Source organism: Stenotrophomonas sp. Ste96 (genome assembly GCF_024519495.1).
Taxonomy (GTDB): Bacteria; Pseudomonadota; Gammaproteobacteria; order Xanthomonadales; family Xanthomonadaceae; genus Stenotrophomonas; species Stenotrophomonas bentonitica_A.
This window is the reverse complement of record NZ_JALJRX010000008.1, coordinates 1-55,648: the sequence shown is the minus strand read 5'-3', so window position 1 is coordinate 55,648 and position 55,648 is coordinate 1. Positions and strand designations below refer to the sequence as shown.

Below are 55,648 nucleotides of genomic sequence, written 5' to 3'. Positions count from 1 at the left end.
GCTGATCCCGGTCGAGGACATCCATTACCTGCAGGCCGAAGAGAAATACGTCGTCGTGCACCACGCGCGCGGCGAAGACCTGCTGGAAGAATCGCTGAAGTCGCTGGAAGAAGAATTCGGCACTCGATTCGTGCGCATCCATCGCAATTGCCTGGTCGCCCGGCACGAACTGGTGGAGCTGCGACGAAATGGCGCAGGCCAGGTCCAGGCGGTGCTGCGCCATGGCCACGGGCCGCTGGAAGTCAGCCGCCGCTGCGTGGCCAGCCTCAAGCAGGACCTCAAACACCTGTAGGCCACGGGGATCCCATCGGGTCTGGCAGGCGCTCACCGTTGGTCGATATGCCTCCGTGCGTCGATAATGGCGCCATGAAGACCCTGCGCATCGCCACCCGAAAGAGCCCGCTTGCCCTGTGGCAGAGCGAATACGTCGCCGACCGCCTGCGCCAGGCGCACCCGGGGCTGGAGGTGGTGCTGATCCCGATGAGCACCCGCGGCGATGAGGTGCTGGACCGCTCGCTGGCGGCGATCGGCGGCAAGGGCCTGTTCCTCAAGGAACTGGAACTGGCGATGCTGCGTGGCGAAGCGGATTGCGCCGTGCACTCGCTCAAGGACGTGCCGATGGAACTGGACGCGCCCTTCGCGCTGCCAGCCATGCTGACCCGTCATGACGCGGCCGACGGGTTCATTTCAAATCTGTACGCCTCGCTGGAGGCATTGCCGATCGGCGCCCGGGTGGGCACCTCGTCGCTGCGCCGCCAGGCCCAGCTGCGCGCGCTGCGCCCGGATCTGGAGCTGCAGGACCTGCGCGGCAACGTCAACACGCGCCTGGCCAAGCTCGACAACGGCGGTTACGACGCGATCGTGCTGGCGGTCGCCGGGCTGGAACGCCTGGGCCTGGGCCACCGCATCGTGGCGCGCCTGGCCGCCCCGGACTGGTTGCCGGCCCCGGCGCAGGGCGCGGTCACGGTGGAGTGCAACGGCGAGGACGCGGCGGTGATGGGCCTGTTCGCTGCGCTGGACGATGCCGACACGCGTGCCTGCGTCGAAGCCGAGCGCGCCATGAACCGCGCGCTGCACGGCAGCTGCCATGTGCCGGTAGCGGGGTTCGCGCAGTGGGAAGGGGAGAATCTGTTCCTGCAGGGCCTGGTCGGCGGTGTTGCCGATGGCCGCATCGTGCGCGCGGAAGCGCGGGGCCCGGCCAGTGATCCGGAGACGCTGGGCCAGCGCGTCGCGCGCGGCCTGCTCGATGCCGGCGCCGGGGAGCTGCTCGCGGTGTAGTGCCGGCCGCTGGCCGGCAATCCAGGTCGCGCGAGGTTCCCGGCTAGCCGGCCAGCGGCCGGCACTACGTCACGATGGCGGGCGCATCGGCGCCCGCAGCGATTACTTGAACTTGTAGACCACGTTCATCGTGGTCAGCGTGTCGGTCTTGCGCTTGTCATCGGCGACGTCGCTGTTGTGACGCGCCTGCCAGCCGGCCTTCAGCGCCAGATGCTCGTTCATGCTCACCGATACGCCGAAATCGTTCTGCGCGAAGGTGTTGTACGAGCCCGATTCGACCAGCAGCGTGTTCACCAGGTCGGTGTTCGGGGTCAGCGTGTACTTGAGATCGAACAGGCCGCGGCCGATCAGGCCGGTACGGGTCGAGTCGTCTTCGGTGTTGTGGGTACGGCGCACACCCGGACCGATCTGCGCGTCCATGTAGAAGCGCTCGGCGTCGATGATCCGGGTGCCGTAACCGAGACCGAACGAGCTCTGGCGGTCGTAGGTGGCGAAATCGTCGCGCTCGTAACGCACCGTGGCGGTGATCTGGCGGTGTTCGCCCAGCTGCAGCGCGCTGCCGGCGCTGCCGGTGTAGCGGTTGGCGGTGGTGTTGCGGCGGCGGATGGTGGTGCCGTCGTCGTTGGTATCGGTGTACTCCGAGCGCGAGCGCAGGCCGAACAGGTCCATGCTGTGCACCCAGTCATCATCGGTGTAGCGCAGGCGCAGACGACCGTTGAAGCTCTCGGTATTGCTGTTGCCGCGGGCCGAGGCAAAGCCCAGTTCGCCGCCACTGCCGCTCCAGGGGGAGGTCATCGCCGCCAGTTCGGCAACGTCCTGTGCATAAACCGCCGGGGCGCAGAGCAGCAGGGGAACAAGCAACGAAACGCGCAGGGACATCAACGGTTCTCCGTGATCGGACAAGGGGGAGGGACAACAAGGGGGGGATGATACTTGATGCGTTCCACGTCACATTCGGCGATGGGCCGGGGCTTTAGGACCCGTTCGGCCTCGCCCCTGTTCAGGGAATATCGATCCGCAGCGAGGCGTCGTCGAAGCGCGAGTAGGTCACCGTGATCCGGAACGGCTGCCCGTTGGTCTGGCCCTTGCGCTCGATCTGCACCGGCAGGCCCTGCGCATTGACCCAGTACAGCAGGCCATCGGGCGCTGCGGTCGCGTGGCGCACCTCGTATTTGTGTGCGCGCTGGCCGCCGGCGCGTTCTTCGCCGAGGTCGCGCACCTGCAGCTGCGCCGGCTCCAGATCGGCGGGCAACGGATTGCGCCACTGGGCCAGCATCCCTTCGGGCACCGGGATCTGGCGCACTTCGCCGGCACGCTGCAGGAAGAAGGTGCCGCCGATGATGGTCTGCGGGCCATCCTCGGTGACGAGGCGGTAGCGGTCCGGGGCCACATAGTCCATCTGCGCCTCCACCGCGCGCGGGCCCTGCATCTTCATCACCGCATGGAAGCTGCGCAGCTGGCCGAAGCGCTGGCTGGCGGCCAGCACCGTGCCGACCGGGTCGGCGGCCGGTGCGGTCGCGGCAGGCACCGCAGCCACCGGCGTTTCAGTGCGCCCGCAGCCGCTGGGCAGCAGGGCGGCGGCGGACAGGGCAAGGGCGGGCAACAGGCGCATGACGGGCGGCAGCAGGCGATGGGGGCCCCACGATAGCCGAAGATGCAGCCGAAGCCGCCACAACGACGGCGACTCGGACATAATCGGGTCATGGACCGATATGAACGCATCAACGCCCTGCATCGCCTGCTCAAGTCCGCCCGTTACCCGGTAACGGTGGCGGCCCTGCAGGAAAAACTGGAGTGTTCCCGCGCGACTGTCTACCGCGACCTGGCTTTCCTGCGCGACGCGCTGATGGCGCCGGTGGAAGGCGATGGCGAGGCGGGCTTCCGCTACCAGGCCGACGAAAGCGACCGCTTCGAGCTGCCGGGCTTGTGGCTGAGCTCGGAAGAACTGCACGCGCTGCTGGCCTCCCAGCACCTGCTCTCGCGCACGGGCGGCGGCGTGTTGTCCTCGGTGCTGGCCCCGCTGCAGCAGCGCATCGAAGGGCTGCTGGCGGCGCAGGCCGGTGTCTCCAGCTGGCCGGTCGACCGGGTCCGGGTGATTCCGCACCGCGGGCGCAAATTCGATGAGGCCAGCTTCCGCGCAGTGGCCTCGGCGGTGCTGGAGCGCAAGCAGCTGGCCTTCGAGTACCGGGCCCGCTCCACCGACGAGGCGACCCAGCGCACCGTGTCGCCGCAGCGCATGACCCACTACCGCGACAACTGGTACCTGGATGCGTGGGACCACGGCCGCGAAGGCCTGCGCAGCTTCGCCGTGGACCGCATCTACAAGGCCCGCGTGATCGATACCACCGCGCGCGATGTGGATGAGAGCGAGCTGGACGAGCAGCTGGGCGCCAGCTACGGCATCTTCTCCGGACCGCCCAAGGGCTGGGCCACGATCGTCTTCAGTGCCAAGGCCGCACGCTGGGTGGCCGATGAGCATTGGCATTCCAAGCAGCAGGGCCGTTTCCTGCCCGATGGCCGCTACGAGCTGAAACTGCCTTACAGCGTCTCGCGTGAGCTGCTGATGGACGTGCTGCACTACGGCTCGGACGCGGAGATCGTCGAGCCGGTGATGCTGCGCGAACAGGCCAAGGCCCTGCTGGCCCTGGCGCTGACCAGCTACGAGTAAGCCGGCCCGGCCGGCATCGGCTCATGCCGTGGGGTCATATGCCCCGGATTCCGCAAGGGCCGGGGCGTGCGGTATCGTGGGGCGTTGCTGCCCCTACGGATTCCGCTGCCCCCATGAAAAAGTACCTGCTGCTCCCGTTGCTTGCCGCCTCGCTGGCCCTGTCCGCCTGTGGCAAGCCGGCCCATGATTCCCAGAAGCTGGTGGTCGCGGCCACCGCGGTGCCGCACGCCGAGATCCTCGCCGTGGTCAAGCCGATCCTGGAGAAGGAGGGGCTGACCCTGGATGTGCGCGTGTTCAACGATTACGTGCAGCCCAATGACCAGCTGGTGCAGAAGCAGGTCGACGTGAACTACTTCCAGACCGAGCCCTACCTGGACGCCTACAACCGCGACCGCAAGACCGACCTGGTCAAGGTGATCGGCGTGCATATCGAGCCCTTCGGTGCGTACTCGCGCCGATTCACATCGCTCGATGCGCTGCCCAACGGCGCCGACGTGGTGATCCCCAACGACCCGAGCAACAACAGCCGCGCACTGATCCTGCTGCACAAGGCCGGCGTGATCACGCTCAAGGACCCGACCAATGCGTTGGCGACCCAGCGCGACATCACCGCCAACCCGAAGCAGCTCAAGTTCCGCGAGCTGGACTCGGCGATGCTGCCGCGCGTGCTGGACCAGGTCGATCTGGCCCTGATCAACACCAACTACGCGCTGGATGCCGGGCTCAACCCGACCCAGGATGCGCTGGCGATCGAAAGCAAGGATTCGCCGTACGTGAACTTCCTCGTTGCCCGCCCGGACAACAAGGACGATGCCCGCGTACAGCAGCTGGCCAAGGCCCTGACCGGCCCGGAAGTGAAGGCCTTCATCGCCGAGAAGTACAAGGGCGCCGTCCTCCCCGCGTTCTGACCGGCACCCGCGGTAGCGCCACGCCATGCGTGGCTGGCCGCGCCCGCGCGCCAATGATCGCCGACGCGGGCGTCACCCCACGCGGAAGCCCATCGTCGCTTCCACCGCCTGCTGCCATCCGCGGTACAGCGCCTCGCGCTGATCCGCCGGCATCTGCGGGGTGAAGCGGCGGTCCACCGCCCACTGTTCGGCGATCTCCGCCCGGCTGCTCCAGAAACCGGTGGCCAGCCCGGCCAGATACGCGGCGCCCAGCGCGGTGGTCTCGGCCACCTGCGGGCGCAGCACCGGCACCCCCAGGATGTCGCTCTGGAACTGCGCCATGAAGTCATTGGCGATCGCACCGCCATCGGCACGCAGTTCCTTCAGCTCGATGCCCGCATCGGCCTGCATCGCCGCCAGCACATCGCGGGTCTGGTACGCCATGGATTCCACCGCCGCGCGGATGAAGTGTTCCTTGGTGGTGCCGCGGGTCAGGCCGAACATCGCGCCACGCACATCGCTGCGCCAGTACGGTGCGCCCAGTCCCACGAACGCCGGCACCAGGTACACGCCACCGTTGTCGGCGGCCCGCTCGGCGTACGCCTGGCAATCGCTGGATTTGCCGAACATGCGCAGCCCGTCGCGCAGCCACTGCACCACCGAGCCGGCGACGAAGATCGAGCCTTCCAGTGCGTATTCCACGCGGCCATCGATGCCCCAGGCGATGGTGGTGAGCAGTCCGTTTTCGGATACCACCGCCTTGTCGCCGGTGTTCATCAGCATGAAACAGCCGGTGCCGTAGGTGTTCTTGGCCATGCCCGGCTCGAAGCAGGCCTGGCCGAACAGCGCGGCCTGCTGATCCCCTGCGATGCCGGCGATGGGCAGGTGCTGGTCGAAAAAGAACTGCGCCTGGGTGGTGGCATACACCTCGCTGGAGCTGCGGACCTGCGGCAGCATCGCGCGCGGAATGTTGAACAGCGCCAGCAGCTCATCGTCCCACTGCAGCGCATGGATATCGAACAGCAGCGTGCGCGCGGCATTGGTTACATCGGTGACGTGCGCCTGGCCGCCACTGAGGTTCCAGATCAGCCAGCTGTCGATGGTGCCGAACAGCAGCTCGCCGCGTTCGGCACGTGCCTGCGCGCCCTCGACGTGATCGAGGATCCAGCGGATCTTGGTCGCGGAAAAATAGGCATCGATCAGCAGCCCGGTCCTGCGCCGGATCAGCGGCTCGTGGCCGTCGGCCTTGAGCTGCTCGCAGATTGCATGGCTCTGCCGCGACTGCCATACCACCGCGTTGTGGATCGGCTGGCCGGTGGCCTTGTCCCAGACCACGGTGGTCTCGCGCTGGTTGGTGATGCCGATCCCGGCGATCGTGCGCGGGTCCACCTGGTGGCGGTTCAACAGTTCGGTGATCGTGGTGTAGACGCTGGTCAGGATCTCGCGCGGATCGTGCTCGACCCAGCCCGGCTGCGGGAAGATCTGGGTGAACTCGCGCTGCGCGCTGCCGGCGATGCGCCCGGCACGATCAAACAGCATGGCGCGCGAACTGGTCGTGCCCTGGTCGATGGCGAGCACGTAGTGCTTGTCCATGGTCTGCTCCGTGGAATCGATGCCGTGAGGCGTGACAGACATACAGCCTACGGCATCGAAACGCGCGCCTGCACGGTGGCCGCCAGGGCCTCGCGCTGTGCAGCGTCCAGCCGCAGGCCGAGATGGCTGCGGCGCCACAGCACGTCCTCGGCGGTGCGTACCCATTCGTGCGTGATCAGGTAGTCCAGCTCGCGCTCGTGCAGGCCGCCGCCATGGTCCTGGCCCAATGCGTCGCGTGTCTGGGCGCCGGCCAGCAGGCCGATCGCCCGCGTGCCGTAGCTGGCGGCCAGGCGCTGGAGCAGGGCAGGGGGCAGGTGAGGATGATCGCGCTGCAGGGTCTCAGCCACCTGTACCGCGTTGCCACCGTCGCCACCGGGCAGGGGTGGCCCGCCGGCCGTCCAGGCCGCTCCCATCGCCGGCAGCGAGGGTGACAGGCGCCCAAGCGCTTCCTCGGCCAATGCGCGATACGTGGTGAGTTTGCCGCCCAGCACGCTCAGCAGCGGGGCGCCGGCGGTGTCCAGCTCCAGCCGGTAATCGCGGGTGACCTGCGATGCAGCGCGATGATGATCGGCCAGCAGCGGGCGCACGCCGCTGTAGCGCCAGACGATGTCATCGGCCTCGACCGGCACGCGCAGGAACCGGTTCACCGCATCAAGCAGATAGGCCTGCTCCTCCGCGCGCGGTTTGACCCACGCTGGATCACCGTCGTAATCGGTGTCGGTGGTGCCGATCAGGGTGAAGTCCTGCTCGAACGGGATCGCGAACACCACGCGCTGGTCGGGCTGCTGGAACAGGTAGGCGCTGTCATGTGCGAACAGGCGAGGCACCACCAGGTGGCTGCCCTGCACGAGCCGCAGCCCGAGCGGTGCATCCAGCCCCGCGCGCTGCAGCACCGTGCCGGCCCAGGGGCCGCTGGCGTTGACCACGCAGCGGGCGCGGATGCGCTGCACGTCGCCGCTGGCCGTACGCAGCACCGCCCACCAGTGGTCGCGGTGGCGGATCAACTGTTCGCAGCGGGTGCGGGTGCGGATATCGGCACCGCGCTCGTGTGCATCCAGTGCGTTGAGCACCACCAGCCGCGCATCGTTGACGCGGGCGTCCGCATACGTGAAGCCGGTCCGGTAGGCCGGCTGCAACATCTCGCCGCGGGGATCGCGTCGCAGGTCGATGCGCTGCGAGGGCGGGAAATGCGGATTGGCGCGGCCCAGGTGGTCGTACAGCCACAGGCCGGCACGCAGCATCCAGGCCGGGCGCAGATGGCGCACATGCGGCAGCACGAACGTGGTCGGGGCAATGAGGTGCGGGGCAAGCTGGCGCAGCGTTTCGCGTTCGTTGAGCGCCTTGCGCACCAACGCGACTTCACCCTGCTGCAGGTAGCGCAGGCCACCGTGGATCAGCTTGGTACTGGCGCTGGAGGTGTGGGCGGCCAGGTCATCCTGCTCGCACAGGCAGACCGAGAGCCCGCGACCGGCTGCATCCCGCGCGATCCCGGCGCCATTGATGCCGCCGCCCACCACCAGCATGTCGAAGGACTCGCGCATCGGCTCCCCGGGGCGGATCGGCGTGGTCCGCCGTGGTGGCCAGTGTCGGGCAGTGGTCGGCAACGCCCGATGAAAGTCGCGGGCCCCACAACGACAACGGGCCCGCAAGGGGCCCGTTGTGCGTACTGCGTGGTGCGGAAAAAGGCGTGCTTAGAAGCGCGCGCCGATGCCGAAGCCCACGGTCCACGGGTCCAGCTTGGCCTTGTCGCCGGTGCCTTCGCCGTTGACGGTCAGTTCCGGGCGCGAATGCATGTAGCGGGCATCGGCGCGGGCGAACCAGGTGCTGTTGATGTTCATGTCCACGCCGACGGTGCCGATCGCGCCCTTGGCGGTCTTCACACCGATGTGGCCGATGTCGCTGGCGAGGTCTTCATTGCTGAAGTTGGACTCGTAGTAACCGGCGCCCACGAACGGACGGAACACGTTGTCGGCCTGGCCGAAGTGGTACTGGCCGCTCAGCGCGATCGGCTGCTGCTCGACGGTGCCCAGGCGGGCGCCATCGGTGCCGCGCACGCGGTGGTCGAACTTGTCCGCTGCGCCCCACAGTTCCACGGCCCAGTTGTCGTTGATGTAGTAGCTGAAGCTCAGGGTCGGGGCCGGGCCACCGTCCACCTTGCGCACGCCGTCCAGCGGGTCGTTCTTCGGCTGCAGCAGCGAGACGCCGCCGACCACGGCGAAGTGCTTGCCGGACGCGGTATCAACGGTGCTGTCCTGCGCGAAAGCAGCCGGCGCAAAAGCAAGAGCAGTCAGGGTAGCCAGGGTCAGAGTACGGATGGAGCGCATGGGGGAATCTCCTCAGGATGTTTTTGTTCTGGGCCCCGGTGTTGTGGGGCGAGGCAACCGTAGTCCCCGCAATATGAATCGCATCCGACGCGCGTTAAATTTTAGTTGTTTCCATTCAGCGATCAGTGCGAAACCGCTGTATTTCCGGGCGATCATGCAACCTCCGACATTCATGCATCTGGTGACCGTGTGATGGAAACAACACGCTGCATCGGCTTTCCTGCGCAGCTGAATGCAGGATGCCGCGTGCTTGTGCTCGGCTCGATGCCCGGCGTGGCGTCGCTGCAGGCCGCGCAGTACTACGCGCATCCGCGCAATCGTTTCTGGCCGTTGATGGGCGTGCTGTGCGGGATCGACGCAACGGTTCCTTATCCCGATCGCATGCATGCATTGAACGCGACCGGCGTGGGCGTGTGGGATGTGATCGGGCGGTGCGAACGACGCGGCAGCCTGGATGCGTCGATCGTGCGTGGCAGTGAAGTCCCCAATGCGCTGGGCGCACTGATCGAGGGACTGCCCTCGCTGTGCGCGATCGCCTGCAATGGCGGCACCGCCTACCGCGCGTTCCAGCGGTTCATCGCGCCCGCGCTTGTCGGACCGGCGCAGGCGTTGCCGGTCTGGTCGCTGCCCTCCACCAGCCCCGCCAATGCGGCCTGGCCGCTGCCCCGGCTGGTACAGGCGTGGCAGCCGCTGGTCGATGCCGTGCGCCGCTGAGGCGGGGACAGCGGCGGACAATACGGTACCGACTGGAAAATTCCGCTTTGCACTGTGCCAAGCCGAATCCGGCCAAAGCAGATGCCTGCAACAGCCTGTCCCGGGACAGGGGGGCGGAAAATTCGCCAAGCCGGTTGGCGCTGGCGCGCGATACCCCCACAATAGGCGATTCCCTACACCAGATTGCCGGAGTTTTCCCCATGGCCGAAATCAAGGAAGCACTTGTCCCCGATATCGGTGACTACAGCGATATCCCGGTAATCGAGGTGCTGGTCGCCGTTGGAGATACCGTCAAAAAAGACCAGGGTCTGGTGACGCTGGAATCGGACAAGGCCACGATGGAAGTGCCGTCCTCGGTGGCCGGTATCGTCAAGGAAATCAAGGTCAAGGTCGGCGACAACCTCTCCGAGGGCAAGCTCGTGGCCCTGATCGAAGTCAGCGAAGAGGCCGTCGCGCCGGCCGCTGCTGCTGCCCCGGCCCCGGCCGCCAAGACCGAAGCGGCCGAGACCGCGACCAAGGTCGAGCCCGTCGCCGCCCCGGCCGAGCCGGACAAGCTGGCCGCCCGTGACATCGAACAGTCCGCCGCCAAGCCGACCCAGCCGGCCCCGGCCGCTGCTGCCCCGTCGGGCGGCTCGCCGACCAGCCCGCCGGTCGCCTTCAACGCCGACAGCGTGCTGCCGCAGAAGGTGCCCTACGCATCGCCGGCCGTGCGCGTGTTCGCCCGCGAGCTGGGCGTGGACCTGAACCAGCTGAGCGGCACCGAGAAGGGTGGCCGCATCACCAAGTCCGACGTGCAGAAGTTCGTCAAGTCGGCCCTGGCCGGCGGCGGCGCTGCCGCTGGCGGCACGGTGGCGGCCGGTGGCGGCCTGAACCTGCTGGCCTGGCCGAAGGTCGACTTCAGCAAGTTCGGTGAGGTCGAGGTCCAGCCGCTGTCGCGCATCAAGAAGATTTCGGGCGCGAACCTGGCCCGCAACTGGGCGATGATTCCGCACGTCACCCAGTTCGAGCAGGCTGACATCACCGAGCTGGAAGCCCTGCGCGTGGCCCTGAACAAGGAAAACGAGAAGGCCGGCATCAAGCTGACCATGCTCGCCTTCCTGGTCAAGGCCAGTGCCGCGGCGCTGAAGAAGTTCCCGGAGTTCAACGCTTCGCTGGATGCCAGCGGCGAGAACCTGACCCTGAAGAAGTACTTCAACATCGGCTTCGCGGCCGATACGCCGAGCGGCCTGGTCGTGCCGGTGATCCGCGATGTCGACAAGAAGGGCGTGGTGCAGATCGCGCAGGAATCCGGCGAACTGGCCAAGAAGGCGCGTGACGGCAAGCTCGGCCCGGCGGACATGAGCGGTGGCTGCTTCTCGATCAGCTCGCTGGGCGGCATTGGTGGCACTGCGTTCACCCCGATCGTCAATGCACCGGAAGTGGCCATCCTGGGCGTGTCCAAGTCGTCGATCCAGCCGGTCTGGAACGGCAAAGAGTTCGCGCCGAAGCTGATGCTGCCGCTGTCGCTGAGCTATGACCACCGCGTCATCGATGGCGCGCTGGCCGCCCGCTTCACCACCTACCTCTCGCAGGTGCTGGCCGACATGCGGCGCGTCCTGCTGTGAAGCAGGGCCTGGTCCTGGCCGGGCTGCTGATGGCGCTGCCGATGGTGCAGCGAGCGCAGGGCGCCGGTGCTGGACGATAACGTGCGGTCCTCCACCGTGGAGGGCCAGCGTTACAGCGGCACCGGCCTGGCGTGTGGTGCGGGCCGGCGGATGATGAAACAGGTGGCGCTGCCGATCCAGGCCAGCGACACCAGGGAAAAGAAGCTCGACCGTCGCTGGAAAGATCTGGACGAGTCGCTCGAAGAACTGCAGCAACTGCTCGGCGGCAAGGCCGGCTGAGCACCAGGAGAACACGAATGGCCGCAATTGAAATCAAGGTTCCCGACATCGGCGATTACAGCGGTGTCCCGGTGATCGAACTGCTGGTCGCCGTGGGTGACACGGTGAAGAAGGACCAGGGTCTGGTCACGCTGGAATCGGACAAGGCAACGCTGGAAGTGCCCTCGTCGGCTGCTGGCGTGGTCAAGGAAATCAAGGTCAAGCTCGGCGACAACCTCTCCGAAGGCGATGTGGTACTGCTGCTGGAGGCTGAAGGTGAGGCGGCTGCACCGGCCGCGCCGGCCAAGGCCGAGGCACCCAAGGCCGACGCACCGGCCAGCAAGCCGCCGGTGACCCCCTCGCACCGCGCCCCGGCCGAACCGGCCGCGCCGCAGCCGGCGTTGTCCTCGGGCAAGCCGGCCGACATCGAGTGCAAGATGGTGGTGCTGGGCGCCGGCCCGGGCGGTTACACCGCTGCTTTCCGCTCGGCCGATCTGGGCGTGGACACCGTACTGGTGGAACGTTATGCCAGCCTCGGTGGCGTCTGCCTCAACGTGGGCTGCATCCCGTCCAAGGCGCTGCTGCATGCCGCCGCAGTGATCGATGAAGTTGCCCATGCCGGTGATTTCGGCGTCGAGTTCGGCAAGCCGACCATCACCCTGGACAAGCTGCGCAGCTACAAGGAAAAGGTGGTCACCCAGCTGACCAAGGGCCTGGCCGGCATGGCCAAGCAGCGCAAGGTGCGCACCGTGCAGGGCCTGGCGAAGTTCGTCTCGGCCAACGAGCTGGAGATCGTCGGCGACGACGGCAAGACCCAGCTGCTGCGCTTCGAGCAGTGCATCATCGCTGCCGGCTCGCAGGCAGTGAAGCTGCCGAACTTCCCGTGGGACGACAAGCGCGTCATGGACTCCACCGATGCGCTGGAACTGGCCGACGTGCCGGGCAAGCTGCTGGTGGTCGGTGGCGGCATCATCGGCCTGGAAATGGCGACCGTGTACGGCGCGCTGGGCAGTGAAGTGACCGTGGTCGAATTCATGGACCAGCTGATGCCGGGCGCCGACAAGGACCTGGTCAAGCCGCTGGCCGACCGCCTGAAGAAGCAGGGCATCGTGGTGCACCTGAAGACCAAGGCGACCGACGTCAAGGCCGACAAGGCCGGCATCACCGTGTCCTTCGAAGCCGCCGTGGAAGGCGAAAAGCCGGGTCTGGAGGCAACCACCTTCGACCGCGTGCTGGTCGCCGTGGGCCGCTCGCCGAACGGCAAGAAGATCGATGCCGAGAAGGCCGGCGTGCAGGTCACCGACCGTGGCTTCATCCCGGCCGACCGCCAGATGCGCACCAACGTGCCGCACATCTTTGCGATCGGCGACATCGTCGGCAACCCGATGCTGGCCCACAAGGCCACGCACGAGGGCAAGCTGGCCGCGGAAGTGGCCGCCGGCGAGAAGAAGGAATGGGTGGCGCGCGTGATTCCGTCGGTGGCCTACACCAACCCGGAAATCGCGTGGGTTGGCGTGACCGAAACCGAAGCCAAGGCCAAGGGCCTGAAGGTCGGCGTGGCCAAGTTCCCGTGGGCCGCCAGCGGCCGCGCGATCGGCATCGGCCGTACCGAGGGCTTCACCAAGCTGATCTTCGACGAAGAAACCCACCGCATCATCGGTGGCGCCATTGTCGGCGTGCATGCGGGTGATCTGCTGGCCGAGATCGGCCTGGCGATCGAGATGGGTGCGGAGGCCGAAGACATCGGCCACACCATCCACGCCCATCCGACGCTGAGCGAATCGGTGGCGATGGCCGCGGAAATCTACGACGGCACGATCACCGATCTGTACATGCCGAAGAAGAAGTAATGCAACGAAAAACCCCGGCGAAAGCCGGGGTTTTTTGTTTCTGGTGTTGTCGATCCAGCTTCGCTCGGGCGCCTGGCGCTCTCCTGCAGGCCACCACCGGAATTTGTCGAGGCGGGTACGGATACCCTGTGGGGCGAAATCAAGGAGGAGGTGACGGCCACAGGCCGTCGCCGGGGGACATTCGCCCGACAGGGTATCCGTGCCCGACCGCCAGCCCACCCACCGTGGCTCCCCAAAAACCAAAGCGCAAAAAAAACGCGGCCCCCGATATCCCGGAGGCCGCGCTTGGAGAGAGGTGTTGCGAAGGGCTTAGAAGACGAAGCTGACGCCTGCCACCGGACCCTTGAACTCCTGCTTCAGACCGATCGTGCCATCGCTGCCGGTCTGATCGACGTCGAGCTTGAACCAGTCGTAGCCGGCGAACACGCCGAAGTTCTTGGTGAAGCGGTAATCGACGATCGCATTGGCGCGGCTCAGGTCGCCGTCGTAATCATCGAAGTTGCCCCACTTGGTGTTCAGGTACTGGCCCTGGAAGGTGATCATCCACTTCTCGGACGGGGTGAAGCTCAGGCGTGCACCAACCACCGGGGCGACACCGTCGGCCTTCTCGTCCAGGAACTCGCCCTGGTACAGATCACCGACATCCGCGTAAGCCTTGGTGCTCACCTTGGCGTACTCGGCACCCAGCTGCAGGCCGAGGTCGAACGTGTCGGTGTCCACCACCGAGTAGTCGTACACCAGGCTGGCGACCTGATACTTCAGCTCACCCTTGATGAAGCTGCCGGCCGGCACGTTGGTATCGCCGAAGCTCACACCCTGGTCGAGGGTCTCGCGGCGATCCTTGTCGTACTTGAAGTAGTTGAACAGCAGGCGCTGGCGGTTGCTGATGCGGAACATGCCGTCCACGCGCGGCTCCCATTCCTTGCCACCGAGGCCGAAATCTTCGGAGAAGCCCACATCCTGGCCAGCGATGTTGGTGTTGCCGCGGATCGTGTTGTCCGAATCGATCTGCATCGCACCCAGGCGCAGGGCGAAGCGGTCATCGCCTTCGGCAGCGTGGGACGGAGCGGCGTAGGAAAGCGCGGCCAGTGCGACTGGCACGGCAAGCAGGGAGAGCATCGGGCGCATCGGGGGTCCTTGCGGTGGTTCTAGTGATGTGGCGTCACATTGCCCACTGCGACGTCCACCATTCGTGAAGGTATGGTGGAGGCTGTGTGTACCGTTCATGCACTTTGGCTTACCGCAGGGCGGTTTGCTGGCCGGTTCCGGGGCCGGACCGCGTTACACGCGTTAGCCGCCAGCGTTGTTCGACCCGGCCGCCAGCGCCGCAGGCCGCAAAAAGAGGGTGGCCCCGGAGAGGGCTGCGGGGCCACCCTGTACTGGCCTGCGCGCGGGACGCCGACGAGGATTCAACGGCAGGCTGGTCGTTATGACCGGACCTTGCGACCAAAGTTCAATATGTTGCACCGCCGCATCGCGTGTCGCTTTGCGCAGTGGGATTGGCCCGGTGGTGGAACAGGTTCGCAAGAGCCGCCAACGGCGGGCTTACATCCGGGATGAACAGGCAGCGGTTGTCTCTCAAATTGTCCCATTGCTATAATTTGGCGGCTCGACGAGGCGCTAGCTTGCGACCTCGGCCTTTCCTACTCACAACCATGCAGGACATTCACGTGCTGAACTCCGTTGACGCGGGTCGGCGACTGATGCTGCGCGCAGCGGTTTACCCGCTCGTTGCAGTGGCTGTCCTGGCTCTGGCCCTGCTGCTGTGGGGAGGCCCGAAGGCAGCCCTGGGGGCGTTGCTCTCCGGCGTGGCGGTTTCGGCGGCCGGCTGGGTGGCTGCGCGGATGGCGCTGGGGGGTGGGGTGCAGGCCGCAGGCTCGGCGATGACCCGCCTGATTCTGGCGGTCGTGGCAAAGTGGGTGCTCGTATTCGGCGTCCTGATGGTGGGTTTCCTGGTCTTCAAGCTGCCTGCATTGGCGCTGCTGGCCGGTATCGCCGTCGGATTGATGTTCCAGGTCCTGGCTCTGGCCAGGCGCTGATCCAATTTTCATTTAACTCAAGGTTCCGGACACATGGCAGGCGAGGCGCTGACACCCACCTCCTACATCCAACATCACCTGCACAACCTGACGTTCCATATGCAGGAAGGTGGTTTCTGGGCGATCCACGTCGACACCATCGTGACTTCGGTCCTGATGGGCCTGTTGATGGTGTTCGGCTTCTGGATGGCAACCCGCAAGGCCACCGCCGGCGTCCCGGGCAAGTGGCAGGCGTTCGTCGAGATCTGCCTGGAGTTCGTTGACCGCCAGGCCAAGGACACCTACCACGGCACCAGCAAGCTGGTGACCCCGATCGCGATCACCCTGTTCTTCTGGATCCTCATGATGAATCTCATCAAGATGATCCCGGCCGACTTCATCGCCATGCCGCTGGAAGCCCTCGGCGTGCCGTACTGGAAGCCGGTCCCCACCGCCGACGTCAATGCCACCCTGGGCATGTCGATCAGCGTGTTCTTCCTGATGCTGTTCTTCGCGCTGCGTTCCAAGGGCCTGGGTGGTTTCACCAAGGAATTCCTGACCGCGCCGTTCGGCAAGTGGATGATGCCGTTCAACCTGATCCTCAACATCGTCGAGTGGCTGAGCAAGCCGATTTCGCTGGCGATGCGACTGTTCGGCAACATGTTCGGCGGCGAAATCGTCTTCCTGCTGATCTGGGTGCTGGGCGGTGCGGGTATCGCCGGTGCCATCGCAGGCGGTGCATTCGGCCTGGGCTGGATGCTGTTCCACCTGCTGGTGATTCCGCTGCAGGCGTTCATCTTCATGATGTTGTCCATCGTGTACCTGAGCCTGTCGGAAGACGCTCACTGAGTTTCGCTTCACCCTTCATCCGTTTGTTTCTAAACCCTTAGCTATTCAAAGTTCCAGGAGAAAACCATGTACTTCGCCGTCCTGACCAACCTCGCCCAAGTCCAGAGCTCCACCGTCCTCGCCGTCGGCATCATGATCGGCCTGGCCGCGCTGGGTGCCGGTCTCGGTCTGGCCATCATGGCCGGTAAGTTCCTGGAATCGGCTGCCCGTCAGCCGGAACTGATTCCGGTTCTGCAGGTCCGCATGTTCATCACCGCCGGCCTGATCGACGCCGCGTTCATCATCTCGGTCGCCGTCGGCCTGCTGCTGGCCTTCGCCAACCCGATGATCGGCGAGTTCGTTGCACGCCTGCCGCAGGTTGCTGGTTAATCCAGCAACAGCGAAACGATCAGGCGCCGTGTGCGCCTGATCGCGGATGAAGGATCGGATGCGCCGCCAAGGCGGCCCATCCACCCCGTCACCCCCGATTGAGCGAACCCCATGGATATCGGTTTTACCCTCGTTGCCCAGGGACTGGCGTTTGCCGGTCTGATCTGGATCATCGCGACCAAGATCTGGCCGCCGTTGATGAACGCCATCGAAGAGCGTCAGCAGAAGATCGCTGAAGGCCTCGCCGCTGCCGACCGCAGCCAGAAGGATCTGGCCCAGGCGCAGGAAAAGGTCAACGATGCACTGAAGGATGCGCGCACCAAGGCCAACGAGATCATCGATCAGGCCCACGCACGCGCCAACCAGATCGTTGATGCCGCCAAGAATGAAGCCATCGTCGAAGCCAACCGCCAGAAAGACCTGGCCCACGCCGAGATCGAAGCTGCCGCCAACCGTGCCCGTGAAGATCTGCGCAAGCAGGTGTCCGCCCTGGCCGTGAGCGGTGCCGAAAAGCTGCTCAAGCGCGAAATCGACGCCAACGCCCACAAGGCGCTGCTCGACGAGCTGGCCTCGGAGATCTGATCGATGAGCCAGGCCCTCACGCTTGCACGCCCGTATGCCCGCGCCGCGTTCGCGACCGCGCGCGACGAAGGCACGTTCGCGCCGTGGTCGGACGCGCTTGCGTTCTCCGCCCACGTAGCTGCCGACCCGCGCGTGGCGGCCTTGCTGTCGAACCCGGAACTGGACCGCGACGATGCCGTCGCGATGCTGGTGCCGGAATCGTCCAGCGAGACCTTCGGTCGCTTCCTGGCCATCCTGGCCGATGCGCACCGTCTGCCGCTGCTGCCGGAAATCGCCGGCATGTACGACCAGCTGCGCGCTGAAGCCGAACACGTGGTCAAGGCCACGGTGACCTCGGCCACCGAACTGTCCGGCGCCGAACTGGACGCCATCAAGGCCGCGCTGCGCAAGCGCTTCGGCCGCGAGGTGGACGTGACGACCGCGCTCGATGCGTCGCTGATCGGCGGTGCCGTGATCGACGCCGGCGATGTGGTCATCGATGGCTCGCTCAAGGGCAAGCTGTCGCGCCTGCAGACCGCGCTCGCTAACTGAATTCATTTAACGTCCGGCGTGATTGCCGGCACTAGGACTTGACGATGGCAACCACGCTCAACCCCTCCGAAATCAGCGAACTGATCAAGAACCGCATCGAGAAGGTCAAGCTGGCCGCGGAATCGCGCAACGAAGGCACCGTGACCAGCGTGTCCGACGGCATCGTGCGCATCTTCGGTCTGGCCGACGTGATGCAGGGCGAAATGATCGAACTGCCGAACAACACCTTCGCCCTGGCCCTGAACCTGGAGCGCGACTCGGTCGGCGCCGTGGTCCTGGGTGGCTATGAGCACCTGCGCGAAGGCGACGTCGCCAAGACCACCGGCCGCATCCTGGAAGTGCCGGTCGGTCCGGAAATGCTGGGCCGCGTCGTGAACGCGCTCGGTGAGCCGATCGATGGCAAGGGCCCGATCGCGGCCAAGGCCACCGCGCCGGTGGAGCGCGTTGCGCCGGGCGTGATCTGGCGCAAGTCGGTCGACCAGCCGGTGCAGACCGGTTACAAGTCCGTCGACTCGATGATCCCGATCGGTCGCGGCCAGCGCGAGCTGGTCATCGGTGACCGCCAGACCGGCAAGACCGCCCTGGCCATCGATGCGGTGATCAACCAGAAAGAAACCGGCATCAAGTGCGTGTACGTCGCGATCGGCCAGAAGGCCTCGACCGTGGCCAACATCGTGCGCAAGCTGGAAGAGAACGGCGCCCTGGCGCACACCGTGGTGGTCGCTGCGACCGCGTCCGAATCGGCCGCGATGCAGTACATCAGCGCCTACTCGGGCTGCACCATGGGCGAGTATTTCATGGACCGCGGCGAAGACGCGCTGATCGTGTACGACGATCTGTCCAAGCAGGCTGTCGCCTACCGCCAGATCTCGCTGCTGCTGAAGCGCCCGCCGGGCCGTGAAGCCTACCCGGGTGACGTGTTCTACCTGCACTCCCGCCTGCTCGAGCGCGCTGCCCGCGTGTCCGAAGAGTATGTGGAGAAGTTCACCGACGGTGCCGTCAAGGGCAAGACCGGCTCGCTCACCGCGCTGCCGATCATCGAAACCCAGGCCGGTGACGTCTCGGCCTTCGTGCCGACCAACGTGATCTCGATCACCGACGGCCAGATCTTCCTGGAAACCGATCTGTTCAACTCGGGTATCCGCCCGGCCGTGAACGCCGGTATCTCGGTGTCGCGCGTCGGTGGTGCGGCCCAGACCAAGATCATCAAGAAGCTGTCCGGCGGCATCCGTATCTCGCTGGCCCAGTACCGTGAACTGGCAGCCTTCGCGCAGTTCGCCTCGGACCTGGACGAAGCCACCCGCAAGCAGCTCGAGCGCGGTCAGCGCGTCACCGAGCTGATGAAGCAGAAGCAGTACGCCCCGATGTCCATCGCCAACCAGGCGCTGTCGATCTACGCCGTCAACGAGGGTTACCTCGACGACGTGCCGGTCAACAAGCTGCTGGCGCTGGAAGAAGGTCTGCATGCGCACTTCGCCAACACCCAGGGCGAGCTGATCAGCAAGATCAACGCGACCGGCGGCTGGGACAATGACATCGAAGCTGCCTTCAAGAAGGGCATCACCGAGTTCAAGACCACCGGCAGCTGGTAATACCGGTCCTGTAGAGCGGAGCGTTGCTCCGCTGGGCTGAAAGCAGCGGAGCAACGCTCCGCTCTACGTCAAACGCGGGGCCTGTGCCCCGCGCCACGGGAAGAAGAGATGGCAAGCGGACGCGAAATCAAAACCAAGATCAAGAGCGTGCAGAACACCCGCAAGGTGACGCGTGCGCTCGAAATGGTCTCGGCCTCCAAGATCCGCAAGGCGCAGGAGCGGATGAAGACGTCGCGTCCGTATGCGCAGGCGATGAAGCAGGTGATCGGTCACCTGGCCCAGGCCAGCACCGACTACCAGCATCCGTTCCTGGTCCAGCGTGACGAGGTCAAGCGCGTCGGTTACATCGTGGTCTCTTCCGACCGCGGTCTGGCGGGCGGCCTGAACAACAACCTGTTCCGCAAGATGCTGGGCGAAGTGCGCCAGTGGCAGGACAAGGGCGCCGAGATCGACGTAGTCACCGTCGGCCAGAAGGCCTCGACCTTCTTCCGTCGCGTCAAGGTCAACATGGTCGGCACCGTCACCCACATGGGCGATGTGCCGCACCTGGAACAGCTGATCGGCGTGATCAAGGTGATGCTCGATGCGTTCACCGAAGGCAAGGTCGACCGCGTGTACCTGGTCTACAACCGCTTCATCAACACGATGACGCAGAAGGCCAGCTTCGATCAGCTGCTGCCGTTGCCGGCGGCTGAGAAGCAGGTCGCGCATCACGACTGGGACTACCTGTACGAACCCGACGCCGCGACCGTGCTCGAGCACGTGATGACGCGTTACGTCGAGTCGCTGGTGTACCAGGCCGTGCTGGAAAACGTCGCGTCCGAGCATGCAGCCCGCATGGTCGCGATGAAGTCGGCCAGTGACAACGCGAACAAGCTGATCGGCACCCTGCAGCTCGTCTACAACAAGGCGCGCCAGGCAGCGATCACCCAGGAAATCTCCGAAATCGTCGGCGGCGCGGCAGCAGTCTGACGCGCACAGTCAAAGCACACATTAGAGGATTGCAGCAATGAGTCAGGGCAAGATCGTTCAGATCATCGGCGCCGTCGTCGACGTCGAATTCCCCCGCGAGTCGGTGCCGAAGGTGTACCACGCGCTGAAGGTGGACAACACCGAAATCACGCTGGAAGTGCAGCAGCAGCTCGGCGACGGCGTGGTCCGTTGCATCGCGCTGGGCTCCACCGATGGCCTGAAGCGCAACCTGGTTGCCACCAACACTGAACGCGCCATCTCGGTGCCGGTCGGCGCAGGCACCCTGGGCCGCATCATGGACGTGCTCGGTCGCCCGATCGACGAAGCCGGTCCGGTGGCTGCCAGTGATACCTGGGAAATCCATCGTTCGGCCCCGTCGTACGAAGACCAGTCCCCGGCCACCGAGCTGCTGGAAACCGGCATCAAGGTCATCGACCTGATGTGCCCGTTCGCCAAGGGCGGCAAGGTCGGCCTGTTCGGCGGCGCCGGCGTCGGCAAGACCGTCAACATGATGGAACTGATCAACAACATCGCCAAGGCGCACAGCGGTCTGTCCGTGTTCGCCGGCGTGGGTGAGCGTACCCGTGAGGGCAACGACTTCTACCACGAGATGAAGGACTCCAACGTCCTGGACAAGGTCGCGATGGTGTACGGCCAGATGAACGAGCCGCCGGGCAACCGTCTGCGCGTCGCCCTGACCGGCCTGACCATGGCCGAGTACTTCCGCGACGAGAAGGACGAGAACGGCAAGGGCAAGGACGTGCTGCTGTTCGTCGACAACATCTACCGCTACACCCTGGCCGGTACCGAAGTGTCGGCACTGCTGGGTCGTATGCCGTCGGCGGTGGGTTACCAGCCGACCCTGGCCGAGGAAATGGGCGTCCTGCAGGAGCGCATCACCTCGACCAAGAATGGCTCGATCACCTCGATCCAGGCCGTGTACGTGCCCGCCGATGACTTGACCGATCCGTCGCCGGCCACCACGTTCGCCCATCTGGATTCGACCGTGACCCTGTCGCGTTCGATCGCCTCGCTGGGTATCTACCCGGCCGTGGATCCGCTGGATTCCACCAGCCGCCAGATGGACCCGCTGGTCATCGGCAACGAGCATTACGACACCGCCCAGCGCGTCCAGCAGACCTTGCAGAAGTACAAGGAACTGAAGGACATCATCGCGATCCTGGGCATGGACGAACTGTCCGAAGAAGACAAGCAGGCCGTGACCCGCGCCCGCAAGATCGAGCGCTTCTTCAGCCAGCCGTTCCACGTGGCCGAAGTGTTCACCGGCTCGCCGGGCAAGTACGTGTCGCTGAAGGACACCATCCGTGGCTTCAAGGCCATCGTCGATGGCGAATACGACCACCTGCCGGAACAGGCGTTCTACATGGTCGGCAGCATCGAAGAAGCGGTCGAGAAGGCCAAGAAGATGGCTGAAAAGGCCTGATGCGGCGGGGACGGGCGCCATGCCCGTCCCGACCCGTCACACGGGGTGGGCGCATGCCCACCGCTGAGGACATCCTGCGGTGGGCGCCAGCCCGCCCTAAAGCGAGAAGAGTTTCATGAGCACCATCCGTTGCGATATCGTCAGCGCCGAGCAGGAAATCTTCCGTGGTGAGGCGACCCTGGTCGTGGCCACCGGTGAGCTGGGTGAGCTGGGCATCGCGCCCAAGCACGCCCCGCTGATCACCCGCCTGAAGCCGGGCAAGGTGGTGGTGACCACGCCGAGCGGCGAGCAGATCGACTTCGCCATCTCCGGCGGCATTCTCGAAGTGCAGCCGCAGGTCGTGACCGTGCTGGCCGACACCGCGATCCGTGCCCAGGACATCGACGAAGCCTCGGTCCGCAAGGCCAAGGAAGAAGCCGAGCGCATCCTGGCCAACCGTGGTGAAGCAATGGAAGTGGCCGAAGCGCAGCAGCGCCTGGCGGAAGTGTCCGCCCAGCTGCAGGCGCTGGAGCGCCTGCGCAAGAACCTCAAGCACTGAGCGGAGTGGCGCGACGGCGCCATCCGCGAAGGGAAAACGCCGGCTTGCCGGCGTTTTTTTTTGCCTGCCTCCGGCGATGCCGGCTCAGCGGAAGATCAGCGTCCGCATCAGCAGGAACGACACCGCTGCCAGGCCACCTTCGACCAGGGGTTTGGCCAGCCACGCGTAGCGAAGCCCGAGATGCTCGGCCGCCAGCGTCACCAGCAGCGTACTGATCGCGGTCAGCACGCCCCACAGCAGCAGGAAGCGCACGAACCGTGGCCAGCCCAGCCGGTGTTCGCCATCGCGGGCAAAGGTGTAACGGCCATTGAGCCAGAAGCCGAGCAGCATGCCGCTCACGCGCCCCAGCAGATTGCCGGGTGCCGCAGGCATGCCCAGCGCGGTGGCAGCCACGAACACCGCCCAGTCCAGCGCGAGCTGGATCAGGCCGATGACGAGATAGCTGCTGCCTTGGCGGAGGAGACTCACGTGCGATCCGGGTGCGGGCAATCCCACATGTTAACGAGCGGCGCACTAGAATTCCCTTCTACGATTCCCGGAACGTGATCTGCCCATGACCCAGCCCCTGCACGTGATCATCCTGGCCGCCGGCGCCGGCAAGCGCATGAAGTCGGCCCTGCCGAAAGTGCTGCAGCCCATTGCCGGCCGCCCGATGCTCGCCCACGTCATCGACACCGCGCGCCAGCTGCAGCCCGAGGCGATCCACGTGGTTTATGGCCATGGCGGTGAGGCGGTGCGGCAGGCCTTCGCGGACCAGCCGGACCTGCACTGGGCAGAGCAGAGCCGGCAGCTGGGCACCGGGCATGCCGTGCTGCAGGCCATGCCGGAAGTACCGGATGCGGCAACCGTTCTGGTGTTGTACGGCGACGTGCCGTTGATCCGCGGCGAGACGCTGCGCCACCTGCTGTCGCAGCCGGGCCGCCTGGCCGTGCTGGTGGCCGAGGTCGCCGACCCGACCGGCTACGGCCGGATCGTGCGCAACGCCGAGGGCAAGGTCGGTGCGATCGTCGAACAGAAGGATGCCAGCGACGAACAGCGCAGCATCCGCACCATCAATACCGGCATCATCACCGCCGAATCGACCGCGCTGCGCCGTTGGTTGTCCCAGCTTTCCAATGCCAACGCGCAGGGCGAGTACTACCTGACCGACATCTTTGCCGCGGCAGCGAGTGACTACACCCCGGCCGAGATGGCCTTCGTGCAGGACCCGCAGGACGCCGAAGGCGCCAACGACCCGTGGCAGCTGGCCCAGCTCGAACGCGCCTGGCAGCTGCGCGAAGTGCGTGCACTGTGCGCGCAGGGCGCGCGCGTGCTGGATCCGGCGCGGCTGGACATCCGCGGCCCGGTCACCGTCGGCAGTGACGTGCAGATCGACGTCAACGTGATCCTGGAAGGGCGCGTGGTGCTGGGCGACGGCGTCAGCATCGGCGCGTTCACCCGGCTCAAGGATGTCACCCTGGCCGCGGGCACCGTGGTCAAGCCGCACTGCGACCTGGATGGCGTGATCAGTGAAGGCGCGGCGGAGATCGGTCCGTTCGCGCGCCTGCGCCCGGGTACCGTGCTGGCCGAGGGCTCGCACGTCGGCAATTTCGTGGAAACCAAGAAGGTCGTGCTCGGCGCCGGCAGCAAGGCCAACCACCTCACCTATCTGGGCGATGCGGTGATCGGCAGCAAGGTCAACATCGGCGCGGGCACCATCACCTGCAACTACGACGGCGTGAACAAGTCGCAGACCACCATCGGCGACCGGGCCTTCATCGGCTCCAACAGCTCGCTGGTCGCGCCGGTGGTGATCGGTGAAGGCGCGACTGTCGCCGCCGGCTCGGTGATCACCCGCGGCGCCCCGGCCGACAAGCTGACCGTCGCGCGCGCACGCCAGGAAACCATCGACGGCTGGAAGCGCCCCACGAAGAAGTAATGCCGGCCGCTGGCCGGTAACCAGCCGATCCCGGGCCGCGACGGTGCCGGCCAGCGGCCGGCACTACCGGGCGTCGGCCGGCAGGAACACCGCCACGCACAGGCCGCCCTCGCGGCGGTTCTGCAGCGAAATGCGGCCGCCATGTGCCTCGACGATCTCGCGGGTAAGCGCCAGGCCCAGCCCGGTGCCGTTGCGCTTGGTCGAGTAGAACGGCATCAACGCATTCTGCAGCACCGCCTCGTTCATGCCCTTGCCGCGATCCAGGACTTCCAGCCGCAACCACTGCGGCAGCCGGGTCAGGCGGACCTCGACATCGTCGTTGGGCGGTTCGGCTTCGCTGCACGCTTCATGCGCATTCTTGAGCAGGTTCAGCAGCGCCTGCCCCAGCTGGGCGATGTCCACGCGGCTGTGCAGGTCGTCGGGTACCTCGGCCATGCGGAACGGGATCTGGTGCTGCAGCCCGCCCAGGAACAGGTTCCACTGCACGGTCTGCAGCTGCGGCTGCGGCAGTTTGGCGAAGCGTGCATAGCCGCGGATGAACCCTTCCAGGTGCCGCGCGCGCTCTTCGATCGTGCCGAACACTTCTTCCAGCCGCTCGGTCTTGCCGCGCCGGACCAGCTCGCCACCGGAGTGGGCGAGCGAGGCGATCGGGGCCAGCGAATTGTTCAACTCGTGGCTGATCACGCGGATCACCTTCTTCCAGGTCTGTACCTCCTGGCGGCGCAGTTCGGCAGTGAGCAGGCGGATCAGCAGCAGGTCGTGCGGGCGGCCGTTGAGGTGGAAGTTGCGGCGTGACAGATGGTAGATCTGCTCATCGTCTTCGTCGCGCTCATCGTCGCTGTCCTGGCCCTCGCCGCGGACCGCGAACAGGCTGTCGCCGCCACGGGCGATAGCGTCGCGCAGCTCGATCGGCATCGCCGCCATGACATCGTGCATGCGCTGGCCTTCCAGCTTCCAGCCGCTGTGCAGCAGCTTGCGCGCGGCCAGGTTGGAGAACACCACGCGCTGCACGCCGTCGCCCCCGTGGGTGAGCAGGAGCATCGACACCGGCGTGTTCTGCACCATGGTGTCCAGCAGCAGTTCGCGCTGGACCAGGTCCTGGCGCTGTGCGCGCAACACATCGCCGAGTTCGCGGTGGGCCTGGACCAGGTCGCCGAGTTCGTCGTTGGAAGGCCAGTAGATGCCGAAGTTGTATTCGCCATCGCGATAGCTGCTGGTGGTGCCGGACAGCGCGCGCAGCAGCGAGCGGATCGGTGCGGTCGCGCGGCGCAAGCTCCACCACATCAGACCCATCAGCACCACGGTCGAAATCGTGGTGACCGCCCAGCCATGGTCCAGCCAGTACGCCAGATACCACGGGAAGGCGGCCGCCAATGCCAGCACCGGCAGCAGGCGCAGGAACAGCCGGAAGGTGAACGAGCGCCGCTTCATTCGCGTGGAATGCCGTAGCGGTCCATGCGCCGGTACAGCGCCTGGCGGCTGAGCCCGAGTTCGGCAGCGGTCTGGGCGATGATGCCGTGGTTGTGGGCCAGCGCGGTTTCGATCCGGCTGCGGTCCGGGTCCACCGTCGGGCTGGCCGCGCGCGGGGCGGCCGCACGCGGCAGGTTGAGGTCACCGGCCTCGATGCGGGGGCCGCTGGCCAGCAGTTCGGCGCGCTGCAGCACGTTGCGCAATTCACGCACGTTGCCCGGCCAGGGATGCCGCTGCAGGGCGGTGGCGGCGGAGGTGGACAGCGGCTTGCCGCTGCCCAGGAAACGTTCGGCCAGTGGCAGGATGTCACCGGGGCGTTCGGCCAGTGGCGGCAGGGCCAGCTCGACGGTATTGAGGCGGTAGAACAGATCTTCGCGGAACTGGCCGTCGCGGATCATCGCCGGCAGGTCGGCATTGGTCGCACTGATCACGCGGACTTTGACCTGGCGCTCGCGGTTGGAGCCCAGCCGCTCGAAACGTCCGGTCTCGAGCACGCGCAGCAGTTTCATCTGCCCGCTGGAGGAAAGGTTGCCGATCTCGTCCAGGAACAGGGTGCCGCCGTCGGCGGCTTCAAATTTGCCTTCGCGTGCCTTGTTGGCGCCGGTGTAGGCGCCGGCCTCGGCACCGAACAGCTCGGCCTCGATCAGCTCGGCCGGAATCGCGCCGCAGTTGAGCGCGACGAACGGGCCCCCGGCGACCAGCGAATTGGCCTGGATGATCTCGGCGATCTTCTCCTTGCCCGCGCCGTTGGGGCCGGTGATCAGCACCGGCAGTGCCGAGCGCGCCACCTGGCAGGCCAGGCTGACCACGCGCTCGCTGGCCGGGTCGGCCACCACTGCACCGCGCAGATCGTACCGGGCCTCCAGCGCCGAGCGATCGCGCTGTTCGCGGTCGCGGCGGCGGTCGAGTTCGCGGCGGGTTTCGGACAGTTCCAGCAGGTTGTTGACCGTGACCAGCAGCTTGCGGTCGTCCCAGGGCTTGGCCAGGTAGTCCGCCGCGCCGGCCTTGACCAGATCCACCGCGCTGCTCAGGTGGGTCCAGGCGGTCAGCAGGATTACCGGCAGGTCCGGATGGCGTGCGCGGATCTGCTGGAACAGCGCCTCGCCTTCCTCACCCGACGTGGTGTCTTCGGTGAAGTTCATGTCCTGGATCACCAGGTCCACCGGCTGCTGCTCCAGCAGGGCCAGCCCCTGCTCGGGAGAAAGCGCGTGCAGGGTGTCGATGTCGTGCAGCGAGAACAGCACGTTAAGTGCGGTGCCGACGCTGGCGTTGTCGTCAATGATCAGGATCGAGGGCATGCGGCAACGAAGGACCGGAAGTGGGTTCAAGAGTACCGGAGCGCCGGGCCAACGGGCAGATGGCTCGGCGCGGCTGGCCTCAGCCGCCGGTGCCGGGCGCCTGCGGAATCGGCGGGGTCGGTACCGCCAGCACCTCGCTCCAGGCGGCGGTATCGACATCGACGGTCACCTGGTTGCCCTTGCGCAGCACGGTCACCGGAACCCGGGTGGCCTTGTTGCCGACCAGCGCATGGGTGAGGTCGGCCATGCGCCGTACGGGCTGGCCATCCACGCGCAGGATCCGATCGCCGCTGCGCACGCCGAAGTAGCTGCTCGGCTCGGTGGTCGTGACGCGCACGATGCCATCCTGGGCATCCACCACCAGATGGTGGCCGGCGTCACGCCACTCCAGGCGTGCGGTATCGGTCTGGGTGGCGGCCAGCGCAGGTGCGCTGGCCAGCAGGAGGGACAACAGCAGGGTCGTGATGCTGGTCTTGGTCATGTGTTTGCTATGGGGATGGGTCTGGTGCATTTCAGGCACTCCGGGTGGCAACGGCAGGGGGAACGGCCGCGGCGCGACGGGCCGGGCCGAAGACAGCGATCTGGCCGAGCAGCCACAGCAGCACCGCACCGATCGGCAGGTAACTGATGGGCATGCGCGGCAGCTCGTAGTTGTTCATCAGCCACAGGTTGATCGTGTAGGCCATCAACATGCCCAGCACGATGCCGACCGTGGCCAGCAGGAAGTTCTCGGTCTGGAAGTACCGCAGGATCTGGCTGCGGGTCGCGCCCAGCGCACGGCGGATGCCGATCTGCTTGGTGCGCTGCTGCACCCAGAAGCTGGCCAGGCCGACGATGCCCAGTGCGGTCACCACCAGCAGGGCCACGCACACGGTGATCAGCAGGCCGACCATGGCGCGGTCATTGGCGAAGTACTTCCTGCGCTGCTCCTCGTAGGTGTACTTGCCGTGCACCAACCGGCTTGAATCCACCCGCTCCAATGCCGCCACCGCGGACTTGAGCACTTCGTCGCGCCGGGTCGGATCGGTGACCCGGATCAGGTAGAAGCCCTCGTCATAGGTTGTGCGCAGTGGCAGGACCATCGAGAACTGTGAATCGCCTTCGCGAGCGGTCGGGCGGGCGAGTACCTTGACGATGCCGATGATGCGCAGCGGCATGGAGCCGCTATAGATCGTCTTGCCCAGTGCATCGCCGCCGGGGAACATCTTGTCCGCAATCGCCTGGGTCACGATGACGGCCGAGCCTTCGTCCGCGGCTGCTTCGTCATTCTTGACGACTTCCAGGTCCCGGTACTCATCGGGCTGGAAATCACGACCGGCGATCAGCTCCACGCCCAACGTATCCAGTGCGCCTTCGCGGCCGAAATACTGCGAGGCGCTGAGCGTCGGGCGCTCCTGGTCGGGAACCAGGCCCACGCTCGTATTCCAGGAACTGTTGCGGAACGGGATCTGGTTCAGGGTGACCGCACTCTTGACGCCCGGCAACGCCTGCAGCGCGGCAAGGTCCTCGCGGGTGCGCGCCACGGCGTTGACCTGTGGACCGATGCCGCCCAGGCGGACTTCGATCAGTTCGGTCTCGGCGATGCCGCTGGGCTGGTTGATCTTCTCGATGCGCTGCCCGATCAGGAACAGCGCATTGCAGACGATGGCGCAGGTCAGGGCGATCTCGAGCACGATCAGCGATGCGGCGGTTTTATGCCGGCGGAGCGTGGAGAGGATGGGACGGATATCCATGGTGTGCTCCGGATCCTTACTGCGATTTGAGTTGGATGGCGGGCGCGACCTGCATGGCGCGCAGCGCCGGCAGGAAACCGGCCAGCAGGCTGGCGACCAGGGTCAACGCGAAGGTCATCAGCAGCATCTGCCCATCCAGGGTGGCGAGCTTGGCGTAGTCCACCGGTTGCTGGCGCACCGCGTACAGCCCGAGCAGTGCCAGCAGCAGGCCCAGCAGACCGCCGGCCAGACCGACGGTGCCGGCCTCGATCAGCGACTGCAGGAAGATCTGGCCGCGGCTGGCACCCAGCGCCCGGCGCACGCCGATCTCACCGCTGCGACGCAGGAACTTGGCCAGCAGCAGACCGACCGTATTGATCAGGCAGACCAGCAGGAAGCCCATTGCCAACCACAACTGCAGACGCACGTCGCCGGGGACGACCTTCTTGAAATCCAGCCATTCCATGACGTTGCGCAGCCGTACGTTGTTGGGGCGTTCGAAACGACCGGCGGCGCGCTGCTGCTCGGAGTAGTTCTCCAGATAGCGACGGTACTCCGCGGCCTGGCCCGGGTTTTCCAGCTCCACCCAGTACTGGATCCAGGTGCAGCTGGCGTTGGGACCGGTCGGGTCGGTCTCGTTGCGGCGCCCGAAGCAGTCGATGCTGCCGTTGCGGTCGAACTTCAGCTCGATCGCCGTGGAGAAGGGCAGGTAGACGTCTTCACTGTCGCCGTAGCGGCCGGTATACAGGTCGTAGAAGTGCGGGTTGGGATGCCAGTCACCCAGCACGCCCACGACGGTCATCGTGTTGCCGTTGAGGCGGACCGACTTGCCGACGCTGTTGGCGCCCTGGAACAGCTTCTGGTTGAGCGTGCTGGAAATCACCGCGACCCGACCGCGCCCGTCGTCGTCGGTTTCCTTCCAGCCCTGGCCATAGAGGAACGGCGTATCGAACATCGGGAAGAAATCGCTCGAGGTATACCGCGCATCGGTGTTGAACGGGCGCAGCGTGCTGCCCTCGGGCTCGAGGGTCACACCGCCACCGGTCATCATCGCCTGCCGCTTGGCATGCTTCTCGCGCAGCAGTTTCTCAGCATCGAAGCGGGTCAACTGGTCGGCCGGTTCTTCGCCAGGCTGATAGCCCAGCGCTGACTGTGGATCAACCAGCACGCTGAACAGCCGGTCGCTCTTCTGCGGGATCGGATCACCGGACAGCACATGGAATACGGTCAGCGTGGTCATCGAGGCGCCGATGCCCAGCGCGATGGCGATCACCATCAGCGCGGTCAGCACCTTGTTGCGCCGGAAGCTGCGCAGGGCCAGTCGGAAGTAGTAAGCGATCATGGCCGGCCTCAGTCGTTGGCGATGGCAGCGGCAACCGCGGGGCGCGGCGTGGCGAGCACCGGGTCGCGCAGCAGGTCGGTGACCTGGCCATCGACGATGTGCACGTTGCGCTTGGCGCGGGCAGCCAGTTCCGGATCGTGGGTCACCATCACGATCGTGGTGCCCTTGGCATTGATTTCTTCCAGCAGCTCCATCACGCCGCGGGCCATCTGGCTGTCCAGGTTGCCGGTCGGTTCATCGGCCAGCAGCAGGCGCGGGCTGCCGGCCAGCGCACGCGCGATCGCGGCGCGCTGCTGCTGGCCGCCCGAGAGTTCGGCCGGGTAGTGCTTCATGCGCGAGCCCAGGCCGACCTGGGCCAGCGCGTGCTCGATGCGCTCCTTGCGCTCGGCCGCGGGCATGCCGCGGTAGCGCAGCGGCACATCGACGTTGTCGAACAGGTTGAGATCGGAGATCAGGTTGAAGCCCTGGAAGATGAAGCCGATCTTCTGGTTGCGCAGGCGGCTGCGCGCGTCATCGCCGAGCTGGCTGACATCCTGGCCGTCGAGCAGGTAGGTGCCGCTGGTGAAGGTTTCAAGCAGGCCGGCGATGTTGAGGAAGGTGGTCTTGCCTGAACCGGACGGACCGGTCACGGCAACGAACTCGCCCTCGCGGACGTGCAGGTCCAGCGACCGCAGAGCATGGGTTTCCACCTGTTCGGTGCGGAAGACTTTGGCGACCGAGCGCATTTCAAGCATGGCTGTTTCCTTTGAGGGTCGAGAGGATCGAAAGGGACTGGATCAGTTGATGGAGACGCGCTCGGCATCGCCGAACAGATCGCTGCCGGACACCACGACGCGGTCGCCGGGCTGCAGGCCAGAGAGGATTTCCACTTCACCCAGGCTGCTCACGCCGAGCTTGACCGGGCGACGGACGGCATGGCTGCCATCCATGACATAGGCGTAGCCGTTGCCCTGTTCGACGAACGGGCCACGTTCGATCTTGAGTGCGTTGCGGCGGGTATCGAGCAGCACGCGCGCCTGCATCCGCTGGCTCTGGCGCAGGCCCTGCGGCTGCTTGTCGGCGAAGCGGATGCGGGCATTGACCTCGCCGGCGACCACTTCCGGGGAGACGGCGGAAATCTCGCCGGCGAACTGGCCGCTGCCACCGGTCAGCTGCGCAGGCATGCCGATCGTCAGCTCGCGGGCGAAGCTCTCCGGCACCTTGATCTCGATCTCGAAGCGCGACAGATCGACCACGCCCAGGATCGGCGCATTGGCGACCACGTTGGTGTGCTGGGTCGCCTGCACCTGGCCGACCTGGCCATCGAAGGGCGCACGCAGCGTGAGCGCGTCCACCTGGCGCTCCACTTCGGTCACCACCGCGCGCTGGCGATCGGCCAGCAGGCGCTTGTTGCGCGCATCCAGATCGGCGCCCTGGGCCTTGAGCATGGCGTCCTTGCGGGCGTGCTCGAGCTGGATGTCGCTCTTCTTGACGGTGTCCTCGGCCTTGGCCACGTCCACCTGCGGCACCGCGCCGCCATCGAAGCCGCGCTTGTAGCGCTCCAGGTCACGCACCGCGGCCTGGCGTTCGATCACGGCCTGGTCGGTGTCCTTCTGCGCGGTGGCGCGCGCCAGGGTCGCATCCAGAGTCGCGCGGCTTGCCTCGGCCTGCAGGCCGGCCAGCGTGGCCTGTTCCTGGGCCAGCTTGCTGCGCAGCTCGGGGCTGTCGATCACGGCCAGTTCCTGGCCCTGCTTGACCACATCACCGGCCACGACCTTCAGGTTCACGTTGCCGGCGGAAATCGCATACAGCACCGGGTTGTTGGCGGCGATCACGCGGCCGTCGGCGGCGATGTCGCGCACCATGTCGCCTCGGGTGACCTCGGCGATGCGGACACGGGCGCTGTCGTAGGAGCGGCTGGCCCCCAGCCAGGCGCGGGCGGCGAAGCCGATCGCCACCAGCACGACCAGCGCGGCGACCGCCGGCCACAGCCAGCGCTTCCACGGGGCGGGCGCGGCGTGCGAAGAAAGGGTCTGGTCCTGGGCGGAAGTGTCGCGGATCATCGGGCTCGTTCGCGGTTGGGTTGTGGAGTACCAAGCAGACTCCGTGCCAACTTTTAGCCCTTTGGAAACAACAGCTTGCAAAAATCGGCCGGTGTCCATGTGTCCGCGGACACCTGACCGGACACTTTCGTTAAGCCGACAGCGCCCAAGCCGCCGGGGCCGCCACGCTAGAATGCGAGGCTTACCAGCAGGGATCTGAATCTATGTGCGGCATTGTGGGAGCGATCGCCCATCGCGACGTGGTACCGGTACTCATCGAAGGATTGAAGCGACTGGAATACCGGGGCTACGATTCCTCCGGCATCGCCGTGATCGATACCACCGCCGCCGAACCCGATGTCCGACGCGTGCGCCGTACCGGCCGGGTGGCGGAGATGGAGAAGGCTGCCGCGAGCGAAGGCTTCCAGTCGCTGCTCGGCATCGGCCACACCCGCTGGGCGACCCACGGGGGCGTGACCGAGGCCAATGCACACCCGCACATCAGTCACGGTGTGGCGCTGGTGCACAACGGCATCATCGAGAACCATGAAGAGCAGCGCGAGAAGCTGCGCGCGCTGGGCTACACCTTCGAGTCGCAGACCGACACCGAAGTGATCGCGCACCTGATGCACCATCACCTCAAGGAAGGCGACAGCCTGCTGTCGGCGCTGCAGCGTACGGTCAAGGAACTGACCGGTGCCTATGCGCTGGCGGTGATGAGCCGTGCCGAGCCGGACCATTTCGTCTGTGCCCGCATGGGGTGTCCGCTGCTGGTGGGCGTGGGCGAAGGCGAGAACTTCGTGGCCTCCGATGTTTCGGCGATCATCCAGGCCACCCGCACGGTGATCTTCCTGGAAGAAGGCGACACGGCCGACATCCGCCGCGACAGCGTGCAGGTCTACGACGAGCACAACCAGCCGATCGTGCGCGATGTGCATCTGTCCGATGTGTCGCTGGCCTCGCTGGAACTGGGCCCGTACCGCCACTTCATGCAGAAGGAAATCCACGAGCAGCCGCGTGCGCTGGGTGACACCATCGAAGCGGCGATCGATGCCGGTGGCTTCCCGGCCACGCTCTTCGGCAAGAACGCCGAGGCCGTGCTGTCGGGCATCGAAGGCGTGCAGATCCTCGCCTGCGGTACCAGCTATTACGCCGGCCTGACCGCGCGTTACTGGATTGAATCCATTGCCGGCCTGCCGTGCAGCGTGGAGATCGCCAGCGAGTACCGTTACCGCGCTGCCTACGCAAACCCGAAGCACCTGATCGTCACCATCTCCCAGTCCGGCGAAACGCTGGATACGATGGAAGCACTCAAGTACGCCAAGTCGCTCGGCCACCTGCACACGCTCTCGATCTGCAACGTGCCCGAGAGCGCGATTCCGCGCGCCAGCGAACTGGTCTGTTACACCCGCGCCGGTGCCGAGATCGGCGTTGCCTCGACCAAGGCGTTCACCACCCAGCTGGCTGCCTTGTTCCAGCTCACCATGGTGCTGGGCAAGCTGCACGGCCGCATCGATGCCGCGCAGGAAGCGGACTACCTGGAACAGCTGCGTTTCCTGCCCGGCAGCGTGCAGCACGCGCTGAACCTGGAGCCGCAGATCGCGGCCTGGGCCGAGCGCTTCGCACGCAAGGCCAACGCCCTGTTCCTGGGCCGGGGCCTGCATTACCCGATCGCACTGGAAGGCGCGCTCAAGCTCAAGGAGATCTCGTACATCCACGCCGAGGCCTATCCGGCCGGCGAGCTGAAGCATGGCCCGCTGGCGCTGGTGGATGAGGACATGCCGGTGGTGGTGATCGCGCCGAACGACAGCCTGCTGGAGAAGGTCAAATCCAACATGCAGGAAGTGCGTGCACGCGGCGGTGAGCTGTTCGTGTTCGCCGACCAGGACAGCAACTTCGTCGCGTCCGAAGGCGTGCATGTGATCCGCACCCCGCGCCACGCCGGTGTGCTCAGCCCGATCGTGCATACCCTGCCGGTGCAGCTGCTGGCATACCACACCGCACTGGCTCGCGGGACAGACGTGGACAAGCCGCGCAACCTGGCCAAGAGCGTGACGGTGGAATAAACGCGCGCGTCGCGTTGTGGATGTGGAGAAGGGGGCCGCGCGGCCCCCTTTTTTGTGGGTGTCAGGTAACCGTGTTCGTCGGTTGCGCCGCGCGGTGGCCCTACCGGCGGCAGGGGGGCGTGGAACTTTAGTCGTGGGCCGCGGCGGCATTCAGCGACGGTTTTACTGGCAGTGCCATTCTCGGGGTCGTCCACTGCTTTCCACGACGAACCGTCCCAGATTTGCAAACTCCTGGCCCAGGGTGCGGTCGTAGAATCGAGTGACCGAGGACTGCGTGGCATCGCCACCGACCTCGCTGCAATCAGGCGCATCTCTCGACTTCAGTAACCTGTAACAGGAAACAAGAATGAACGTCCGCGAACTCCTGCAATCCAAGAAAGAAGCCATCGTCACCATCGATGTGGAAGACACCATCGGCGCCGCCGCGCACAAAATGAGCGCGCACAAGATCGCCGCCCTGGTGGTCATGAAGGACGATGCGCCGGTAAGGATCGTGTCCGAGAAGGACATCGTGCGCAGCCTTGCGGAAGATGGTCCCCAGGCCGGCCGACGCGTCATTTCCAGCCTGCCGTCGGCAGGGCTGGAAGGCATCGGCCCGGATGCGACGCTCAAGCAGGCGATGGCGCTGATGACGTATTCCCGCCATCGTCACCTGATGGTGACCGAGGGCGCCACGCTGGTCGGCATCCTGAGCCTGGGCGACATCGTCAAGAACCTGCTCAGTGAACTCGAGCTGGAAAAAGCGGTGCTGCAGGACATCTACATGGCAGCGCACTGACGCTGCCTGGTCCGCACTGACGGGCATTGCCGGCCGCTGGCTGGCAACCCCGGACGAGGTCAGCGTAGGCGTTTGACCTCGACAAGCTGCTGGAGGTCGCCCTTCAGCAGCTGATAGGCCCCATCGCGCGCTGCATCACCGGTTTGCCGCAACACCCACGACGGATGCACCGTCGCGAAGGCGCGCGTGCCGTCATCCAGTACGTGCCAGCGTCCGTGGTTCGCCATCAGGTTGAAGCCGGCACCGAACACCGCCGTCGCCGCGGTAGCACCGAGGCAGACGATCACCTGCGGTCGCACGTTTTCGATCTCCCCCATCAGCCACGGCCGGCAGGCGTTGACGTGGGTGATCTGCGGTTTGCTGTGGATGCGCCGCTTGCCGCGCCGTTCAAAGCGGAAGTGCTTGACCGCATTGGTCATGTACAGCGCGCTGCGCTCGATCCCCAGCTCGCGCAGCGCACGGTCGAGCAGCTGTCCTGCCGGGCCGACGAACGGGTGCCCGCTGAGGTCCTCGCTGTCGCCGGGTTGCTCACCCACCAGCATGATCGATGCGTCGGCCGGGCCCTCACCGAACACGGTCTGCGTGGCCGGTTCCCACAGAGGGCAGCGGCGACACGCCGACGCGGCGTCGCGCAGGGTATCGAGCGTGGCCGGTGCAGCCTTCGCGACGACCGGCAAGCCCGAGGCGGGTTGGGGGATGCGGCGACGCGGTGCCTGCGCTTCGCGGTCGTGCATCTCCTGCACGCGGTCGCCAGCGTCCCGCACCAGCTGCGGCAGCAACGCGGCCTCCGGCAGGTGCTTCCAGTATTTGGCCGGCATCTCCTGCTGCATCATCCGGGTATTCAGCCGCGCCGGATTGAAGATGTTGGCGTAATAGGTGCGCCACAGTTCTTCGCGGGCATCATCGACAGGCGCATCGCTTTGGCGGCCGCCGGGACCGAACGACAGCGCCTGTCCATCCCAGTGTGCGCTGCGCCCCGGCGTGAGGATCGCCCAGCGCATCCCGGCGAAGCGGCGTGCGAAGAAGGGTGCCACGCGGTCGACGATATGGTGCTCGGGCTCGAACCAGGCGATGAACGCATCGTCTTCGCCCGGCACCTCGCGGAAGCGTACGAACGCCTTCATCTTGTGCGTGTCGCGGCGCACCGCCTGGCTCAATGCCATCGCCCGCAGCACGTCCGCATCGGCCGGGTTGGAGAGCAGGCTGCGCTCGCCGTGGGTGATGCGCCAGAGCATGCGGTACAGCAGTGGCATCCGCTGTGGATCGCGATGGCACAGGCAGGTGGCGGCCAGCTCGATGAAGGCCTTGGACACGTGGATCGGTGCCTCGGCCGAGACCACGGAATCATCGAGCGCCGGCAATGACGGCGCATCCAGCAGCGAAATGTCCTCGCCCTGCAGCCAGTCCAGCTGATCCGGCGCAACGGCGTGGCGCAACGCCAACCGCGCAGCCGAGCGCCACGCCTCCAGCGACCACACCGGGTCGACCCGCACGCTCCAGCGCGCCATCTCAGTGCGCGGCCGTGTCGGGGAACAGCGAGCCTTGCTGTGGCGGAGGGACCAGCCGGGCACGCAACGCCGCCGGGTCGTCGAGCGCGCGGTGCGGGTGATGGTCGGCCAACTGCACGAACGGCAGGAGCTTGCTCATCGGCGCGCGCAGGCGCGCCACATCGGCCACGCGCAGCCGACCATGACGGCGTGCCATCAGCACCCGCTTGACGTTGCGCACGCCCAGCCCGGGTACGCGCAGCAGCAGCTCCTTGGGGGCGAGGTTGAGATCCACCGGGAAACGTTCGGGATGGCGGATCGCCCAGGCCATCTTCGGGTCGATATCCAGATCGAGCATCCCGCCCTGGGTGGTGCTGGTGATCTCGTCCACGCCGTAACCATAGAAGCGCAGCAGCCAGTCTGCCTGGTAGAGACGGTGCTCGCGGGCCAGCGGCGGCGCCTGGAGGGGCAGGGCCTTGCTGGCATCGGGGATGGGACTGAACGCGGAGTAGTAGACCCGGCGCATCCGGTAGTTGCCATACAGATTGTCGGCCGCGCCGAGGATCTGCTGGTCGCTGGCACCATCCGCACCGACGATCATCTGCGTGCTCTGGCCGGCCGGCGCGAAACGCGGTGCGCGCGCGCGGCGGCCGCGTGCCGCAGGCGCGGGCACGGGAGCCGATGCTGCGCCGGCCGCTGGCTGGGCCTTGCCTGCTTCCTTGGCTTCTTCGATGCGCCAGCGCAGCTCACCCATCGCCCCGCGGATCGAGGGCAGTGATTTCTCCGGCGCGAAGCTGGCCAGCCCGGCCTCGGTCGGCAGCTCGATGTTGATCGAGAGCCGGTCCGCATGTCGCCCGGCGAGCGCGAGCAGTTCGGGCGAGGCTTCCGGAATCGTCTTGAGGTGGATGTAGCCGCTGAAGCGGCGTTCCTCGCGCAGTACGCGCGCGACCTCCACCATCTGCTCCATGGTGTAGTCGGCGTTGCGGATGATGCCGCTGGAGAGAAACAGCCCTTCGATGTAGTTGCGCTTGTAGAAATCCATCGTCAGCGCGACCACTTCCTCCACGCTGAAACGCGCACGCTGCACATTGCTCGACACACGGTTGACGCAGTACGCGCAGTCGTAGATGCAGAAGTTGGTCAGCAGAATCTTCAGCAGCGACACGCACCGGCCGTCGGGCGTATAGCTGTGGCAGATCCCCATCCCCTCGGTGCTGCCGATGCCGCCCGAGGCACGCGAGTCGCGCTTGCCTGCACCACTGGAGGCGCAGGACGCATCGTATTTCGCGGCATCGGCAAGGATGGCCAGTTTGCGGATCGTCTCCATGGAAAGACCGTACCGGGGCACGATCTCATCCAGTGAGACGCTTCAATGCATCCCTGAAGAATTCAGCTTCCGGCTCAGCCTTGGAAGCTCACCTTCACCGAATCCGCGCTGTAGTCGGCCGGCCCATGGAACACCACTTCGATGTTGTTGCCATCCGGATCCAGCACGAAGGCGGCGTAATACCCCGGATGGTAGGGGCGCTCGCCGGGCGCGCCGTTGTCCTTGCCACCGTTGGCCAGCGCCGCGTGGTGGAAGGCCTCCACGGTGGCGCGGTCGCGGGCCTGGAAGGCAAGATGGTGGCGGCCGGTCAGCTGGCCGAGGGCCGCCTCGCTGTCCGGCGTGGAAATGAACAGCTCATCGGCCCAGAAATACGTGTCGCCCTCGCCGGCGATCGGGATGCCGATCGTGTCGAACACGGCCTGGTAGAAGCGGCGGCTGGCGGCCAGGTCCCTGACCACCAGTTGCAGGTGATCGATCAGGCGGCCGCGGTGCAGTTCCATCGTTTCCATACCGGCTCCACAGAGGGTGGGATGGGACGCAGATATACCACCGGACACAGCGTTGCGCAGGGCGGTGCCGGCGGCGGCCCTTCCGCCGGCCCGCGCAGTGACCTACGCTGCGTGCTGGCGCCATGAACGCGCAGGCGGAGGAGGCACGATGCTGTGGATGGTGATGATGGCCCAGGCGGTCGCCGGCGACGCGGGCTACCCACAGGTGCATGCCTGGGCGCAACGTGATGAGGCCAGCCTCGAACCGGCGGCGTACACGGCGATGGTGGACAGCATGAGCGAGGTTGGGGGTGCCGCCTTCACGCGTTGCATGCCGACTCCCGCGCCGCAGACGCTGGCCGCGTTCACCGTGGTGTTGCAGCTGGATGCGCAGGGCAGGGTGGTGCGCACGTGGCGCGAGGGCGAGGAGGCGGTTGCACGCTGCGTGGACGCAGGCTTCGCCGGGAAAACCCTGTTCGTGCCACCGAAGGCGCCGTTCTATGCGGCGTTCGAGTTCCAGGTCGAGCCGTAGCACCGGCAACGCACCGACCGGTGCCGGTGCGTTGCGCGGCCGCAGGGATCAGGCGATCGGCGTGTTGGAGATGATCTCCACCCAGTAGCCGTCCGGGTCCTTGATGAAGGCCAGGTGCTTCATGCGGCCGTCTTCCAGGCGCTTCTGGTAAGGCACCTGCAGCTCATCGAAGCGCTTGCAGGCGGCCTGGATGTCCGGCACGGACACGCAGATGTGGCCGAAACCCCGCGGGTCGGCATTGCCGTTGTGATAGACCGGGCCGTCCTGGTTTTCGGTGCCATGGTTGTGGGTCAGCTCGAGCACGCCGGGGATGCCGGCCATCCACACGCGGCGGGCATCGTCACCCTCGGGAATCTGCGTGCCGGCCGGCAGCAGGGCGAGGAAGTACAGACTGAATTCGGCCTCGGGGAAGTGGCGCAGGTCGATCAGGCGGAAGCCCAGCACGCGGGTGTAGAAATCCAGCGAGGCCGTGGCGTCCTTGACGCGCAGCATCGTGTGGTTGAACACGAACCCGGCGGTCTCGGCAGGCACGGTGGCGGCGACGCCGGGAGAGTTCTGGAGGGCGGCAAGGCTCATGGGGATTCCTGGGGGGCAGGGCCGCATCAGCGCGGCGGACCCCTCATTTTACCGGTCCCGGCCGGGCCACGTGACAGGTAGAATGGTGTGTCTTCCTGACCAGCGTTCATCCATGTCCCAGCGTGAATGGGTGGCTGCGGCCATCCGCAAGATCGACGCCGATTTCAACCGTTCGGCCGATACCCACCTGATTCCGATGGACCTGCCCGGGTTCGAGGGCATCGACCTCTATTTCAAGGACGAGTCCAGCCACCCGACCGGCAGCCTCAAACATCGCCTGGCACGCTCGTTGTTCCTGTATGCACTGGCCAATGGCTGGCTGCGTGAGGGGCGCCCCGTGATCGAGGCCTCCAGCGGCTCCACGGCTGTGTCCGAGGCGTATTTCGCGCGGCTGCTGGGCCTGCCGTTCATTGCGGTGATGCCGGCCACCACCTCCCCGGAAAAAATCGCGGCGATCGAGTTCCACGGGGGCCGCTGCCATCTGGTGGAGCGCGCCTGCGACCTGAACGCCGATTCGGAAACGCTGGCCCGCGAAACCGGCGGCCATTTCATGGACCAGTTCACGTACGCCGAGCGCGCGACCGACTGGCGCGCCAACAACAATATCGCCGAATCAATCTTCAAGCAGATGGCCGAGGAGCCGCATCCGGTACCCGAGTGGATCGTGTGCAGCCCGGGCACCGGCGGCACGGCGGCCACGCTGGGCCGCTACGTGAGCTACCGCCGCCATGACACCCGCATCCTGTGCGCGGACCCGGAAATCTCCGTGTTCTATGATGGCTACTGCGCTGCGCTGGCCGGGCAACCCTGGCGTGAGCTGACCTGCAGCGGCGGTTCGCGGGTGGAAGGCATCGGCCGGCCGCGGGTGGAATCGAGCTTCATTCCGACCAGCGTCGATGCGATGGTCAAAGTGCCCGATGCGCTGAGCCTGGCCGCGATGCGCCACGTCAGCCGCCAACTGGGGCGCCGCGTGGGCGGCTCCACCGGCACCAACTTCATCGGCGTGCTGCAGACCGCGCAGCTGATGCGCGATGCGGGCCGCAGCGGCTCGATCGTGACCATCCTGTGTGACAGCGGTGACCGCTACGCACACAGCTACTACAACCCGGAGTGGTACCCGAAACAGGCCATCGACGTGGACGGCGCCGATGCGGTGCTTGCGGCCGCGGTGGCGGGCAAGGGGCTGCCGGTGCTGCCGTGCGTCTCGCTGGAAGCGCTGTACTGAGCGGGGCGCCCGGGCAGGCGTGAACCGGGCCCATCGGCGTACCCCGGGGGCTTGTGTGGGGTGGGGGGCAATGCCATATCGTGGGGCGATGCCGCTGCAGCGGCCCCGTTGTCTGGAGATGCCTGTGACCCCCACCAATCCTCTGCTCGATTTTTCCGGCCTGCCGCGTTTCGATGCGATCCAGCCCGAGCACATCGCCCCGGCAATCGATGCCCTGCTGGCCGACGCCGAAGCCGCGGTGAAAACCGCCGAAACGGTCTCCCCGGTCACCTGGGCGAGCTTCGCCGAGCCGCTGGATGACGCCACCGAGCGCCTGTGGCGCGCGTGGGGCCAGGTGGGCCACCTGCAGGCCGTGGTCAACACCCCGGCGCTGCGTGAGGCCTACAACGCCAACCTGCCCAAGGTGACGCGCTTCGGCAGCGCGCTGGGCCAGAACCTGGCGCTCTACCAGCAGTACCGTGCCCTGGCCGACGCGCCCGAAGCGGCGCAGTACGACGCGGCACGCCGCAAAGTGCTGGAGAACGCGCTGCGCGATTTCCGCCTGGGCGGTGCTGAACTCGATGACGCCGGCAAGGCGCGGTACAGCGCGATCCGCGAGGAGCTGTCCGCGCTGTCGGCGACGTTCTCGCAGAACGTGCTCGATGCGACCGATGCCTGGTCGCTGCACGTGCAGGACCCCGCCGAGCTCGCCGGCCTGCCGGACGATGTGATCGCCGCGGCCCGCGCTGCCGCGGAGAAGGAGGGCCTGGCCGGCTGGAAGCTGACCCTGCAGATGCCGTGCTACATCCCGGTGCAGACCTACGCCGAACATCGCCCGCTGCGCGAAGCGCTGTACCGCGCCAATGCGATCCGCGCGTCTGAATTCGGCGATGCCACGCTGGACAACAGCGGCAACATCGATCGCGTACTGGCGCTGCGCGCGGAGCTGGCCACGCTGCTGGGCTTTGCCAACTACGCCGAGTACTCGATCGCCACCAAGATGGCCGAGGATGCGCCGCAGGTACTGGGCTTCCTGCGTGATCTTGCCGCGCGTGCCAAGCCGTACGCGCAGCGCGACCGTGCCGAGCTGGAGGCCTTCGCGCGCGACGAGCTGGGCATGGCCGCGCTGGAGGCGTGGGACCTGGCGTTTGCCGCGGAGAAACTGAAACAGGCGCGTTACAGCTATTCCGAGCAGGACGTGAAGCAGTACTTCACCGAGCCGAAGGTACTGGACGGCCTGTTCAGTGTGATCCGCAGCCTGTATGGCCTGGCGGTGCAGCCGGACAGCGCGCCGGTGTGGCATCCGGATGTGCGCTTCTTCCGCGTGGTCGATGCGCAGGGCGCGCTGGTCGGCCAGTTCTATCTGGATCTGTACGCGCGCGAAGGCAAGCGCGGTGGCGCGTGGATGGACGATTGCCGCAACCGCCGCGAGACCGCCGCCGGCGTGCAGACGCCGCTGGTGTACCTGGTCTGCAACTTCGGCAAGGGTGCACAAGGGCAGCCGGCCACCTTCAGCCACAGCGATGTGACCACGCTGTTCCATGAGATGGGGCACGGCCTGCATCAGTTGCTGACCCGAATCGGTGAGCTGGGCGTGGCCGGCATCAACGGGGTGGAGTGGGACGCGGTGGAACTGCCGAGCCAGTTCATGGAGAACTTCTGCTGGGAATGGGACCGCGTGCAGGCGATGACCGCACACGTGGCCACCGGCGAGCCGCTGCCGCGTGCGCTGTTCGATCGCATGCTGGCCGCACGCAATTTCCAGAGCGGCATGTTCACCGTGCGCCAGCTGGAATTCGCGCTGTTCGACATGCAGTTGCACAGCGAGTTCGATCCGACCCAGGACAGCGTGCAGGCGCTGTTGGAACGCGTCCGCGATGAAGTGGCCGTCAACCGGCCGCCGGCGTGGAATCGCTTCCCCAACCAGTTCAGCCACATTTTTGCCGGTGGCTATGCGGCCGGCTACTACAGCTACAAGTGGGCCGAGGTGCTCAGTGCCGATGCCTACGCCGCGTTCGAGGAGGCCCCGGACAACGTGACCGAGACCGGCCAGCGCTTCCGCGATGAAGTGCTCTCACGGGGCGGCAGCCGCAGTGCGGCCGAGAACTTCGCCGCCTTCCGTGGCCGTGCGCCGACAGTGGACGCGCTGCTGCGGCATAACGGGATGGTGTGACCCCGGCACTACCCGGCAGCGGGATCGCGTGTGCTACCGCGGCACGTTGATCACTCCGCGTAGATCATCTTCCGGCTCATGCCGCCGTCGACGATGTGGTCCTGGCCGGTGATGAAGCCGGCCAGGTCCGAGAGCAGGAAGACCGCCAGTGCGCCGATGTCCGGCGGCTGGCCAACGCGGCCGACCGGGTGCTGCGCATGATCGCGGTGGGACAGTTTGGGCGTGCGTCGCCGTGAGGGCGCCTGCCAGGCATCGGTGGTGATCCAGCCGGGGCTGATGCTGTTGACCCGCACGGCCGGCCCTTCGCTCAACGCCAATGCATGGGTGAAGGCGACCAGCCCGCCCTTGGCCGCGGCGTAGGCTTCACTGTCCGGCTCGGACTGCCAGGCACGCGTGGAAGCGATGTTGATGATCGCCCCGGCATGCTCGCGCAGGGCGGGCAGGGCATGCTTGCTGCACAGGAAGGCGCCCTGCAGGCTGGAGAGGCGGCGTTGCCACTCGGCCAGCGGCATCTGCGCCAGGGGCGTGCCATGGGCACTGGCGATGCCGGCATTGTTGACCAGGCCATCCATGCGCCCGAAGCGCTTCAGCGTCGCCTTCATCAGTGCCTGCACGCTGCGTTCGCTGGCCACGTCCGCGCGTTGGAACGCCGCGCGCTCCGGCAGCGCCCACTCCTTCAGGCAGGCCTTGCCGGCATCGGCATCCAGGTCGGCGATCATCACGCTGCCGCCCGCGCCGAGCACCGATTGCGCGATGCCGCGGCCTACGCCCTGCGCACCCCCGGTGATCACCACCACGCGGTCGCGCAGCGGCTGTGCCGGCCAGTCGAGGAGGGTCGGGGTCAATGACACGGCGGCATCTCGTTGCGGCCCAGCAGGCGCGTCCAGCCTTCGATGCCGAGCTTGTCCAGCGTCTCGATGTTGCGCTCCACGATCACGTCCGGATCCGGGAAGGCCGCGACCGCGCGCTCGACGCTGTCTTCGCGCAGCAGGTGCAGGGTCGGGTAGGGCGCGCGGTTGGTGTAATTGCTCACGTCATCCGGGGCCACGCCGGCGAACTGGTACTGCGGATGGAAGCTGGCCACCTGCAGGATGCCCTGCAGATCCAGTGCCTCAATCGCTGCATCGGCGTTGTCGAGGAAGTCGTTGTACTCCAGGAAATCGGTCAGCACGTCCGGGTGCACGATCAGGGTGGTGTCGATCTGCTCGGCCGGGGTGTCGCGCAGCAGGATCAGCTCTTCGGCCAGTTCCTCGACCAGCGCCTCCGGCGTGGTCGCATCGCTGAGCACGAACCGCACCTGGTCCTTGACGTACACCGCCTTGGCGAACGGGCACAGGTTCAGGCCGATCACGATCTGCTCCAGCCATTTCCGGGTCTCGGCAATGGGGTCGCGGTTGGCAGTGAGGAAGGCATCGTTCATGGCGGGCGGGGGCGCTGGCAGGGCAGTTGATTGTACGGCGCGCCGGTGAAGTGGACGCCCGATCGGCTCCACTGTCCATTAACTGGACACCGGTCATGCTGGAAATTCCTTATCCGGCAATCACTTGCAGTGATCGAGCCAACGGCCAATAGGCAGTGGCCGGCTGCGGGTATCCAATGGCCGGGTACACGACGCAAGGAGTTCTCAGTGATGGCAACACACGCATTCCTGCCGACGGCCACGTGGTCCGGCAAGCTGTTCGATGGCCAGTGGGCCGCGGGTGCCGGCACCCAGGACGTGGTCGAGCCGGCGACCGGCGAGCGCCTGGGCGAGATCGCGATGGCCGACCCGGCACAGATCGCGCGCGCCGCCGCCACCGCCGCCAAGGCGCAGCGCGACTGGGCCAGCGCCCCGTATGACACCCGCGCGCAGGTGCTGCGCCGCGCGGCGCAGTTGGCCGAAGAACACAACGACGAGATCGTGCAGTGGCTGGTCCGCGAAAGCGGCTCCACCCAGCTCAAGGCCGGTTTCGAGGCCAAGGTGAACACCAAGGCGCTGCATGAGGCCGCGGCACTGCCCTCGCGCAGCATCGGCGAGGTGCTGCCGTCCGAACCGGGCCGTTTGAACCTGGCGCGCCGCCGCCCACTCGGCGTGGTCGGCGTGATCTCGCCGTTCAACTTTCCGCTGTACCTGGCCATGCGTGCGGTGGCCCCGGCGCTGGCGCTGGGCAACGCGGTGGTGCTCAAGCCCGATCCGCGCACCGCCGTGTGCGGTGGCTTCGTGATCGCGCGCCTGTTCGAACTGGCCGGGCTGCCGGCAGGCCTGCTGCACGTGCTGCCGGGCGATGGCGCCGCCGGTGCGGCGCTGACCAGTGACCCGAACATCGCGATGATCCAGTTCACCGGCTCCACCGGCGCGGGGCGCAAGGTCGGCGAAGCGGCCGGCAAGCACCTGAAGAAGGTATCGCTGGAACTGGGTGGCAAGAACTCGCTGATCGTGCTCGACGATGCCGACATGGACCTGGCCATCGCCAACACCGCGTGGGGCGTCTACCTGCACCAGGGCCAGATCTGCATGGCCACCGGCCGCGTGCTGGTCCAGCGCAGCATCCATGCGCGGTTCCTGGAAAAGCTGGTGGCCAAGGCCAAGTCGCTCAAGGTCGGCAATCCGGCCGATGGGGAGGTGGCGATCGGGCCGCTGATCAACGCCCAGCAGCGTGACCATGCTGCGCGCATCGTTGCCGAAGCGCAGGCGGCTGGCGCCACGCTCGCGACCGGCGGTGGGTACAAGGACCTGTTCTTCGAACCGACCGTGCTCAGCGATGTGAGCCGCGACAACCCGGCCTTCCACGAAGAGATCTTCGCACCGGTCGCGGTGGTCGTGCCCTTCGATACCGATGATGAGGCGGTGGAGCTGGCCAACGACAGCGAGTACGGCCTGTCGATGGCGATCGTGTCGAGCAATGTCGGCCGCGCACTGAAGCTGGGCGAACGGCTGCGCACCGGCCTGCTCCACATCAACGACCAGACCGTGAACGATGAGGTGATCAATCCGTTCGGTGGCGTCGGCGCCTCCGGCAATGGCACCAGCATCGGTGGCCCGTCCAACATCGACGAGTTCACCCAGTGGCAGTGGATGACCGTCAAGGGCGAAGCGCCCGCCTACCCGATCTGATCCAGGAGACCCTCATGACCGCAACAGCAGAACTGCGCGATATCACAGTGGCCGTGGTGCGCGAAAAAGAACAGCCTTTCACGATCGAGAAGGCGCGCATCCGTGGGCCGCAGGACGATGAAGTGCTGGTGCGCGTGGTCGCCACCGGCCTGTGCCATACCGACCTGATCGTGCGCGACCAGTACTATCCCGTGCCGCTGCCGGCGGTGCTCGGCCATGAAGGTGCGGGCATCGTTGAAGCACTCGGCCCGGGCGTGAAAGACCTCAAGGTTGGCGACCATGTCGTGCTGACCTACGGCGCCTGCGGCCACTGCAATCCCTGCAGCGGCGGCCACGGCGCGTACTGCAAGGACTTCTTCGGCCTGAACTTCGGCGGCGGTGCACTGGACGGTTCCACCGCGATCCAGGATCCGGACGGCAAGCCGCTGCACGATCATTTCTTCGCACAGTCTTCGTTCGCCACCTACGCCCTGAGCCGCGAGAACAACGCGATCAAGGTGCCCGACGATGCGCCGATCGAACTGCTCGGCCCGCTCGGCTGCGGCATCCAGACCGGCGCCGGTGCGGTGATCAACTCGCTCAAGGTCACCGCCGGCAGCAGCTTCGCCAGCTTCGGTGCCGGCGCGGTCGGCCTGAGCGCGGTGATGGCCGCGCGCGTGGCCGGTGCGACCACGATCATCGCCATCGATGTGGTGCCGTCGCGCCTGGAACTGGCCAAGGAACTCGGCGCCACCCATGTGATCAACAGCCGCGAGGTCGACGTCGTCGACGCCGTGCGCGAGATCACCGGCGGCGGGGCCAACTTCGCCCTGGAATCCACCGGGCGCCCGGACGTGCTGGCACAGGGCATCGAGGCGCTTGGGGGGCTGGGCGTGATCGGCGTGGTCGGCGCGCCGAAGCTGGGCACCAAGGCCGAGTTCGACGTCAACAACCTGCTGCTGGGTGGGCGCAGCATCCGCGGCATCGTGGAAGGCGACAGCGTGCCGAAGGTGTTCATCCCGCAGCTGGTGCAGCTGTACCAGCAGGGCCGCTTCCCGTTCGACAAACTGGTGAAGTTCTACCCGCTGGACCAGATCAACCAGGCCGCCGAGGACAGCACCCGCGGCGTGACCCTCAAGCCGATCCTGACCATCGGCGGGTGAAACGCTCCGTCGCAGGCATGCGTGCCTGCGACGACGCAGCAGTCAGCTTTGCCGGAGTAGGCTGTCGGTCCGAGGTGGAGATCGACCGATGGCCGCGATGGTTCTGGAACAGCAGCAGGTATTGGCCGCCGCCCGTCAGCGCTTTGCCGAGGGCGGCGCGCTGATGGACAGCGTGGTCAGCCCGCCGGTACTGCGCTCCTGGGAGCGTTCGCGCCAGGCCGGCGTACAGCCGCGGCAGGCGCCGTACTACGCGCCCCTTGCCGCGGGCGCCACCCGTCTGGACGACCCGGCCGACCGCCGCCTCGCACGCTGTGTGCGCGAGGACATGGACCACCTCTGGGCCGCGTTCGGTGGCCGCCAATGGACCCTGTTCTGCGTCAACGCCGAGGGCCTGGTTGTCGCCCAGCGCGAACATGGCCTGGCCGACGTGCCGGTGCTGCGTCCGATCCAGATCGGCCGCCGCCTGCGCGAGATCGACATCGGCACCACGGCACCGGCCTGCAGCCTGGCCGAAGACGCGCCCGCGCTTGTGCGCGGCAACGAACACTACCTGGATCGCTTCGCCGCGGTGTTCTGCCTGAGCGTGCCGCTGCATGGGCTGGATGGTGAAGTGCTGGGGGCCCTGGACATCACCGGCACCGGCGAGCGCGATGCCGAGCTGCTGCACGGCTACTTCCGCCAGGCCGCTCTCTCGGCCGAAAACCGGCTGATGCAGGACCACCGCCCCTGTCATCTGCTGGCCGTCCAGCACGACGCACGCTGGCTGCACTCACCGCTGCAGGGGCTGTTGGCCATCGAAGAAGACGGACGCGTCCGCGCCGCCAACCGCGTGGCCCGCCGCCTGTTCGGACTCCCGCGCCGCGGGCCCTTGCCGATCCTCACCCTGCACGGCCTGTTTGCCGGCGCCAGCGCCCATCAGCGCCGCCGCCTCCTGCAGACCGGCCCGGCCCACCGGGTCCGCCTGGACGAAGACACGGCCGTGCATGTCCAGTACCTGCGCGGACCACTCGCACCGCATGCCAGCCGCAAGCTCGACGCACAGCCCGTCAACGCCGCCAACGCCTCGCTGCGTGCGCAGAACACACAGCACGTCCGCGACGCCGTGGCCGCCCACCAGGGCAACGTCAGCGCCGCCGCGCGCCAGCTCGGCATCTCACGTACGACCCTGTACAAGCTGATTCGCGCGTAGTGACCCGCGCCCGGCGGTACACACGCCGGAAGCCGCACCTTTTCGATCTGCGCAACGAGGTTGCCGGCCAGCGGCCGGCACTACCGATGGGATATCGCCTGGTCGCCGGCAGGGGCGGGCACGACCGCTTTGCCCGCCCATCCGCCGACGCAGCACACCAGCAATGAATCGCCAGCGCTCTTCGCTACAGCCCTTCGGCCAAGATCAATCGCGGAAATTATCGAACTGCAGCGGAACCTCGAAGGTCTCCTTCCGCAGCAGCGCCATCGCATCCTGCAGATCATCGCGCTTCTTGCCCGTCACCCGCAGCTTGTCGCCATTGATCTGGCTGTCCACCTTCAACTTGGCCTCCTTGATCTTCGCCGCGATCTTCTTGGCCACCTTCTGCTCGATACCCTGCTTGACCGTGATCTTCTGCCGCGCACCGGCCAGATTCGTCTCGATATCCCCGAACTCCAGGCACGCCGCATCGATTTTCCGCGCGATCAAGCGCTGGCGCAGGATGTCCGTCATCTGCTGCAACTGGAAATCGCTCGGCGCGGACTGGTTGATTACGCCGTCCTCCAGCACGAACTTGGCGTCCACCCCCTTGAAATCGAAGCGCGTGGACAACTCGCGGTTGGCCTGATCGACCGCGTTGGTCAGCTCGTGGGTGTCGACTTCGGAAACAACGTCAAAAGAGGGCATCGGAAAACTCCAGCGGGTGAATACCCCATTCTACCAACCCACCATGGACGGCCCGGCCAACCCGGCGATAATGGGTCATGAACACGCAACGCTCCCCCACCCGCGCCGTCGCCTGGATGCTCATGGCCGTGGCCTGCTTCTCGCTGATGGATGCCGGCATGAAGCAGCTGTCGGCCAGCTATCCCACCCTGCAGGTGACCTTCCTGCGCGGCGCGGCGTCGCTGCCGTTCGTGCTGGTCTGGGTGCTGGCCACGGCCGGCCCGCGCTCGCTGGTGCCCAGGCGCTGGGGCCTGCACCTGCTGCGCGGCGTGCTCGGCATGGCGATGATCGGCTGCTTCGTCTACGCGCTGCGCAGCCTGCCGCTGTCCACCGCCTACACCATCTACTTCGTCGCCCCGCTGCTGATCGCCGCGCTCTCGGTACCGCTGCTCGGCGAGCACGTCGGCCCGCGCCGCTGGATCGCCATCGGCATCGGCCTGATCGGCGTGCTGGTGGTGCTGCGCCCCGGCGTTGGCGGGATCATCTCCTTCCCCGGCCTGATGGTGCTGCTCGCGGCCACCGCCTATGCCCTGGCCGCGATCACGGTCAGCATGCTGACCCGGACCGATACCCCGCAGTCGATGGTGGTGTGGTTCCTGGTGATCATGGCCGTCGGCGCCGGCCTGCTCGCGATCCCGGACTGGCAGCCGCTGCAGCTGGGCCACGCGGCCCTGATCGCGGGCATGGGCCTGGCCGGGGCAGGGGGGCAGGTCGCCCTGACCCGGGCCTTCCAGCTGGGCGAAGCCTCGATGATTGCGCCGCTGGAATACACCGGGCTGGTCTGGGTGATCGGCTGGGACCTGTTGTTCTGGGGCGTGCTGCCCGACCAGGTGACCTGGCTGGGCGCGGCCATCATCGTGGCCTCGGGCCTGTACCTGCTTCACCGCGAGCGGGTCCGCCGGGTCGAGCCGCCCAGGCCGCTGGATCATCCCTGAGCCCGGCCGGCGCCCGCCAGGCCGACCGGATCACGTTCCCTTAGAACCAAACGGAATATCATTCCGCGCAACCGCACGGGCCAGGGCCGCCCCGCGCTGGTAGGCTGCACGCCCCCTCCCGTCGATGCCCCGGTTGACCGCGAAGTGATCGAGTTCCAGCGCCTGCACAAATCCTATGCCGTCGGCGGCCGCGCGATTGCCGCGCTGCAGCCGCTGGACCTGACCATCGAGGCCGGCGAAGTGTTCGGCATCATCGGCCATTCCGGCGCGGGCAAATCGACCCTGATCCGCCTGATCAACCGGCTGGAGGAACCCACCGGTGGCCGCCTGCTGATCAATGGCGAAGACGTCACCGCGCTCGACGCCGAGGGGTTGCGCGTGCTGCGCCGGAAGATCGGCATGATCTTCCAGCACTTCAACCTGCTGTCCTCGCGCACCGTGGCGGCCAATGTCGCCTTCCCGCTGGAGCTGGCCGGCACGCCGCGCGCGGAGATCGACGCGCGCGTGGACGAACTGCTGCACACGGTCGGCCTGGAAGCGCACGCCAACAAGTACCCGGCGCAGCTGTCCGGCGGCCAGAAGCAGCGCGTCGGCATCGCCCGCGCGCTGGCCACCCGCCCGCAGATCCTGCTGTGCGATGAGGCCACCAGCGCGCTGGACCCGCAGACCACCGCCTCGGTGCTCAAGCTGCTGGGCAGGATCAACCGCGAGCTGGGCCTGACCATCGTGCTGATCACCCACGAAATGGACGTGATCCGCCGTGTCTGCGACCGCGTCGCCGTACTCGATGCCGGCCACCTGGTCGAAACCGGCCCGGTCACCGAGGTGTTCCTGCACCCGCAGCACCCGACCACCCGCCGCTTCGTCAGCGAGTCCGAGCAGGTGGACGAGGGCGAGCTGCACAAGGATTTCGAGGCGGTGGCCGGTCGCATCGTGCGCCTGACCTTCCTCGGCGCCGACACCTATGAACCGCTGCTGGGGCGCATCGCGCGCGAGACCGGCGTGGACTACAACATCCTGTCCGGCCGTATCGACCGGATCAAGGACACCCCGTATGGCCAGCTGACCGTGTCGCTGGTCGGGGGCGACGTACAGGCCGCCCAGGCGGGCTTCGTTGCCGCCGGTGTCCATCTTGAGGAGCTGCGCCGATGATCCTGGCCACCGCAGGCGGGTTCTTCCGCCACCTCGACGCCGGCAAATGGGCCGATATCGGCCAGGCCACGCTGGATACCCTGCTGATGCTCGGCGGCTCGCTGCCGCTGACGCTGCTGATCGGCCTGCCGCTGGGCGTGCTGCTGTTCCTGACCGGCTCGCCGCAGCTGCACCGCAAGCCGGTGCTGTACGGTTCGCTCGCGCTGCTGGTGAACCTGCTGCGCTCGGTGCCCTTCATCATCCTGATGATCGTGCTGATCCCGCTCACGCTGTGGATGATGGGCACCTCGCTGGGCGTCCGTGGCGCGATCGTGCCGCTGGTGATCGGCGCGGCGCCGTTCTATGCACGTCTGGTCGAGACCGCGCTGCGCGAAGTGGACCGCGGCGTGATCGAGGCGACCCAGGCGATGGGCGCCACCACCTGGCAGCTGGTCACCCGGGTGCTGCTGCCCGAAGCGCGGCCGGGCCTGATTGCCGGTGCCACCGTCACGGTGATTGCGCTGATCGGCTTCACCGCGATGGGCGGTGCGATCGGCTCGGGCGGCCTGGGCGACCTGGCGTTCCGCGATGGCTACCAGCGCTCGCACACCGACGTGGCCCTGGTCACCGTGGTGCTGCTGCTGGTGCTGGTGCAGATCCTGCAGATGATCGGCGACCGCCTGGTCTCGCACTACAGCCGGAAATAACCGGTCGGTACGCCATGCCCAGCGGCGACCGGGCATGGTCTCAGAGTGTGCCGCCCATGGGAGTGCCGGGGCGGCAGCACGCGTTGGTTCTATTGATCAGGTGATCGACCAACGCAGCATTGCGTGACGGACAGCTGTGTTATATTCCGTTTGGCGTAATACGCTGTGCGGAATGATTCAATCCTTCCGATGCCGCCACACGCTCGCGCTGTTTGCGGGGCGATGCCCGCGCCAATTCCGTGCGTTCCAGTCACTGGCCGAGCGCAAGCTGCAGATGCTGGATGCTGCACAGACCCTGCAGTTCCTGCGCAGCCCGCCCCGGAAATCGGCTCGAAGCGCTGTGCGGTGATCGACGCGGGCAGCACAGCATCGGTATCAACGCGCAGTGGCGGTTGTGTTTTGTCTGGACCGACAACGGTCCGCGTGATGTCGAGATCGTCGATTACCACTGAGGTGCCATCCATGAGCCGCCCCATCAACAATCTCAGGGCCGTCCATCCGGGCGAAATCCTGCGCGAGGAGTTTCTGCTGCCGCTGCAGCTGAGCATCACCGCGCTGGCACGGGCCTTGGATGTGCCGCCGACGCGATTGCACGCCATCGTGCATGAAACCCGTGGCGTAACGGCGGATACCGCAGTGCGCCTGGCGCGTCATTTCGGCGGGGACGCCGCGTCGTGGCTGGCCCTCCAGGCCGAGTACGACCTGAAGACGCTGCCGACGCGGCAGGAAATCGAGCGCAGGGTGCAGCCGCGCGAGGCGGCCTGAGCGCCGCCCTTACCGGACGTTCGGCACTTCAAAGCCCAGCCGGTCCACCTGCTCGGGGTGCTGCGGCACGCGCTTGAGCTTGTCGGTGTTGACCCCGTAATCGTCACGCAGGCGGGTGGCGAGCTCCTTGTAGAGCTCCTTGTCCATGTCCGGCTGGCGCGCGAAGATCCAGGCCATCTCGCGGCCCGGGTAACCCAGCATCGCCCACGAATAGTCCGGCGCGACTTCCAGCACGCGGGTGTGGGTCGGCACGATCTTGTAGAACCAGGTGCGCCAGTTGTGGTTGCCGCTCTTCTCGTCCACCGAGGCGCGGACGGTCAGTTCCTGCTGCGGTTCGGAGAAGCCGTCGCGGTAGCGGTATCTGATCGACACCTTCTGGTCTCCGCGCAGGCGGAACTCATTGACGCTGGCGACGTGGCCGCGCTCGATCGGGTTCGGCACGCGGCCGATCACGTACCAGGTGCCCATGAACCGCTGCAGGTCGATCGGCGCCGCGGCGCTGTCGACCGCGACCGGCGTCGGCGCGGGGTCCGGTTTGGTCTCATGACGGAACGCACAGGCTGACAGCAACGCCAGCGAGGAGACCAACAGGACAGCGCGAAGCGGGCGGTTCGAAGACATGCGGCGGGTGGCTCCAGTGGCTGGCAGGGGCATGGTGGGTGGGACAGCAGAGAACGTCAATGGCGGCGCGGCGGTTGCGTGACCGATTCATGCAGCCTCGGCGCCGGAGGTCCTTGCTGCCGCGGCCGACCGACAAGGTCGCAGCCGGTGAGATGGCCGCGCGGCAAGGTGACGCATCACTTTCGCACGGAGCTGTGTCATGACCCTGTCGTCTTCCCCGCGTTCGTCCGACCGTCCCGATCCGCGCGTGCTGCGCTGCGTCAGGCAGGCCGCCCTGGCCGGGGTCGCCCTGGTCCTGGTCTGGCCCGCCGCACGGGGCTACAGCGAGTGGGTCGGCTGGCTGCCGCTGTGGCTGGTCGGCATGCCCCTGGTGGCCTGGTGGAGCCTGCATCGCTTCCGCCTGCCGCTGCCGGGCCTGCTCACCCGGACCGCCCGCCGCCGTCGTGGGCCGCAGGCGCGGCGCCGCGGTCGCCCGCTGCCGCGACCGGCCCGGCCTGACCTTCGACACGTGAGCCGCAGCCAGACGGTGTGATAGCGTCCCAAGGCTATGAATGCCTGGAGCTGCAATGTCACGATTCGCTTCCGCCTGCCTGGTGGCAGGTCTGATCTCCGCCAGCGCGGCGGGAACCGCCATGGCCGCTGACGCCCCCGCGGACAAGTACGCCTGGCTTGAAGATGTCACCGGCGACAAGCCGTTGGCCTGGGTCAAAGCGCAGAACGCCTCGTCCGAAGGCCGCCTGGCCTCGACTCCGGCGTTCAAGCAGATGGAGACCAGCATCCGCGAGGTGCTCGATTCGGACGCCAAGATTCCCGGCGTACAGAAGATCGGCGATTACTACTACAACTTCTGGAAGGACAAGCAGCACGAGCGCGGCCTGTGGCGCCGCACCACGCTGGCCGAGTACCGCAAGGCCTCGCCGCAGTGGGAAACCGTGCTGGATCTGGATGCGCTGAACAAGGCCGAGGGCGAAAACTGGGTCTGGCACGGCGCCGACTGCCTGCGCCCGGACTATTCGCGCTGCCTGATCGCGCTCTCGCGCGGCGGCGCCGACGCCGACGTCACCCGCGAGTTCGACCTGGCCAACAAGACCTGGATCAAGGACGGTTTCTTCCGCCCCGAGTCCAAAGGTGGCCTGAACTGGATCGACCGCGACACGGTCTTCGTCTACACCGATTTCGGCACCGGCACGATGACCACTTCCGGTTACCCGCGGGTGGCCAAGCTGTGGAAGCGTGGCACGCCGATGGCCTCGGCTTCGGTGGTCTATGAAGGCAAGCCGGATGACATGTACATCGCGGCCATGCACGACGATACCCCCGGTTACGAGCGCAACCTGGTCAGCCGAACGCTGGCCTTCTACAACAACGAGATCTTCCTGCGCGCCGACGACGGCACGCTGACCAGGATCGATGCGCCGAACTCGGCGGAGAAGGGCCTGCGCAAGCAGTGGCTGACCCTGGAGCTGCGCGAGCCGTGGACCGTGGGCGGCAAGACCTATGCGGCCGGTTCGCTGCTGGCCACCAGGCTGGACGATTACCTCGCCGGCAAGCGTGACTTCGACGTGCTGTTCGCTCCGACCGACACCACCTCGCTGGCCGGCACCAGCTGGACGAAGAACCACCTGGTCCTGAACGTGCTGGACGACGTCAAGAGCCGCCTGAGCGTGCTGACCCCCACCGACAGTGGCTGGAAGACGAGTGCCTTCACCGGCGCGCCGTCGTTCGGCACCGTGGCTGTCAGCGCGGTGGATGCCGACGACAGCGATGCGGTGTGGATGACCGTCACCGATTACCTGACCCCGACCACCCTGGCCATCGCCGAGATCGGCAAGCAGCCTGAAGTGCTCAAGACCATGCCGGCGTTCTTCGATGCCGATGGTAAGGTGATCGAGCAGCACTTCGCCACCAGCAAGGATGGCACCCGCGTGCCGTACTTCGTGGTGCACCGCAAGGACATGAAGCTGGACGGTTCCAACCCGACCCTGCTGTACGGCTATGGCGGCTTCGAGATCTCGCTGACCCCGTCCTACTCCGGTGGCATGGGCCGCGCATGGCTGGAGAAGGGCGGCGTGTACGTGGTCGCCAACATCCGTGGCGGTGGCGAGTACGGCCCGCGCTGGCACCAGGCGGCGCTCAAGCAGAACCGGCACAAGGCCTATGAAGACATGGCCGCGGTCGCCCGCGACCTGGCCAGCCGCAAGATCACCTCGGCCAAGCACCTGGGCGTGCAGGGCGGCAGCAACGGCGGCCTGCTCACCGGCAACATGCTGACCCAGTACCCGGAACTGTTCGGGGCGGTGGTCATCCAGGTGCCACTGCTGGACATGAAGCGCTACAGCCACCTGCTGGCCGGCGCCTCGTGGATGGCCGAATACGGCAATCCGGACACGGCCGATTGGGAGTTCATCAAGACCTTCTCGCCGTACCACCTGTTCGATGCGAAGAAGACGTACCCGCCGGTGCTGTTCACCACCTCCACGCGCGATGACCGCGTGCATCCGGCACACGCCCGCAAGATGGCGGCCATGATGATCGACGCCGGCAAGGACGTGACCTACTACGAGAACATCGAAGGTGGCCACGGCGGCGCGGCGAACAACGCGCAGGCCGCGCACATGTCGGCTTTGGCCTACAGCTTCCTGTGGGAGCAGCTCTCCAAGTAAGCTCGGGTTGCTCGACGGCCAGGGGCAGTCGAGCAGCCGGCAGGGAGTGAGCCTGCCGCAGACGTTGTAGCCCCCTGGAGCGGACTCCGGGTGGTGGGGCGTCAGGTTGGCTCCACCCCATTTTCAGCGCCACGCAGCGATGCGTGGCGTTTTTTTTGGTTCTTCTCCCATCTGAGGGGAGAAGGCGCACGGCCGACCAGCTAGATTTGTAG

54 protein-coding genes and 1 pseudogene (1 of these 55 cut by a window edge) are annotated in these 55,648 nt (G+C 66.6%); 33 read left to right on the top strand and 22 right to left on the bottom strand.

From position 1 onward, the window contains the following. Positions 1 to 292 carry the 3' end of a LytTR family DNA-binding domain-containing protein gene (locus tag OC373_RS16710; protein ID WP_019183615.1) on the top strand. The gene continues 437 nt to the left of window position 1, outside the view, so the window shows 292 of its 729 coding nt (coding positions 438-729); its start codon lies off the left edge, out of view; the stop codon is at positions 290 to 292. A 74-nt stretch (positions 293 to 366) separates the two neighbouring features. Next, positions 367 to 1,278 carry a hydroxymethylbilane synthase gene (gene hemC / locus OC373_RS16705; protein ID WP_261998120.1) on the top strand — a complete coding sequence of 304 codons (912 nt, stop codon included), beginning with the start codon at positions 367 to 369 and terminating at the stop codon, positions 1,276 to 1,278. Between the two features lie 102 nt (positions 1,279 to 1,380). Here the strand turns inward: hemC and OC373_RS16700 are convergent, their stop codons facing one another. After that, a complete protein-coding gene (locus OC373_RS16700; RefSeq protein WP_019183617.1) occupies positions 1,381 to 2,157 on the bottom strand; it encodes a DUF481 domain-containing protein in 777 nt (258 codons plus the stop codon). A 121-nt stretch (positions 2,158 to 2,278) separates the two neighbouring features. Further along, a complete protein-coding gene (locus tag OC373_RS16695; RefSeq protein WP_261998119.1) occupies positions 2,279 to 2,890 on the bottom strand; it encodes a hypothetical protein in 612 nt (203 codons plus the stop codon). A 90-nt stretch (positions 2,891 to 2,980) separates the two neighbouring features. Between OC373_RS16695 and OC373_RS16690 the strand changes: the two genes are divergently transcribed. Continuing rightward, positions 2,981 to 3,946 carry a YafY family protein gene (locus OC373_RS16690; RefSeq protein ID WP_019183619.1) on the top strand — a complete coding sequence of 322 codons (966 nt, stop codon included), beginning with the start codon at positions 2,981 to 2,983 and terminating at the stop codon, positions 3,944 to 3,946. Positions 3,947 to 4,059: 113 nt separating this feature from the next. After that, positions 4,060 to 4,854 (top strand): MetQ/NlpA family ABC transporter substrate-binding protein, encoded by a 795-nt coding sequence (locus OC373_RS16685; RefSeq protein WP_261998118.1) that lies wholly within the window; start codon positions 4,060 to 4,062, stop codon positions 4,852 to 4,854. A gap of 72 nt (positions 4,855 to 4,926) precedes the next feature. Here the strand turns inward: OC373_RS16685 and glpK are convergent, their stop codons facing one another. The 3 genes from glpK to OC373_RS16670 form a co-directional block, all read right to left on the bottom strand. After that, positions 4,927 to 6,426, bottom strand: coding sequence for a glycerol kinase GlpK (glpK, locus tag OC373_RS16680; RefSeq protein ID WP_046273134.1), 1,500 nt, complete (start codon positions 6,424 to 6,426; stop codon positions 4,927 to 4,929). A 47-nt stretch (positions 6,427 to 6,473) separates the two neighbouring features. Continuing rightward, entirely contained in the window at positions 6,474 to 7,967 is a 1,494-nt protein-coding gene (glpD, locus tag OC373_RS16675) for a glycerol-3-phosphate dehydrogenase (protein ID WP_261998117.1), read from the bottom strand. Positions 7,968 to 8,117: 150 nt separating this feature from the next. Further along, positions 8,118 to 8,750 carry an OmpW family outer membrane protein gene (locus OC373_RS16670; protein WP_019183623.1) on the bottom strand — a complete coding sequence of 211 codons (633 nt, stop codon included), beginning with the start codon at positions 8,748 to 8,750 and terminating at the stop codon, positions 8,118 to 8,120. A 192-nt stretch (positions 8,751 to 8,942) separates the two neighbouring features. Between OC373_RS16670 and OC373_RS16665 the strand changes: the two genes are divergently transcribed. The 4 genes from OC373_RS16665 to lpdA all read left to right on the top strand — a co-directional run bounded on the left by OC373_RS16665 (position 8,943) and on the right by lpdA (position 13,176). Continuing rightward, entirely contained in the window at positions 8,943 to 9,464 is a 522-nt protein-coding gene (locus OC373_RS16665) for a DNA-deoxyinosine glycosylase (RefSeq protein WP_261998116.1), read from the top strand. Positions 9,465 to 9,664: 200 nt separating this feature from the next. Beyond that, positions 9,665 to 11,068 carry a dihydrolipoyllysine-residue acetyltransferase gene (gene aceF, locus OC373_RS16660; protein ID WP_070425996.1) on the top strand — a complete coding sequence of 468 codons (1,404 nt, stop codon included), beginning with the start codon at positions 9,665 to 9,667 and terminating at the stop codon, positions 11,066 to 11,068. An 81-nt stretch (positions 11,069 to 11,149) separates the two neighbouring features. Next, complete coding sequence (locus OC373_RS16655) at positions 11,150 to 11,347, top strand: hypothetical protein (protein ID WP_102789368.1); 198 nt, start codon at positions 11,150 to 11,152, stop codon at positions 11,345 to 11,347. A 17-nt stretch (positions 11,348 to 11,364) separates the two neighbouring features. After that, entirely contained in the window at positions 11,365 to 13,176 is a 1,812-nt protein-coding gene (gene lpdA / locus OC373_RS16650) for a dihydrolipoyl dehydrogenase (RefSeq protein WP_019183627.1), read from the top strand. 309 nt (positions 13,177 to 13,485) lie between these two features. On the opposite strand, the gene OC373_RS16645 is transcribed toward lpdA, so the two are convergent. Beyond that, positions 13,486 to 14,304, bottom strand: a complete 819-nt coding sequence (locus tag OC373_RS16645; protein WP_070425993.1) for a hypothetical protein — start codon at positions 14,302 to 14,304, stop codon at positions 13,486 to 13,488. A gap of 542 nt (positions 14,305 to 14,846) precedes the next feature. On the opposite strand from OC373_RS16645, the gene OC373_RS16640 reads away from it, so the two are divergent. From OC373_RS16640 to OC373_RS16600, 9 genes are all read left to right on the top strand, one after another. After that, positions 14,847 to 15,215 carry a hypothetical protein gene (locus OC373_RS16640; RefSeq protein WP_026069845.1) on the top strand — a complete coding sequence of 123 codons (369 nt, stop codon included), beginning with the start codon at positions 14,847 to 14,849 and terminating at the stop codon, positions 15,213 to 15,215. Positions 15,216 to 15,248: 33 nt separating this feature from the next. Continuing rightward, the gene (atpB, locus tag OC373_RS16635) at positions 15,249 to 16,043 is read left to right on the top strand and encodes a F0F1 ATP synthase subunit A (RefSeq protein WP_046273137.1); all 795 of its coding nucleotides are present in this window, start codon (positions 15,249 to 15,251) and stop codon (positions 16,041 to 16,043) included. A gap of 66 nt (positions 16,044 to 16,109) precedes the next feature. Beyond that, positions 16,110 to 16,412: a F0F1 ATP synthase subunit C gene (gene atpE / locus OC373_RS16630; RefSeq protein ID WP_017354883.1), complete on the top strand. Its 303-nt coding sequence runs from the start codon at positions 16,110 to 16,112 to the stop codon at positions 16,410 to 16,412. 111 nt (positions 16,413 to 16,523) lie between these two features. Continuing rightward, positions 16,524 to 16,994 carry a F0F1 ATP synthase subunit B gene (locus OC373_RS16625; protein ID WP_019183632.1) on the top strand — a complete coding sequence of 157 codons (471 nt, stop codon included), beginning with the start codon at positions 16,524 to 16,526 and terminating at the stop codon, positions 16,992 to 16,994. Positions 16,995 to 16,997: 3 nt separating this feature from the next. Continuing rightward, complete coding sequence (locus tag OC373_RS16620) at positions 16,998 to 17,525, top strand: F0F1 ATP synthase subunit delta (protein WP_261998115.1); 528 nt, start codon at positions 16,998 to 17,000, stop codon at positions 17,523 to 17,525. Positions 17,526 to 17,569: 44 nt separating this feature from the next. Beyond that, on the top strand, positions 17,570 to 19,117 hold the full coding sequence (gene atpA / locus OC373_RS16615) for a F0F1 ATP synthase subunit alpha (protein ID WP_019183634.1): 1,548 nt from the start codon (positions 17,570 to 17,572) through the stop codon (positions 19,115 to 19,117). A 108-nt stretch (positions 19,118 to 19,225) separates the two neighbouring features. Beyond that, complete coding sequence (gene atpG / locus OC373_RS16610; RefSeq protein ID WP_019183635.1) at positions 19,226 to 20,089, top strand: F0F1 ATP synthase subunit gamma; 864 nt, start codon at positions 19,226 to 19,228, stop codon at positions 20,087 to 20,089. A 37-nt stretch (positions 20,090 to 20,126) separates the two neighbouring features. Beyond that, positions 20,127 to 21,533 carry a F0F1 ATP synthase subunit beta gene (gene atpD / locus OC373_RS16605; RefSeq protein WP_019183636.1) on the top strand — a complete coding sequence of 469 codons (1,407 nt, stop codon included), beginning with the start codon at positions 20,127 to 20,129 and terminating at the stop codon, positions 21,531 to 21,533. A 115-nt stretch (positions 21,534 to 21,648) separates the two neighbouring features. Beyond that, entirely contained in the window at positions 21,649 to 22,071 is a 423-nt protein-coding gene (locus tag OC373_RS16600; protein ID WP_019183637.1) for a F0F1 ATP synthase subunit epsilon, read from the top strand. Between the two features lie 84 nt (positions 22,072 to 22,155). Here OC373_RS16600 and OC373_RS16595 read toward each other — a convergent pair whose 3' ends face one another. Beyond that, the gene (locus OC373_RS16595) at positions 22,156 to 22,539 is read right to left on the bottom strand and encodes a GtrA family protein (protein WP_019183638.1); all 384 of its coding nucleotides are present in this window, start codon (positions 22,537 to 22,539) and stop codon (positions 22,156 to 22,158) included. An 85-nt stretch (positions 22,540 to 22,624) separates the two neighbouring features. On the opposite strand from OC373_RS16595, the gene glmU reads away from it, so the two are divergent. Beyond that, positions 22,625 to 23,989 carry a bifunctional UDP-N-acetylglucosamine diphosphorylase/glucosamine-1-phosphate N-acetyltransferase GlmU gene (gene glmU / locus OC373_RS16590; RefSeq protein WP_070425991.1) on the top strand — a complete coding sequence of 455 codons (1,365 nt, stop codon included), beginning with the start codon at positions 22,625 to 22,627 and terminating at the stop codon, positions 23,987 to 23,989. Between the two features lie 63 nt (positions 23,990 to 24,052). Here glmU and OC373_RS16585 read toward each other — a convergent pair whose 3' ends face one another. The 7 genes from OC373_RS16585 to OC373_RS16555 form a co-directional block, all read right to left on the bottom strand. After that, complete coding sequence (locus tag OC373_RS16585) at positions 24,053 to 25,420, bottom strand: HAMP domain-containing sensor histidine kinase (RefSeq protein WP_070425990.1); 1,368 nt, start codon at positions 25,418 to 25,420, stop codon at positions 24,053 to 24,055. After that, positions 25,417 to 26,757 (bottom strand): sigma-54 dependent transcriptional regulator, encoded by a 1,341-nt coding sequence (locus OC373_RS16580; RefSeq protein WP_261998114.1) that lies wholly within the window; start codon positions 26,755 to 26,757, stop codon positions 25,417 to 25,419. Before OC373_RS16580 ends, OC373_RS16585 begins: the two co-directional genes overlap by 4 nt. 79 nt (positions 26,758 to 26,836) lie before the next feature. Further along, positions 26,837 to 27,238, bottom strand: a complete 402-nt coding sequence (locus OC373_RS16575; protein WP_261998113.1) for a PDZ domain-containing protein — start codon at positions 27,236 to 27,238, stop codon at positions 26,837 to 26,839. Between the two features lie 31 nt (positions 27,239 to 27,269). Then, positions 27,270 to 28,490 (bottom strand): FtsX-like permease family protein, encoded by a 1,221-nt coding sequence (locus OC373_RS16570; RefSeq protein ID WP_046273141.1) that lies wholly within the window; start codon positions 28,488 to 28,490, stop codon positions 27,270 to 27,272. A 16-nt stretch (positions 28,491 to 28,506) separates the two neighbouring features. Then, positions 28,507 to 29,811 carry an ABC transporter permease gene (locus OC373_RS16565; RefSeq protein ID WP_070425988.1) on the bottom strand — a complete coding sequence of 435 codons (1,305 nt, stop codon included), beginning with the start codon at positions 29,809 to 29,811 and terminating at the stop codon, positions 28,507 to 28,509. An 8-nt stretch (positions 29,812 to 29,819) separates the two neighbouring features. Next, a complete protein-coding gene (locus OC373_RS16560; protein WP_019183645.1) occupies positions 29,820 to 30,545 on the bottom strand; it encodes an ABC transporter ATP-binding protein in 726 nt (241 codons plus the stop codon). Between the two features lie 42 nt (positions 30,546 to 30,587). Next, positions 30,588 to 31,853, bottom strand: a complete 1,266-nt coding sequence (locus OC373_RS16555) for an efflux RND transporter periplasmic adaptor subunit (RefSeq protein WP_019183646.1) — start codon at positions 31,851 to 31,853, stop codon at positions 30,588 to 30,590. A gap of 203 nt (positions 31,854 to 32,056) precedes the next feature. Between OC373_RS16555 and glmS the strand changes: the two genes are divergently transcribed. Together glmS and OC373_RS16545 are read left to right on the top strand one after the other, a co-directional pair. Then, complete coding sequence (glmS, locus tag OC373_RS16550; RefSeq protein ID WP_070425986.1) at positions 32,057 to 33,898, top strand: glutamine--fructose-6-phosphate transaminase (isomerizing); 1,842 nt, start codon at positions 32,057 to 32,059, stop codon at positions 33,896 to 33,898. 346 nt (positions 33,899 to 34,244) lie between these two features. Continuing rightward, the gene (locus OC373_RS16545; protein WP_070425985.1) at positions 34,245 to 34,676 is read left to right on the top strand and encodes a CBS domain-containing protein; all 432 of its coding nucleotides are present in this window, start codon (positions 34,245 to 34,247) and stop codon (positions 34,674 to 34,676) included. A 59-nt stretch (positions 34,677 to 34,735) separates the two neighbouring features. Here the strand turns inward: OC373_RS16545 and OC373_RS16540 are convergent, their stop codons facing one another. The 3 genes from OC373_RS16540 to OC373_RS16530 form a co-directional block, all read right to left on the bottom strand. Further along, positions 34,736 to 36,184: a UdgX family uracil-DNA binding protein gene (locus tag OC373_RS16540; RefSeq protein WP_261998112.1), complete on the bottom strand. Its 1,449-nt coding sequence runs from the start codon at positions 36,182 to 36,184 to the stop codon at positions 34,736 to 34,738. A gap of 1 nt (position 36,185) precedes the next feature. Next, positions 36,186 to 37,490, bottom strand: coding sequence for a putative DNA modification/repair radical SAM protein (locus OC373_RS16535; protein ID WP_261998111.1), 1,305 nt, complete (start codon positions 37,488 to 37,490; stop codon positions 36,186 to 36,188). A 74-nt stretch (positions 37,491 to 37,564) separates the two neighbouring features. Continuing rightward, a complete protein-coding gene (locus OC373_RS16530; protein WP_070425982.1) occupies positions 37,565 to 37,999 on the bottom strand; it encodes a VOC family protein in 435 nt (144 codons plus the stop codon). Positions 38,000 to 38,147: 148 nt separating this feature from the next. On the opposite strand from OC373_RS16530, the gene OC373_RS16525 reads away from it, so the two are divergent. Beyond that, entirely contained in the window at positions 38,148 to 38,510 is a 363-nt protein-coding gene (locus tag OC373_RS16525) for a hypothetical protein (protein WP_261998110.1), read from the top strand. A 48-nt stretch (positions 38,511 to 38,558) separates the two neighbouring features. On the opposite strand, the gene gloA is transcribed toward OC373_RS16525, so the two are convergent. Beyond that, positions 38,559 to 39,086, bottom strand: a complete 528-nt coding sequence (gene gloA, locus OC373_RS16520; protein ID WP_261998109.1) for a lactoylglutathione lyase — start codon at positions 39,084 to 39,086, stop codon at positions 38,559 to 38,561. A gap of 112 nt (positions 39,087 to 39,198) precedes the next feature. Between gloA and OC373_RS16515 the strand changes: the two genes are divergently transcribed. Together OC373_RS16515 and OC373_RS16510 are read left to right on the top strand one after the other, a co-directional pair. Beyond that, a complete protein-coding gene (locus tag OC373_RS16515; RefSeq protein WP_261998108.1) occupies positions 39,199 to 40,311 on the top strand; it encodes a PLP-dependent cysteine synthase family protein in 1,113 nt (370 codons plus the stop codon). 118 nt (positions 40,312 to 40,429) lie between these two features. Beyond that, positions 40,430 to 42,463 carry a M3 family metallopeptidase gene (locus OC373_RS16510; RefSeq protein ID WP_261998107.1) on the top strand — a complete coding sequence of 678 codons (2,034 nt, stop codon included), beginning with the start codon at positions 40,430 to 40,432 and terminating at the stop codon, positions 42,461 to 42,463. 50 nt (positions 42,464 to 42,513) lie between these two features. Here the strand turns inward: OC373_RS16510 and OC373_RS16505 are convergent, their stop codons facing one another. Beyond that, positions 42,514 to 43,314: an SDR family oxidoreductase gene (locus tag OC373_RS16505; RefSeq protein WP_261998106.1), complete on the bottom strand. Its 801-nt coding sequence runs from the start codon at positions 43,312 to 43,314 to the stop codon at positions 42,514 to 42,516. Further along, positions 43,305 to 43,883, bottom strand: a complete 579-nt coding sequence (locus tag OC373_RS16500) for a DUF1415 domain-containing protein (RefSeq protein ID WP_261998105.1) — start codon at positions 43,881 to 43,883, stop codon at positions 43,305 to 43,307. Before OC373_RS16500 ends, OC373_RS16505 begins: the two co-directional genes overlap by 10 nt. A 210-nt stretch (positions 43,884 to 44,093) precedes the next feature. On the opposite strand from OC373_RS16500, the gene OC373_RS16495 reads away from it, so the two are divergent. The 3 genes from OC373_RS16495 (at position 44,094) to OC373_RS16485 (ending at position 47,888) form a co-directional block, all read left to right on the top strand. Further along, positions 44,094 to 45,557 carry a benzaldehyde dehydrogenase gene (locus OC373_RS16495; protein WP_261998104.1) on the top strand — a complete coding sequence of 488 codons (1,464 nt, stop codon included), beginning with the start codon at positions 44,094 to 44,096 and terminating at the stop codon, positions 45,555 to 45,557. Between the two features lie 14 nt (positions 45,558 to 45,571). After that, positions 45,572 to 46,699, top strand: a complete 1,128-nt coding sequence (locus OC373_RS16490) for an NAD(P)-dependent alcohol dehydrogenase (RefSeq protein ID WP_070425977.1) — start codon at positions 45,572 to 45,574, stop codon at positions 46,697 to 46,699. 88 nt (positions 46,700 to 46,787) lie between these two features. Beyond that, positions 46,788 to 47,888 (top strand): helix-turn-helix domain-containing protein, encoded by a 1,101-nt coding sequence (locus OC373_RS16485; protein WP_261998103.1) that lies wholly within the window; start codon positions 46,788 to 46,790, stop codon positions 47,886 to 47,888. A 204-nt stretch (positions 47,889 to 48,092) separates the two neighbouring features. On the opposite strand, the gene OC373_RS16480 is transcribed toward OC373_RS16485, so the two are convergent. Further along, positions 48,093 to 48,575, bottom strand: coding sequence for a YajQ family cyclic di-GMP-binding protein (locus OC373_RS16480; protein ID WP_046273152.1), 483 nt, complete (start codon positions 48,573 to 48,575; stop codon positions 48,093 to 48,095). A gap of 77 nt (positions 48,576 to 48,652) precedes the next feature. Here OC373_RS16480 and OC373_RS16475 point away from each other — a divergent pair, with 77 nt between their 5' ends. The 5 genes and pseudogenes from OC373_RS16475 to OC373_RS16455 all read left to right on the top strand — a co-directional run bounded on the left by OC373_RS16475 (position 48,653) and on the right by OC373_RS16455 (position 52,152). Then, positions 48,653 to 49,549: a DMT family transporter gene (locus tag OC373_RS16475; protein WP_019183662.1), complete on the top strand. Its 897-nt coding sequence runs from the start codon at positions 48,653 to 48,655 to the stop codon at positions 49,547 to 49,549. Between the two features lie 144 nt (positions 49,550 to 49,693). Beyond that, positions 49,694 to 50,701: a methionine ABC transporter ATP-binding protein gene (locus OC373_RS16470; RefSeq protein WP_019183663.1), complete on the top strand. Its 1,008-nt coding sequence runs from the start codon at positions 49,694 to 49,696 to the stop codon at positions 50,699 to 50,701. Continuing rightward, complete coding sequence (locus OC373_RS16465) at positions 50,698 to 51,387, top strand: methionine ABC transporter permease (RefSeq protein WP_019183664.1); 690 nt, start codon at positions 50,698 to 50,700, stop codon at positions 51,385 to 51,387. Before OC373_RS16470 ends, OC373_RS16465 begins: the two co-directional genes overlap by 4 nt. 172 nt (positions 51,388 to 51,559) lie before the next feature. Further along, positions 51,560 to 51,839: pseudogene (locus tag OC373_RS16460) on the top strand (type II toxin-antitoxin system RelE/ParE family toxin). 10 nt (positions 51,840 to 51,849) lie between these two features. Then, on the top strand, positions 51,850 to 52,152 hold the full coding sequence (locus OC373_RS16455) for a HigA family addiction module antitoxin (RefSeq protein ID WP_019183666.1): 303 nt from the start codon (positions 51,850 to 51,852) through the stop codon (positions 52,150 to 52,152). Positions 52,153 to 52,161: 9 nt separating this feature from the next. Here the strand turns inward: OC373_RS16455 and OC373_RS16450 are convergent, their stop codons facing one another. Beyond that, positions 52,162 to 52,773 carry a lipocalin family protein gene (locus tag OC373_RS16450; RefSeq protein ID WP_019183667.1) on the bottom strand — a complete coding sequence of 204 codons (612 nt, stop codon included), beginning with the start codon at positions 52,771 to 52,773 and terminating at the stop codon, positions 52,162 to 52,164. A gap of 205 nt (positions 52,774 to 52,978) precedes the next feature. Here OC373_RS16450 and OC373_RS16445 point away from each other — a divergent pair, with 205 nt between their 5' ends. Together OC373_RS16445 and OC373_RS16440 are read left to right on the top strand one after the other, a co-directional pair. Continuing rightward, positions 52,979 to 53,305, top strand: a complete 327-nt coding sequence (locus tag OC373_RS16445) for a hypothetical protein (RefSeq protein ID WP_261998162.1) — start codon at positions 52,979 to 52,981, stop codon at positions 53,303 to 53,305. A gap of 34 nt (positions 53,306 to 53,339) precedes the next feature. Next, positions 53,340 to 55,436, top strand: a complete 2,097-nt coding sequence (locus OC373_RS16440) for a prolyl oligopeptidase family serine peptidase (RefSeq protein WP_261998102.1) — start codon at positions 53,340 to 53,342, stop codon at positions 55,434 to 55,436. Positions 55,437 to 55,648 lie beyond the last annotated feature (212 nt).

Bases quoted from the DNA above. Each gene is read 5' to 3' on its own strand.
- OC373_RS16485 (WP_261998103.1), top strand. From the start codon at position 46,788: ATGGCCGCGATGGTTCTGGAACAGCAGCAGGTATTGGCCGCCGCCCGT.
- OC373_RS16645 (WP_070425993.1), bottom strand. From the start codon at position 14,304: ATGCGCCCGATGCTCTCCCTGCTTGCCGTGCCAGTCGCACTGGCCGCG.
- atpD (WP_019183636.1), top strand. From the start codon at position 20,127: ATGAGTCAGGGCAAGATCGTTCAGATCATCGGCGCCGTCGTCGACGTC.
- OC373_RS16495 (WP_261998104.1), top strand. From the start codon at position 44,094: ATGGCAACACACGCATTCCTGCCGACGGCCACGTGGTCCGGCAAGCTG.
- OC373_RS16450 (WP_019183667.1), bottom strand. From the start codon at position 52,773: ATGTCTTCGAACCGCCCGCTTCGCGCTGTCCTGTTGGTCTCCTCGCTG.
- glpK (WP_046273134.1), bottom strand. From the start codon at position 6,426: ATGGACAAGCACTACGTGCTCGCCATCGACCAGGGCACGACCAGTTCG.
- OC373_RS16665 (WP_261998116.1), top strand. From the start codon at position 8,943: ATGGAAACAACACGCTGCATCGGCTTTCCTGCGCAGCTGAATGCAGGA.
- atpB (WP_046273137.1), top strand. From the start codon at position 15,249: ATGGCAGGCGAGGCGCTGACACCCACCTCCTACATCCAACATCACCTG.
- OC373_RS16500 (WP_261998105.1), bottom strand. From the start codon at position 43,883: ATGAACGATGCCTTCCTCACTGCCAACCGCGACCCCATTGCCGAGACC.
- gloA (WP_261998109.1), bottom strand. From the start codon at position 39,086: ATGAGCCTTGCCGCCCTCCAGAACTCTCCCGGCGTCGCCGCCACCGTG.
- atpE (WP_017354883.1), top strand. From the start codon at position 16,110: ATGTACTTCGCCGTCCTGACCAACCTCGCCCAAGTCCAGAGCTCCACC.
- OC373_RS16510 (WP_261998107.1), top strand. From the start codon at position 40,430: ATGCCTGTGACCCCCACCAATCCTCTGCTCGATTTTTCCGGCCTGCCG.
- OC373_RS16455 (WP_019183666.1), top strand. From the start codon at position 51,850: ATGAGCCGCCCCATCAACAATCTCAGGGCCGTCCATCCGGGCGAAATC.
- OC373_RS16700 (WP_019183617.1), bottom strand. From the start codon at position 2,157: ATGTCCCTGCGCGTTTCGTTGCTTGTTCCCCTGCTGCTCTGCGCCCCG.
- OC373_RS16480 (WP_046273152.1), bottom strand. From the start codon at position 48,575: ATGCCCTCTTTTGACGTTGTTTCCGAAGTCGACACCCACGAGCTGACC.
- OC373_RS16565 (WP_070425988.1), bottom strand. From the start codon at position 29,811: ATGATCGCTTACTACTTCCGACTGGCCCTGCGCAGCTTCCGGCGCAAC.
- OC373_RS16540 (WP_261998112.1), bottom strand. From the start codon at position 36,184: ATGGCGCGCTGGAGCGTGCGGGTCGACCCGGTGTGGTCGCTGGAGGCG.
- aceF (WP_070425996.1), top strand. From the start codon at position 9,665: ATGGCCGAAATCAAGGAAGCACTTGTCCCCGATATCGGTGACTACAGC.
- OC373_RS16440 (WP_261998102.1), top strand. From the start codon at position 53,340: ATGTCACGATTCGCTTCCGCCTGCCTGGTGGCAGGTCTGATCTCCGCC.
- OC373_RS16580 (WP_261998114.1), bottom strand. From the start codon at position 26,757: ATGCCCTCGATCCTGATCATTGACGACAACGCCAGCGTCGGCACCGCA.
- OC373_RS16570 (WP_046273141.1), bottom strand. From the start codon at position 28,490: ATGGATATCCGTCCCATCCTCTCCACGCTCCGCCGGCATAAAACCGCC.
- OC373_RS16525 (WP_261998110.1), top strand. From the start codon at position 38,148: ATGCTGTGGATGGTGATGATGGCCCAGGCGGTCGCCGGCGACGCGGGC.
- OC373_RS16530 (WP_070425982.1), bottom strand. From the start codon at position 37,999: ATGGAAACGATGGAACTGCACCGCGGCCGCCTGATCGATCACCTGCAA.
- OC373_RS16515 (WP_261998108.1), top strand. From the start codon at position 39,199: ATGTCCCAGCGTGAATGGGTGGCTGCGGCCATCCGCAAGATCGACGCC.
- OC373_RS16535 (WP_261998111.1), bottom strand. From the start codon at position 37,490: ATGGAGACGATCCGCAAACTGGCCATCCTTGCCGATGCCGCGAAATAC.
- OC373_RS16545 (WP_070425985.1), top strand. From the start codon at position 34,245: ATGAACGTCCGCGAACTCCTGCAATCCAAGAAAGAAGCCATCGTCACC.
- atpG (WP_019183635.1), top strand. From the start codon at position 19,226: ATGGCAAGCGGACGCGAAATCAAAACCAAGATCAAGAGCGTGCAGAAC.
- OC373_RS16685 (WP_261998118.1), top strand. From the start codon at position 4,060: ATGAAAAAGTACCTGCTGCTCCCGTTGCTTGCCGCCTCGCTGGCCCTG.
- OC373_RS16625 (WP_019183632.1), top strand. From the start codon at position 16,524: ATGGATATCGGTTTTACCCTCGTTGCCCAGGGACTGGCGTTTGCCGGT.
- OC373_RS16575 (WP_261998113.1), bottom strand. From the start codon at position 27,238: ATGACCAAGACCAGCATCACGACCCTGCTGTTGTCCCTCCTGCTGGCC.
- OC373_RS16670 (WP_019183623.1), bottom strand. From the start codon at position 8,750: ATGCGCTCCATCCGTACTCTGACCCTGGCTACCCTGACTGCTCTTGCT.
- glmS (WP_070425986.1), top strand. From the start codon at position 32,057: ATGTGCGGCATTGTGGGAGCGATCGCCCATCGCGACGTGGTACCGGTA.
- glpD (WP_261998117.1), bottom strand. From the start codon at position 7,967: ATGCGCGAGTCCTTCGACATGCTGGTGGTGGGCGGCGGCATCAATGGC.
- lpdA (WP_019183627.1), top strand. From the start codon at position 11,365: ATGGCCGCAATTGAAATCAAGGTTCCCGACATCGGCGATTACAGCGGT.
- OC373_RS16620 (WP_261998115.1), top strand. From the start codon at position 16,998: ATGAGCCAGGCCCTCACGCTTGCACGCCCGTATGCCCGCGCCGCGTTC.
- OC373_RS16695 (WP_261998119.1), bottom strand. From the start codon at position 2,890: ATGCGCCTGTTGCCCGCCCTTGCCCTGTCCGCCGCCGCCCTGCTGCCC.
- OC373_RS16585 (WP_070425990.1), bottom strand. From the start codon at position 25,420: ATGAAGCGGCGCTCGTTCACCTTCCGGCTGTTCCTGCGCCTGCTGCCG.
- OC373_RS16555 (WP_019183646.1), bottom strand. From the start codon at position 31,853: ATGATCCGCGACACTTCCGCCCAGGACCAGACCCTTTCTTCGCACGCC.
- OC373_RS16465 (WP_019183664.1), top strand. From the start codon at position 50,698: ATGATCCTGGCCACCGCAGGCGGGTTCTTCCGCCACCTCGACGCCGGC.
- OC373_RS16475 (WP_019183662.1), top strand. From the start codon at position 48,653: ATGAACACGCAACGCTCCCCCACCCGCGCCGTCGCCTGGATGCTCATG.
- OC373_RS16690 (WP_019183619.1), top strand. From the start codon at position 2,981: ATGGACCGATATGAACGCATCAACGCCCTGCATCGCCTGCTCAAGTCC.
- OC373_RS16560 (WP_019183645.1), bottom strand. From the start codon at position 30,545: ATGCTTGAAATGCGCTCGGTCGCCAAAGTCTTCCGCACCGAACAGGTG.
- hemC (WP_261998120.1), top strand. From the start codon at position 367: ATGAAGACCCTGCGCATCGCCACCCGAAAGAGCCCGCTTGCCCTGTGG.
- OC373_RS16600 (WP_019183637.1), top strand. From the start codon at position 21,649: ATGAGCACCATCCGTTGCGATATCGTCAGCGCCGAGCAGGAAATCTTC.
- atpA (WP_019183634.1), top strand. From the start codon at position 17,570: ATGGCAACCACGCTCAACCCCTCCGAAATCAGCGAACTGATCAAGAAC.
- OC373_RS16490 (WP_070425977.1), top strand. From the start codon at position 45,572: ATGACCGCAACAGCAGAACTGCGCGATATCACAGTGGCCGTGGTGCGC.
- glmU (WP_070425991.1), top strand. From the start codon at position 22,625: ATGACCCAGCCCCTGCACGTGATCATCCTGGCCGCCGGCGCCGGCAAG.